Raw genomic sequence first — 56,906 nt, forward strand, 5'->3', positions numbered from 1 at the left:
CGACACCGAGTCCTCCAACTGGACCTTCGACCCGGTCCGCAAGCAGTACTTCTGGCACCGGTTCTTCTCGCACCAGCCGGACCTCAACTACGAGAACCCGGCGGTGCAGGAGGAGATCCTCTCCGCGCTGAAGTTCTGGCTGGACCTGGGGATCGACGGCTTCCGGCTCGACGCGGTGCCGTACCTGTACCAGCAGGAGGGCACCAACTGCGAGAACCTCCCGGCCACCCACGCCTTCCTCAAGCGGGTCCGCAAGGAGATCGACGACCACTACCCGGACACGGTGCTGCTCGCCGAGGCCAACCAGTGGCCGGAGGACGTCGTCGACTACTTCGGCGACTTCCGCTCCGGCGGCGACGAGTGCCACATGGCCTTCCACTTCCCGGTCATGCCGAGGATCTTCATGGCCGTGCGCCGCGAGTCCCGCCACCCGGTCTCCGAGATCCTGGCGAAGACCCCGGAGATCCCCTCCGGCTGCCAGTGGGGCATCTTCCTGCGCAACCACGACGAGCTCACCCTCGAGATGGTCACGGACGAAGAGCGCGACTACATGTACGCCGAGTACGCCAAGGACCCGCGCATGCGGGCCAACATCGGCATCCGGCGGCGGCTCGCCCCGCTCCTCGACAACGACCGCAACCAGATGGAGCTGTTCACCGCACTGCTCTTCTCGCTGCCCGGCTCGCCGGTGCTCTACTACGGCGACGAGATCGGCATGGGCGACAACATCTGGCTCGGCGACCGGGACGGGGTGCGGACCCCGATGCAGTGGACCCCCGACCGGAACGCGGGATTCTCCTCCTGCGACCCGGGACGGCTCTACCTTCCGGCCATCATGGACCCGGTCCACGGCTACCAGGTGACCAACGTCGAGGCGGGCATGGCCTCGCCGTCCTCGCTCCTCCACTGGACGAAGCGGATGATCGAGATCCGTAAGCAGAACCGCGCCTTCGGGACGGGAACGTACACGGAACTCCCGGCGTCCAACCCGGCCGTGCTCGCCTTCCTCCGGGAGGACGGCGACGACCTGGTGCTGTGCGTGAACAACTTCTCGCGCTTCGCCCAGCCCACCGAGCTGGACCTGCGCCGCTTCGCCGGCACGCACCCCGTGGAGCTGATCGGCGGGGTGAAGTTCCCGGCCATCGGACAGCTGCCGTACCTCCTGACCCTTGCGGGGCACGGCTTCTACTGGTTCCGTCTCAAGAGGGCCTGAGCGGGAGCCAGTTCCCGCCCGGCCCGGGTGGGGCGGTTTCCCCCGCCCCACCCTGGGCACTGTGAACGACACACGATTCAGGTCCATACGGGTTTACTCGCCGGACCCGTACGGATCTTCCCTTTCCGACACGTCCCGCACATCCGGACAGTCACAGCCGCCATCCGGGACACTCTGCGCATTTGAACGCATACGAAAGCCACTTGCGCGCCCCGGGGAAAGGACGCGATGCCATGCCGGAGACCGCATCCACCACCCGGGCCCCGGACGCCCTCCTTCCGTCCCTCGCCCCCCTGCTCCACGAATGGCTGCCACGGCAGCGCTGGTTCGCGGGCAAGGGCCGCCGGGTCACCGGATTCACGCTGGACGCGGCCACCGAGCTGCTGCCCCTGGACGGTCCCGGGCCCGGACTCCTCCACCTCCTCGTACGGGTCGAACAGCCGGGGCGCCCGGCCGGAGCGCCCGCCGACTGTTACCAAGTGCTCCTGGGCGTACGGTCCCAGCTGCCGCCCCGTCTCGCCCCCGCCCTGATCGGGCGGATCCGGCAGGGACCGCTCGCCGGACGGGCCGTGTACGAAGGGCTGCGCGACCCGCGGCTCGCCGGCCTCCTCTACGAACGCCTCCGCACCCCGGGCCGCACGGGCCCCCTCCGCTTCCACGCCACGACGGCCCTGCCCCCCGCCCCGGCCCCCCGCGTGCTGGACGCCGAACAGTCCAACTCCTCTCTCGTCTACGGAGATTCGTTCATCCTGAAGATCTTCCGGCGCGTCAGCCCCGGAGCCAATCCGGACCTGGAACTGCCGCTCGCCCTCGCCGGGGCCGGCTGCGCCCGGGTCCCGGCACCCGTCGCCTGGTTCGAGTCGGGAGCCTCCACCCTCGGCGTCCTCCAGCCCTACCTGCGGGACTCCCGGGACGGCTGGCGGCTCGCCCTCGACGCGCTCGCCGACGGACGGGACTTCACGACCGAGGCGCGGGCCCTGGGCCGCGCGACCGCCGAGGTCCACCTCGCCCTCGCCAAGGCACTCCCCACCCGGCAGCTCGTCCCCTCGGAGACCGAGCAGCTGGCCGCGGCGATGGACCGGCGGCTGCACGCGGCGGCCCAGGCGGTCCCCGCCCTCCTGCCGTACGTGCCGGGCCTGCGGGCCGTGTTCGCGGCGGCGAACGGCGGGGGCGTGGTGCAGCGCATCCACGGGGACCTGCACCTCGGCCAGACGCTGCGCGGCTCCGACGGGGCCTGGGCCGTCATCGACTTCGAGGGCGAACCGGCGAAGCCGCTGGACGAGCGGCGCAGCCCCCAGCCCACCGTCCGCGATGTCGCCGGAATGCTCCGTTCCTTCGACTACGCGGCCCGCACGCACCGGCCCTGGAACGCGGAGTGGGCTTCTCGCTGCCGGGCGGCGTACTGCACGGGCTACGCGGAGGAGGCGGGCACGGACCCCCGGGCGGACCCGGCGCTCCTCCGCGCCTACGAGACGGACAAGGCGGTGTACGAGGTCGTGTACGAGGCACGGCACCGGCCGGACTGGCTGCCGGTCCCGATGTCCGCGATCGAACGCCTGGCGACACCGTGAACCCACCGCACAGCCCCCACACGGACCCGCCCCGCACGGGCGCGTCCGGCGGGACGGCACCCCCGCCCGTACGGGGCCCGCACCCGGCGGGGCGGCGCCCGACGGGCCGACGCCCCGCCCGTGCGGGGCCCGCGCCCGGGTGGGCGGTGCCCCTCCCGCACCTCCGTGTGGGCAATCGTCCCGCTGGGGCGGGACGGGTGGGCACACGGGACGGCGCCCTCCAGCGGCGCCTCCGCGTTCCGCGCCCCGACCCGCACCCCGCGTGCGGCGCACGTTCCGGTGCGGGTCCAGGCACAGCAGCCTCGGGCGCCGGCAAGGGCGCCGTCCGTTGTGCCCACCCTCCCCCGAGCTCTCGGCTCCGCTCGAGCAGGGGGGACCCCCTCGCCCCAGCGGAACGACTGCCCACAACGGAGGCGGGCGCCGCCCCCGTAGCGGGGGGGCGCGGGGGCGACTCGTTCGGAGCAGTGCCCGCGACCGCCGCACCACGCCCCGCCTGCGAAAGCAGGACCCGCCCCCCGTTCGGCCGAGTGTCCCCCGTCACCACCCCACCGTTCCGTACCCGTACCCCCTTCCCCTGCCCCCAGGAGGCACCCCCGTGACCGCCCGCTCCGCAGGCAAGACGTCCCGCTCCGTACGGAAGGCGCCGGCGCTCGACCCGGGCGACCGGGCCCGGTTGCTCGCCGGAGAGCATCACGATCCGCACGGCGTGCTCGGCGCGCACCCGGTGAAGGGCGGCGTCGTCATCAGGGTGCTGCGCCCCTGGGCGAAGGAGGTCGCCGTCCTCACCAAGGGCAAGCGCCTCGCGATGGACGACGACGGCGACGGGCTCTTCTCGGTGTTCGTCCCGCTGCTGCGCAAGGTGCCCGCGTACGAGCTGCGGGTCAGGTACGACGGGGACGAGATGCCCGTCCACGACCCGTACCGGTTCCTTCCCTCCCTCGGCGAGCTGGACCTGCACCTGATCGGCGAGGGCCGGCACGAGGAGCTGTGGACGGCGCTCGGCGCCCACCCCATGACCCACGAGGGCGTCGAGGGCACCCGCTTCGCGGTGTGGGCGCCGAACGCGCGCGGGGTGCGGGTGACGGGCGACTTCACGCACTGGGACGGCACGGCGCTGCCGATGCGTTCGCTCGGTTCGACGGGCGTGTGGGAGCTGTTCGTGCCGGGGATCGGCGAGGGCGCCGTCTACAAGTACGACATCGCGCGGCCCGACGGTTCGCACACCCTGCGCGCGGACCCGATGGCCCGTCGTACGGAGTGCCCGCCGAACACCGCGTCGATCGTGACCGCCTCGCACCACGCGTGGGAGGACGCGGAGTGGATGGAGCGGCGCGGGGCGCGCCCGCCCCACGAGGCGCCGATCTCCGTGTACGAGGTGCACCTGGGGTCCTGGCGGCCGGGGCTGACCTACCGCGAGCTGGCCGAGCAGCTGCCCGCGTACGTGCGTGACCTCGGGTTCACGCACGTGGAGCTGATGCCGGTCACCGAGCATCCCTTCGGCGGATCCTGGGGCTACCAGGTCACCGGCTTCTACGCGCCGACGGCCCGCATGGGCACCCCGGACGACTTCAAGTTCCTGGTGGACGCGCTGCACCGGGCGGGGATCGGGGTGCTGATGGACTGGGTGCCGGCGCACTTCCCGAAGGACGACTGGGCGCTGGCGGAGTTCGACGGGCGTCCGCTGTACGAGCACGAGGACCCGCGCCGTTCGCACCATCCCGACTGGGGGACCCTCGAGTTCGACTACGGCCGCACGGAGGTGCGGAACTTCCTGGTGGCGAACGCCGTCTACTGGTGCCAGGAGTTCCACATCGACGGCCTGCGGGTGGACGCGGTGGCGTCGATGCTCTACCTCGACTACTCGCGGGAGCACGGCGAGTGGGTGCCGAACGAGTTCGGGGGCCGGGAGAACCTGGACGCGGTCCGCTTCCTCCAGGAGATGAACGCCACCGTCTACCGCCGCTGCCCCGGCGTGATCACCTTCGCCGAGGAGTCGACGGCCTGGGACGGGGTGACGCGGGCGACGGACCAGGTGGGTCCGGGCGGCTTCGGCGGGCTGGGCTTCGGCATGAAGTGGAACATGGGCTGGATGCACGACTCGCTGGAGTACATGCAGAAGGAGCCGGTGCACCGCAAGTACCACCACCACGAGATGACGTTCTCGATGGTGTACGCGTACAGCGAGAACTACATCCTGCCGATCTCGCACGACGAGGTGGTGCACGGCAAGCGGTCCCTGGTGTCGAAGATGCCGGGCGACTGGTGGCAGCAGCGCGCCAACCACCGCGCCTACCTGGGCTTCATGTGGGCGCACCCGGGCAAGCAGCTGCTGTACATGGGGCAGGAGTTCGCGCAGGGCGGCGAGTGGTCGGTGGACCACGGGCCCGACTGGTGGCTGCTCGATCCGGCGTACGGGGCGGAGGCGGACCACCGGGGGGTGCGGGACCTCGTCCGGGACCTGAACACGGTGTACGCGGCGACGCCCTCGCTGTGGGAGCGGGACACCGTTCCGGAGGGGTTCCAGTGGGTGGTGGGGGACGCGGCCGACGACAACGTCTTCGCGTTCCTGCGGTACGACGGCCTCGGTTCGCCGCTGCTCGCGGTGTGCAACTTCTCGCCGGTGGTGCGGCAGGACTACCGGCTGGGGGTCCCGGAGGAGTTCGCGGCCTGGACGGAGGTCCTGAACACGGACGCGGCGCGGTACGGCGGCTCGGACGTGGTGGGCACCGACCCGGTGAAGACCGAGTCGGTGCCGTGGCACGGCCGTTCGGCGAGCGTGCGGATGACGCTGCCGCCGCTGGCGACGGTCTGGCTCAGGCCCGCGTGATGATCCCGAGCCGCTGAGTGGCCCGGGTGAGCGCCACGTACAGGTCGTTGACCCCGTGCGCGGCGCCCTCCCGGATGCCGTCGGGGTCGACGACGAGGACGGTGTCGAATTCGAGGCCCTTGGCCTGCCGGGGGTCGAGGAGGACGACCGGGCGGGTGAGGTCGGGCTTCGGGCCGTACGAGGCCTCGGGGAGGGCGGCGACGAGGCCGGGGTGCAGCGCGGGAGGGGCGATGACGGCGAGCCGTCCCTCGGCCCGCGTCTCCCCCGCCACCGCGTCGGCGGTCTCCTTGACCAGGTCCTCCGCGGCCCGCCGCCAGGGTTCCACGCCCGTGGAGCGGACCGAGCTCGGCGGCTCGAAGGCGGGGTCGTCCTCCCTGCGGACCTCGGCGGCGACGGCCATGATCTCGGCGGGGGTGCGGTAGTTGACGCCGAGGCGGACGTGGTCCCAGCGGTCCTCCACGTACGGGCCGAGGATGGACCGCCAGGCGCCGACGCCGGCCGGGTCGCCGGTCTGGGCGGGGTCGCCGACGAGGGTCATGGAGCGGCTGGGGCTGCGGCGCATGAGGAGCCGCCAGGCCATGGCGGAGAGCTCCTGGGCCTCGTCGACGATGATGTGGCCGAAGGCCCAGGTGCGGTCGGCGGCGGCCCGTTCGGCGGCGGTGCGGTGGTCGGCCTCCTCGTGGCGCTCGGCGAAGCGTTCGGCGTCGATGATGTCGTGGGCGGAGAGGACCTCGGAGGCGTCCTTGTCGAGTTCCTCCTTGTCCTCGAACTCGTAGGTGCGGGAGGCGAAGGAGACGTCGAGGACGCCCTGCGCGTACTGGATCTGCTTCTGCCGTTCGGCCTCCTCGGCGGCGCGGAGGGCGGAGTCGTCCTCGCCGAGGAGTTCGGCGGCCTCGTCGAGGAGGGGGACGTCGGCGGGGGTCCAGGGGCCGCCGGTGCGCCGGATCGCCTCGGCGTCGGCCTCGTCCGCGAGGTGGGTGGGCTCGGAGAGGTAGTCCGCGAGGAACTCCTGCGGGGTGAGGGCGGGCCAGAGGGTGTCGATCGCCGCGTGGACGTCGGGGTTGGCGGCGATGCCCTTGGCGAGCAGGGCGATGTCGTCGGGGCCGAGGAAGTTGGGGCCGCCGTAGGGGTCGGCGCCGATGCGGTCGGCGAGCTGCTCGGCGAGGGCGTCGAGGACGCGGAAGACGAAGTAGGGGCGGGCGAGGTTGTGCGGGAGGAAGGTCTCGCGGGCCTTGTGGCGGGCTTCGAGGGCCATGTCCCAGTCGATGACCAGGTCGCCGTCCTCGTGCGGGACGATCAGCGGTTCGCCGCGCCCGGGGACCTGCTGGCGGTCCCGTACGGCCGCGGCGAGGGCGTCTGCCATGGCGGCGGTGCCCTTGACGGCGGCGGCGCGGGGGGTGTCGGTGCCGGTGGCGCGGACGCCGGGGAAGAGCTCGGCGGGGGTGGCGAGGAGGACGCCGGTCTCGCCGAGGGAGGGCAGGACGTTGCCGATGTAGCCGAGGAAGGCGGGGTTGGGGCCGACGATGAGGACGGCCCGCTTGGCGAGCTGCTCGCGGTGCGCGTAGAGGAGGTACGCGGCGCGGTGCAGGGCGACGGCGGTCTTGCCGGTGCCGGGGCCGCCCTCGACGACGAGGACCCCGCGGTGCGGGGAGCGGATGATGGCGTCCTGTTCGGCCTGGATGGTCTGCACGATGTCGTGCATGCGGCCGGTGCGGGCGGCGTCGAGGGCGGCGAGCAGCACCTCGTCGGCGTCCCGGCTCTCGTGGCCGGTGCGGGTGGCGTCGGCGAGGTCGAGGACCTCGTCGTGGAGGGAGACGACCTCGCGGCCCTTGGTGGTGATGTGCCGGCGGCGGGAGAGCCCCATCGGCTCGTATCCGGTGGCGAGGTAGAAGGGGCGGGCGATCTCGGCGCGCCAGTCGACGACGAGCGGGGTGCGGTTCGGGTCGTCCTCGCGGATGCCGAGCCGGCCGATGTGGTGGTCGCGGCCGTCCTTGAAGACGAGCCGGCCGAAGCAGAGACCGCTCTCGCCGGCGTTGAGCGCGGCGAGCAGCCCGGACTGCTCGGCGACCATCACGTCCCGTTCGAGCCGTCCCTGGCTGCTGCCGACCCCGGGGGTGCGCAGCGCCTGCTCGACGGCGGTCTCGGCCTGGTCCCTCAGGTCGTCGAGTCGTGCGTAGAGATCGGTGATGAATCTCTGCTCATTCCGAAATTCCTCGGTTGACAATTCGACTCCCGGCGCGATACAGTGCGTTTATTGAACTTCTCCGTGCTTTCGGTATGCCTGAACGGCGCGCCGGACACGGAATCCATCAATATACGCGAGGCAATACCCCGACTGTCAATTCTAGTCGGGGTATTTCTGTATGCCTCGGTGTCGCGCGGGCGCCTCGGTGTCCTGCGCCCCGGCGCCGGGCCGCCTCAGCCCAGTACGTCCTCCAGTTCCGCCAGGAGGCGGCGCTTCGGGCGGGCGCCGACGATCGACTTCACGGGCTCGCCCTCGCGGAACACCATGAAGGTCGGGGTCCCGAGGACCCCGTACCGCTGCGCGGTCGCCGGGCTGCGGTCCACGTCGACCTCGACGATCCGCAGCCGCGCCGCCTCCTCGGCGGCGATCGCGCCGAGCACCGGCTTCATCTGCCGGCAGGGCGGGCACCACTGCGCCGTGAACTTCACGAGCACCGGCAGTTCGGCGCCCAGCACCTCCGTGCCGAAGTCCTCGTCCGTGACCTCCGCCACGCCCTCCGCGTACGTCGTCATCTCCGTCGTCCCTCCGCGTCCGTCTCCGTCACCACTTCGAGTTCGCACCGGGGCTCCGGGCCGTGCGGCAGTTCCGCCTCGGCCCGCAGCAGCTGGGCGCCCACCTGGGCGCGTACCGCCCGGAGCTGTCCGATCAGCCCGTCCAGCTCGGCGAGCTTCCGCCGGTAGACGGCGATCGACGCGGGGCACGAGTCCCCCGCCGGGTGCCCCGCGCGCAGGCAGTCGACGAACGGCCGCGTCTCCTCCAGCTCGAACCCGAAGTCCTGCAGGGTCCTGATCTGCTGGAGCAGCCGCAGGTCGTCCTCGTCGTACGTGCGGTGGCCCTGCTCCGTACGCCGTGCGGTCAGCAGACCGCGGGACTCGTAGTACCGCAGGGTCCGCGTGGTCGTCCCGGCCCGCTCGGCCAGCTCTCCGATGCGCATGTCCCCGACGGTAGGCCTTGACGCCGACGTCAGGGCAAGGGGTCAGCGCGTCACCGCCGGCAGGAGGGGCTTGCGGACCACCGGGGAGGACAGCACGATCGAGGTCGTGGTCCGGCCGAGGGCCGAGGTCTGCTCCAGGATCTCTTCCAGGTGGACGGTGTCGGTGACGGCGACCTTCAGGATCCAGCAGTCCTCGCCGACCACGTGGTGCACCTCCAGGACCTCCGGGCGGGCGGTCAGCTCCAGGGTGCGGGGGTGCTTCAGGCTGTAGCCGCCGTGCGGGTTCACGCGGATGAAGGCCTGGATGCCGTAGCCGAGCACGGCCGGCGAGACGTGCGCGCCGTAACCGGTGACCGCACCGCCCGCCTCCAGACGGCGGACCCGTTCGGTGACGGCCGCGGGGCTGAGCCGGACGCGGCGGCCGAGCTCGCTGAGCTTGATGCGGCCGTCGCCCTGCAGCAGGTCCAGGATCTGCCGGTCGATGGGGTCGAAAGCGACCGCCGAGGTTTCGTCGGCGACGGCGCGCGCATGCCGTGGTTCCTTCGGCGAGACGGCCTGGACTCCCATGTTTCCCCCTTCGATCGGCGGGCGGACAACGTAACACTTGTCGAAGAAAGCAAGGGAGGCATCGGGGTGTTGGGGGAAACGGGATCCATGGACGTTCTGGTCATCGGCGGAAACCGCTACATCGGAAAGCGGCTCATCGCCCTGCTGCGGGAATCCGGGCACCGCGTCACGGTGCTCAACCGGGGTTCTTCCCCGGCCCCGGAAGGAATCGAGCAGCTGGTCGCCGACCGCGACGACGAGAAGGCGCTCGCCTCCGTGCTCGCGGGCCGTTCCTTCGACGTCGTCGTGGACCAGGTCTGCTACACGCCGCGCCAGGCCGAGATCGCCCGGCGCGTGTTCGCGACGCGCACCCGGCGCTACGTGATGACCTCCACGGTCGAGGTCTACGCGTACGAGGACTCGGCCGAGCCGGTCGCCGAGTCCGCCCTCGACCTGGCCGCCGTGACCGTCGACACGGGCCTGCCCTGGGAGGACCCCGAGTTCCTCGACGCGCACTACGGGGAGGGGAAGCGGCAGGCCGAGGCGGTCTTCGCGGCGGGGACGCCGTTCGCCTGGGCCTCGGTGCGGGTGGCGCACGTCCTGGGCGGCGCGGACGACTTCACCGGCCGGCTCGACCACTACGCGCGGCGCGTCCGGGCGGGCGAGCCCATCGCCGTGCCGGTGGTGAACCACCCGGCGAGCTATGTGTACGTGGAGGAGATCGCCGCGTTCCTCGCCTGGGCGGTACGGGCGGACTTCACCGGACCGGTGAACGCGCACTCCCCCTCCCCGCTCACCACCGCCGACCTCTGCGCGGAGATCGAGAAGCTGGTGGGCGGCCGGACCGTCTTCCGGGAGGTGGAGGTCGGCGAGGTCTCCCCGTTCTCCTTCGCCCGCTCGTACGGCATGTCCAACGCCCGCGCGGCATCCCTCGGTTACTCCTTCCCCGACTCCGGCGAGTGGCTGGCGAAGGCCGTCTCCGAGACGCTGGGGGCGGAGCGCTGATGCGGTACCGGATGCTGGGGGACATACGCGTCGGAGCCGTCGGACTCGGCACGATGCCGCTCTCCATCGAGGGCCGCCCGGACGAGGCGCGGGCCGTCGCCACCGTGCACGCCGCCCTCGACGCCGGGGTGACCCTCCTCGACACCGCCGACTCCTACCACCCGCCGGGCGGCACGCCGGGCGAGGGCGAACTCCTGGTGCGCCGGGCCCTCGCCTCGTACGGGGGCCGGACGGACGACGTGCTCGTCGCGACCAAGGGCGGGCGGGGGCGCACGGCCGACGGCGGCTGGACCGTGGACGGCCGGCCCGAGCACCTGCGGCGGGCGGCGGAGGGCTCGGCACGGCGGCTCGGCGGGGACGCCCTCGGCCTCTACCAGCTGCACAAGCCGGACCCTGCCGTCCCGTACGCCGAATCCCTCGGGGCCGTAAGGGAGTTGCTGGACGCGGGTACGGTACGGCTCGCCGGGATCTCGAACGTGGACGCCGGGCAGATCCTTCTGGCCCGCGAGATCCTGGGCGACCGGCTGGTATCCGTCCAGAACCGCTACTCGCCCGCGGTGCGGGACAGCGAGGCGGAGCTGCGGCTCTGCGCTTCGCTCGGCCTCGCGTTCCTGCCGTGGAGCCCGCTGGGCGGGATCTCGCGCAGCTCCCTGGACGGGGCGTCCGCCCTGGAGGAGGACCCGGAGTTCGGCGCCTTCCACCGCGTGGCCCGGACGCACGGCGTCAGCCCCCAGCACGTGGCCCTCGCCTGGCTCCTGACCCGCTCGGACACGGTCCTCCCCATCCCGGGCGCGAGCCGCCCGGAAACGGCACGGGACTCGGCGGGGGCGACGACCCTCCGCCTCTCCCCGGAGGACCTGTCGTCCTTGAACGCACGCTGACACCCACGGGGGCCCGCTCCCGCCACCCGCCGTTGCGGGCGGTCGTTCCGGCGGGGCGGCACCCGCCCGCCCCCGTTGCGGGCCGCGCCCGCCGGGCGGTGCCCACCCCCGTTGTGGGCAATCGTTCCGCTGGGGCGGAACGGGTGGGCACAACGGACGGCGCCCTTGCCGGCGCCCGAGGCTCCCGCGCCTGGACCCGCACCCCGTGCACGGCGCACACGGGGTGCGGGTCCAGGCCCGGAACGCGGAGGCGCCGCTGAGGGGCGCCGTCCCGTGTGCCCACCCTCCCCCAAGCTCTCGGCTTCGCTCGAGCAGGGGGGACCCCCTTCGCCCAGCGGGACGATTGCCCACACGGAGGTGCGGGAGGGGCACCGCCCACCCGGGCGCGGGCCCACACGGGCCGGGGGCGCCGCCCCGCCGGGCGCGGCCCCGCACGGGTCGGGCGGGGGCGCCGCCCGGGCGGGTCGCGGGGTCCCGGGGGTCAGACGCCCGCTCGGGCCCTCTCCTCGCCCTCGTCCGTGCGCTGGTCCGTGCGCTGGTCCGGCACCTCCGTCTCCCCGTGGTCGTCGACGAGCGTGGTCTCGTCGAAGGGGGCCCTCCCGGCCAGGACCTCCGTGACCCGCGCCTTGTCGATCTCCTTCGTCCACGTGCCGACGAGCACCGTCGCGACCGCGTTGCCCGCGAAGTTGGTGAGGGCGCGCGCCTCGCTCATGAAGCGGTCGATGCCGACGATCAGGCCGACCCCGTCGACCAGTTCGGGCCGGTGCGACTGGAGGCCGCCCGCGAGCGTGGCGAGCCCCGCGCCGGTGACGCCCGCCGCCCCCTTCGACGCGATGATCATGAAGACGAGGAGCGAGATCTGTTCGCCGACCGACAGCGGGTCGCCCATCGCCTCGGCGGTGAAGAGCGAGGCCATCGTCAGGTAGATCGCGGTGCCGTCGAGGTTGAAGGAGTACCCGGTCGGCACGGTGATGCCGACGACCGGCTTGCTGACGCCCAGGTGTTCCATCTTCGCGATGAGCCGCGGCAGCGCGGACTCCGAGGACGAGGTGGAGAGGATCAGCAGGAACTCGCGGCCCAGGTACTTCAGGAGGGCCCAGATGCTGATCCCGGCGATCAGGCGGAGCAGCGCGCCGAGGACCACGAAGACGAAGAGCCCGCAGGTCAGGTAGAAGCCGATCATGATGACCGCCAACGACTTCAGCGCGGCGGCCCCCGTCGCGCCGACGACGGCCGCGATCGCGCCGAACGCGCCGACCGGCGCGGCCCACATGATCATGCCGAGGATGCGGAAGACCAGCTTCTGGATGTGTCCGACGCCCCGGAGGACCGGTTCGCCCGCCGTGCCCATGGCCTGGAGCGCGAAGCCGGCGAGGAGGGCGACGAGGAGGGTCTGCAGGACCTCGCCCCCGGTGAAGGCGGAGACGAGGGTGGTCGGGATGATCCCGAGCAGGAAGTCCGGGGTCGACTCGTGCGCGCCCTCGGCCTGCTTGGCGCCGGCCTCGGCGAGTTCCTTGGTGAGGTGGAGCCCGGAGCCGGGCTCCAGCAGGTTGCCGACGAGCAGGCCGATCGCGAGTGCGACGGTCGACATCACGAGGAAGTAGCCGAGGGCGAGGCCGCCGACGGCACCGACCTTCGCGGCCTTCCGGACCGAGCCGACGCCGAGCACGATCGTGCAGAAGATGATCGGCGAGATCATCATCTTGATCAGGTTGACGAAGCCGGTGCCCAGCGGCTTGAGCTCGACGGCGACGCCCGGCGCCAGGAACCCGACCGTGATGCCGAGCAGTACGGCGCCGATGACGGCGAGATACAGGTAGTGGGTGCGGTCCCGGCGTGCGGCCACGGGGTCCTCCTCGTGCTGATGGGTGTCCACGCCCCGGTGGACCTCCGCGACTATCCACCAGCCTGTGACCGGGGTCACGGTTGCGTACGTTTCGTTCACGAGGGGAACGGGACGGGAACGACCGGAAGGGCACGATTCGGGAACGCGTCGCCGCCGCACACGTTCCCACGTGCACACTTACCCGCATGCGCCGCATGCGTCTCCCCCTCCCCCGCCCCCGCAGCCTGGCCGGCCAGCTCTTCGCGATGCAGGTCGTGCTCGTGGCCGTCGTCGTGGCGGGGTGCGCGGTCTTCGCGTACGTCACGGACCTCGCGCAGGCCGAGGAGACCGCGCGGCGCCAGTCCACGGCGACCGCCGCCGCCGTCGCCGACTCCCCGTCCGTGGTCGCCGCCGCCCGCTCCGCCGACCCGACGGCCGCCCTCCAGCCCTACGCGGAGTCGTTGCGCCGCCACGCGGGCGTCGCCTTCGTGGTGATCATGTCCCCGGACGGCACCCGCTGGACCCATCCCGAGCCGGAGCAGATAGGCCGCACGTACCTCGGGCACATCGAGCAGGCGCGGCGGGGCCGGCTCTACTCCGAGACGCACCTGGGCGTCCTCGGCCCCTCCGTACGGACGGTGGCGCCCGTCCTCGACCGGCGGGGCCGGGTCGTCGCCCTGGTCAGCGCGGGCATCACGATCGACAAGATCAGCGAGCAGGTACGGGAGCAGGTGACCGCCCTGCTCGGCATGGCGGGCGCGGCGCTCGCGCTCGGCGGGGCGGGGACGTACGTCGTGAACGCGCGCCTGCGCCGCCACACGCACGGCATGAACGCCACGGAGCTGAGCCGTGTGCACGACTACCACGAGGCCGCGCTGCACGCCGTCCGGGAAGGGCTCGTGATGCTCGACGGAGGGCGGCGGATCGCCCTCATCAACGACGGCGCGCGGGAGCTCCTCGGCCTGGACGAGGGCGTGGTGGGCCGGCCGGCCGCGGAGCTCGGTCTCCCCGCCTCCCTGACCGGGGCGCTGCTCTCCTCGGAGCCGCGCGTCGACGAGACGCACCTGACGGCCGACCGGGTTCTCGTGGTCAACACCCGTCCCGTGGTGGGCGGGGAGCGGCGCGGCACCGTCGTCACGCTCCGGGACCGCACCGAACTCCAGGCGCTCTCCGGCGAGTTGGACTCCGAGCGGGGCTTCACGGAGGCGCTCCGCTCCCAGGCCCACGAGGCGGCGAACCGGCTGCACACGGTCGTGTCGCTCATCGAACTGGGCCGGGTGGCGGAGGCGGTGGAGTTCGCGACGGCGGAGCTGGAACTCGCCCAGGCGCTCACCGACCGCGTCGTCGACGCGGTCGGCGAGCCGGTCCTCGCGGCGCTGCTGCTCGGCAAGGCGGCGCAGGCCAACGAGCGGGGCGTGGAGCTGGTCCTCACCGAGGACAGTCGCATCGACGACGGCCGGGTCCCGGAGGCCCTGTCCTCCCGGGACCTGGTGACGATCCTGGGCAACCTCATCGACAACGCGGTGGAGGCGGCCGGCGGGACGCCGCACGCGCGCGTGACGGTCACGGTGGCGGCCCGCGCGGGCGACGGCGAGCTGCTGCTCCGGGTCGGTGACAGCGGCCCGGGCGTCCGTCCCGCGGACCGGGAGGCGGTCCTCGGGCGCGGCTGGTCCACCCGGGGCCCCGGGCGCGGCCTCGGCCTGGCCCTGGTGGGCCAGGCGGTCTCCCGCGCCTCGGGCACCCTGCACCTCACGGACGCGGAGGAGGGCGGCGCCCAGTTCACCGTCCGCCTGCCCCTGCGAAGGGAGGCCGGGGCCGGGACGAAGGCGGGGGCCTCCGGGGCTCCCGGGGCCTTCGGGGTTCCCGAGCCCCCCGGGACTCCCGGGACCTTCAGGGTCCCCGGGCCCTCTGGAACCCCGGGGACCTCCGAGGCCTCCCGGCCCTCCGGGACATCCGATGCCTCCCGGACCCCCGGGACCCCCGGGACCCCCGGGACCCCCGGGACCCCCGGGACGATCAACGCGGAGGTGGCCCCGTGAGTACGCCTCCCCTTCGGGTTCTCGTCGTCGAGGACGACCCCGTCGCCGCCGACGCCCACGCGCTCTACGCCGGGCGGGTCGAGGGCTTCACCGTCGTCGGGATCGCGCACTCGCGGGCCGAGGCCGTGCGGGTCCTCGACCGGACGCCGGTCGACCTGATCCTGCTCGACCTCTACCTGCCCGACGGCCACGGCCTCCAGCTGCTGCGGGCCCTGCGGGCCGCCGGCCACTCCGCGGACGTCATCGCCGTGACCTCCGCCCGCGACCTGGCCGTCGTCCGCGAGGGCGTGTCCCTCGGCGTCGTCCAGTACGTCCTGAAGCCCTTCGCCTTCGCCACCCTGCGGGACCGGCTCGCCCGGTACGCCGAGTTCCGCGCGGCCGCCGGGGAGGCTTCCGGCCAGGACGAGGTGGACCGGGCCCTCGCCGCGCTCCGGGCCCCGCACCCCGCCACGCTCCCCAAGGGCCTCAGCGCCCCGACGCTCGAAGCCGTCACGCGCGCCCTCCGGTCCACCCCGGCGGGGCTCACCGCCGCCGAGGCGGGCACGGCCGTCGGGATCTCCCGGATCACCGCCCGCCGCTACCTCGAACACCTGGTCACGGAGGGCCGGGCCGTGCGCGCCCCGCAGTACGGCCAGATCGGCCGCCCCGAGCTCCAGTACCGCTGGCTCGGCGGCCCGGCGCGCGGCCACTGAACGGCCCGGCTGTTACCGCCCGGTTCCCACGTTCCTACGACGCCGCATGTTGGAAGAACACACCGTAGCCAGCCGTCACCCTGCGCACCTACCGTGGCCGGGTGCACCAACCCTCCCCACCCTTCGACGCCCTGGCCGCGCGCCGCCTCCGCGAGGGCCTCGGCATGGTTCCCGATCACGTCGCCTACGGCCTGCGGGCGCAGTACGGGCTCCTCGTCGCCCCCCAGACCGTCGTCGCCTGGGAACGCGGCGGGGCGGTCCCGAACGAGCAGGAGCTCACCGCCCTCGCGGGCGTCCTGTGGTGCTCCCCCGCCGACCTCATCGCCGCCGCCTCCACCCTGCGCGAGCACCGGGTCGGGCGCGGGCTCTCGACCGAGGAGCTCGCCCGGCGGGTGGGCATGGCGGCCCACGCGTACGAGCGGATGGAGGAGGACGGCCGCTGGCGCGGCACCGAACGCCAGACGGTCGCCCTCGCCGAGGCGCTCGGCCTCGGCCCGCGCGCCCTGATCACCGCGACCGGCGGCGACGAGGCCCTCACCGAGCTGCTGCGCGACGCGGCGACCACCCGCTGGCAGGCGTACGTGAAGCCGACCGTGAAGCTGGTGCCGCTGCCGAAGCGGATCGTGGAGGCCGCGCTCCGGCAGCTCCACTCGGACTACCACGTCCGGATGACGGCGGTCAGCAGCTGGGGCGCCCCGGGGACGACCGGCGACGAGGGACGCGCCTACCTGGACGGGATCACCGAGCACTTCTGGGCGGCGGTCGGCCCGTAGACCGTCCGGGACGGAACGACGGAACGACGGAACGACGGAACGACAGCTCTACAGCTCGACAGGTCAACGGCTCGGCGGCTCGACAGGTCAACGGCTCGACGGCTCGGCGGCTCGACAACCCATCGGGTCTCCGGCCCATCGGATCCCGCGCCGGGGGCCGTACATTGACGGCCGTGAGACGACACATACCCTTCGACCGACTCCACAACTTCCGTGACCTGGGCGGCTATCGGACCGCCGACGGCGGGACCGTGCGGTGGGGGACCCTCTACCGCTCCGACTCCCTCGGCAAGCTCGCGGACGCCGCCCCGGACGACCTGGAGCGCTTCCGCGCGCTGGGCGTGGGCACGGTGATCGACCTGCGCTATCCGTGGGAGATCGCCGCCAAGGGCCGTCTGCCGGAGACCGAGGAGGTCTCCTGGCACAACCTCTCCATCGAGCACCGCCCCTACGACCAGGAGGCGATCGACCCGGCCCTCGACCCCTGGCGCCACCTCGCCGACCGGTTCGCCGAGGTCGCCGAGGACGGGGCGGAGGAGCTCCGTACGGCCCTGGAGCTGATCGCCGCCGCCGAGGGGCCGCTCGTCTTCCACTGCGCCTCCGGGAAGGACCGCACGGGTCTGCTCGCGGCCGTCGTCCTCGGCCTCCTGGGGGTCCCGGACGAGGAGGTCCTCGCGGACTTCGCGCTCACCGAGCTGGCCACGGAGCGGCTGATCGCCGACTGGCGGGCCGCGCACCCGGGCCGTGAACCGCGCTGGCCCGGCTACGGCCGGGCACCCGCCGACGTCATCCGGCTGTTCCTCGCGGACCTGCGCGAGCGGCACGGCTCGGTGTACGCGTACGCCACCGGGCACGTCGGGCTCGACCCGGCGGTGGTGGCGGCGCTCAAGGCCCGTCTGGTCGAGGCCGCCTGAGGCCCGGCCCGCTCAGTCCCACCGGTCGAAGTCGAAGAGCTGCCCGGCCGCGTCCGGCGCGCAGGGCGCCTGGGCGAGCCGCGCCCAGGCGGCCGAGCGGTCGCCGACGACGGTGACGCAGCCGCCGGGGGTCGCGGAGCCCACCGGGACGATCCGGTAGCCCTCGACGGGAGTGCCGTACGCCTCCAGGGCGAAGGTCTCGACCCGGGTCGGGTCGCCGCACTCGGAGTCCTCGTACGCGGCACCGGGTGTCCGGCCGCCCGAGGGGAGGCCGGAGCAGCGGGGGCCGGAGCCGGGGTGGTCCGAAACGATCCTCCACCGGCCGCCGCCCGCCTCCGCGAGCGAGTAGCGCGGGAGGCCGGCGGCGGCGCACGGCAGCTGGTGGACCTGGCCGGTGCGGGTGCCGCGCCGCTCGCCGAGGCAGAAGTCGGTGCCGGCCACCCGGATCCGGACGTCCCCGGCGGCGGGGGCGGTGGGGGTACGGGGCGGATGCCCGGCGTGCCCGTCCCGCAGGAAGGCGACGACGCTGACCCCGGCCAGCACGAGCCCGGCGAACGCGACGACCGCGACGAGCCCGCGCCGTATCCGGGACCCGGCTCCGACCGGCACCCCACCCCGGGAACCGCCCTCACCGCCGCCGCCGGAACCACCGGGCCCGCCGGAACCACTGGACCCGCCGGGACCACCGGCGGGACCACCAGGACCGCCAAAGCCGCCGGGGCCCCCGGGGCCACGGGCGTCGGGACCTTCGGCGGTCGCGGACCGGACGGGCGTTCCCTCCGGGGCCTCCGGGGCCTCCGGGGCCGCCCCGTACGCCCCCCGCCCCGCCAGCTCCCTCCGTACCGTCCGCCAGTGCTCCGCCTCGCCCTCCCCGACCCCGCAGGCGCGGACGAAGGCGATGAGCGGTTCCTCCCGTGGCAGGGTGGGGCGGGCCAGCATGTGCGCCACCGCGGAGCGGGGCAGGGCGTCTCCGCGCGTCTCCGCGCGCGCCGACAGCTCGTGGCAGGTGAGGCCCGACCAGTCCTTGAGCGCCTGGAGGCACGCGAGGAACTCGGCGGGGTTCCGTACCTCCCGTGGATCGGGCGCGTGCTCCCCCGGCGTCATCCGCGCGTCCCCCTTCCCGCCGGACAAGGTCGGGACATGTCCGGGACGGCCCCCAGCCTTGTTGATCCCGCGCCGGGGCTCAAGAGCGGAATCCGGCATTTCCGGGGAGTGCCGGGCACGGCGGGGTGGCCCCGGCCGTCCACGGGGGCGGTCGGGGCCGGTGCCGGGTCGTACCGGGCCCCGGACACCCGGGGGTCCCGCCCGTCCCGAGGCCCGGAGGGCCGGCCGTCCCGGTCAGAAGACCGACTCGGCCTCGCGCATGCGGTCCTCGGGGACCCTCTTGAGCTGGGTCACGGCCTCGGCCAGCGGCACCATCTCGACGTTCGTGCCGCGCAGCGCGGTCATCCGGCCGAAGTCGCCGCGGTGGGCCGCCTCCACCGCGTGCCAGCCGAAGCGGGTGGCGAGCACCCGGTCGTACGCGGTCGGCGTGCCGCCGCGCTGGACGTGGCCGAGGATGACCGGGCGGGCCTCCTTGCCGAGGCGCCGCTCCAGCTCGACGGCGAGCTGGTTGCCGATGCCCTGGAAGCGCTCGTGGCCGAACTGGTCGATCTCGCCCTTCTCGTAGTCCATGGAGCCCTCGGCCGGGTGCGCGCCCTCGGCGACGCAGATGACGGCGAACTTCTTGCCGCGGGCGAAGCGCTCCTCGACCATCTTGACGAGGTCGTCGATCTGGAAGGGGCGCTCGGGCAGGCAGATGCCGTGGGCGCCGCCGGCCATGCCGGACTCGAGGGCGATCCAGCCGGCGTGGCGGCCCATCACCTCGACGACCATCACCCGCTGGTGGGACTCGGCGGTGGTCTTGAGGCGGTCCATGGCCTCGGTGGCGACGCCGACGGCGGTGTCGAAGCCGAAGGTGCGGTCCGTGGAGGAGATGTCGTTGTCGATGGTCTTCGGGACGCCGACGACGGGCATGCCGGCCTCGGAGAGCATCCGGGCGGCGGTCAGGGTGCCTTCGCCGCCGATGGGGATGAGGACGTCGATGCCGTAGGTGCGGGCCAGGTCGGAGGCGGACTCGGCGGCCTCGCGGAGCCGGTTCCGCTCCAGGCGGGCGGAGCCGAGGATGGTGCCGCCGCGGGCGAGGATGCCGCTGACGGCGTTGAGGTCGAGGGGGCGGTAGTGGCCGTCGAGGAGGCCCTTGAACCCGTCCTCGAAGCCGATGACTTCGTCGTCGTGGCCGGTCAGCGCCCGGTGCACGACCGACCGGATCACTGCGTTCAGGCCGGGGCAGTCGCCGCCTGCGGTGAGAACTCCGATACGCATCGTGCTTGGTCTCCTGCTCGGTCGCGGTCCGTGGTGAGCCACCACGATTCTCCCACGCACCGCCCGGCGGGCGCGTTCGCCGGCCGTCCGCGCGTCCTGGCCGACGGGCCCGCGGAGGCCTTTCGTCCCGGGGTTCCGGGCCCTTTGCCCAGGGGGCGACGTAACCATCGGCGGGGGTATTGTCAAGGGGGTAATGCCGCCCTATCGGGGCTTTCTGAGCACTGTCGATTGACGCACGGGGGTGTGGATCGGTGCCGCGAGAGCACCGCTCGGCCCTTCCGCAGGACTGGACAGGAGACCACGGCGTGACGCGCAGCGTGTACGTGACCGGGATCGACCGCGGTGACGGCCGCCAGGTCGTCGAGCTGGGAGTCATGGAGCTCCTCACCCGCCAGGTGGACCGGGTGGGGGTGTTCCGTCCGCTGGTGCACCACCGCCCCGACCGGCTCTTCGATCTGCTGCGCGCCCGCTACCGGCTCTCGCAGGACCCGTCGTCGGTCTACGGCATGGACTACCACGAGGCCTCGGCGCTCCAGGCGGAGCGGGGCACCGACGAGCTGGTCTCCCAGCTGGTCGACCGCTTCCACGCCGTCGCCCGCGACTACGAGGTCGTCCTCGTCCTGGGCACGGACTTCGCCGCCACCCAGCTCCCCGACGAGCTCGCGCTCAACGCGCGCCTCGCCAACGAGTTCGGCGCCTCCGTCATACCGGTGGTCGGCGGCAAGAGCCAGACCCCCGAGTCCGTACGGGCCGAGGCGCGCAACGCCTTCCGGGCGTACGACGGGCTCGGCTGCGACGTGCTCGCGATGGTCGTCAACCGGGTGGCCGGCGAGGACCGCGAGGGCATCGCCGAGCGGCTCGCGGCCCGGCTCCCGGTACCCTGCTACGTACTGCCCGACGAGCCGGCGCTCGCCGCGCCCACGGTCGCCCAGATCACCCAGGCGCTCGGCGCCTCCGTCGTCCTCGGCGACGACGCGGGTCTCGCGCGGGACGCGCTCGACTTCGTCTTCGGCGGCGCGATGCTGCCGAACTTCCTCAAGGCGCTGACCCCGGGCTGTCTCGTCGTGACCCCCGGGGACCGGGCCGACCTGGTCGTCGGCGCGCTCGCCGCGCACTCGGCCGGCACCCCGCCGATCGCCGGCGTGCTGCTCACCCTGAACGAGCGGCCCGACGACGAGATCCTGACCCTGGCGGCCCGCCTGGCGCCCGGCACGCCGGTCATCTCCGTGCCCGGCACCAGCTTTCCGACCGCCACCGAGCTGTTCTCGCTCGAAGGCAAGCTGAGCGCCGCCACCCCGCGCAAGGCGGAGACCGCCCTCGGCCTCTTCGAGCGGCACGTGGACACCGCCGACCTCCTCAAGCGGATCTCGGTGGCGCGCAGCGGCCGGGTCACGCCGATGATGTTCGAGCACGAGCTGCTCGAACAGGCCCGGGCCGACCGGCGCCGGGTGGTGCTGCCGGAGGGCACCGAGGAGCGGGTGCTGCGCGCGGCGGACGTGCTGGTCCGCCGCGACGTCTGCGACCTGACGCTGCTCGGCGACGTCGAGGCCATCCGCAAGAAGGCCGCCGACCTGAGCGTGAACCTGGGCGACACGCAGCTGATCGACCCGCAGACCTCGGAGCTGCGCGACACGTTCGCCGAGAAGTACGCGGCGCTGCGGGCCCACAAGGGCGTCACCGTCGAGCTGGCGTACGACGTCGTCTCGGACGTGAACTACTTCGGCACCCTGATGGTGCAGGAGGGACTCGCCGACGGCATGGTGTCGGGTTCCGTGCACTCCACGGCGGCGACGATCCGGCCCGCGTTCGAGATCATCAAGACGAAGCCGGACGCGTCGATCGTCTCCTCGGTGTTCTTCATGTGCCTCGCCGACAAGGTCCTCGTGTACGGCGACTGCGCGGTCAACCCGGACCCGAACGCCGAGCAGCTCGCGGACATCGCCGCCCAGTCGGCGGCGACGGCGGCCCGCTTCGGGGTGGAGCCGCGCATCGCGATGCTCTCGTACTCCACCGGCACCTCGGGTTCCGGCGCGGACGTCGACAAGGTGCGGGAGGCGACGAAGCTGGTCCGCGAGGCGCGTCCGGAGCTGCGGATCGAGGGCCCGATCCAGTACGACGCGGCCGTCGAGCCGTCCGTGGCGGCGACGAAGCTGCCGGGTTCGGAGGTCGCGGGCCAGGCGACCGTGCTGATCTTCCCGGACCTGAACACGGGGAACAACACCTACAAGGCCGTGCAGCGTTCGGCCGGCGCCGTGGCCGTCGGCCCGGTGCTCCAGGGCCTGCGCAAGCCCGTGAACGACCTCTCGCGCGGCGCGCTCGTCAGCGACATCGTCAACACGGTCGCCATCACGGCGATCCAGTCCCAGTCCCAGGAGCTCCCGGCATGACCGCCCACCCGTCACCCGCCACCGCCCTGCCCGACGAGCTCCGCTCGACCCCTCCCTCTCGCGTGCTGGTCCTCAACTCCGGCTCCTCGTCGGTGAAGTACCAGCTGCTCGACATGCGGGACGGCGGCCGCCTGGCGCAGGGTCTCGTGGAGCGGATCGGCGAGGAGACCTCGCGGATCGCGCACACCCCGCCGAAGGGCGGGGAGAAGCGCGAGAGGAACGGGCCGATCGCGGACCACGCGGCCGCGCTGAAGGCGGTCGCCGAGGAGCTGGCGGCGGACGGCCTGGGCCTGGACTCCCCCGAGCTGGCGGTGATCGGCCACCGGGTGGTGCACGGCGGGCTGCGGTTCACCGAGCCGACGGTGATCGACGACGAGGTGCTCGCGGAGATCGAGCGGCTCGTGCCGGTGGCGCCGCTGCACAATCCGGCGAACCTCGTCGGCATCCGTACGGCGATGGCGATGCGCCCGGACCTGCCGCAGGTGGCGGTCTTCGACACCGCCTTCCACACGACGATGCCGGAGTCGGCGGCGCGGTACGCGATCGACGTGGAGACCGCCGACGCGCACCGGATCCGCCGGTACGGCTTCCACGGCACCTCGCACGCGTACGTCTCGCGGGAGACGGCAAGGCTCCTGGGCAAGGAGCCGGAGGAGGTGAACGTGATCGTGCTGCACCTGGGGAACGGCGCCTCGGCGTCGGCGGTGCGGGGCGGCCGGTGCGTGGACACCTCGATGGGCCTGACGCCGCTCGAGGGCCTGGTCATGGGCACCCGCTCGGGCGACGTCGACCCGGCGGTGACCTTCCACCTGATGCGGAACGCGGACATGTCGGCGGAGGAGGTCGACGTGCTGCTGAACAAGAAGTCCGGGCTGGTGGGGCTCTGCGGCGACAACGACATGCGGGAGATCCGCCGGCGGATCGACGAGGGGGACGAGCGGGCGGCGCTGGCCTTCGACATCTACGTGCACCGGCTCAAGAAGTACATCGGGGCGTACTGCGCGGTGCTCGGCCGGGTGGACGCGGTGGCGTTCACGGCGGGGGTCGGTGAGAACGCGGCGCCGGTGCGGGAGGCTGCGATCGCGGGCCTGGAGGAGCTCGGGCTCGCGGTGGACCCGGACCTGAACTCCGCGCGTTCCGACGAGGCCCGGATCATCTCGCCGGTGTACGCGCGGGTGGCGGTCGCGGTGGTGCCGACGGACGAGGAGCTGGAGATCGCGCGCCAGAGCTACGCGCTCGTTCTGGAAGGGGCGAGCTCGAACGAGTGAACGCCTGAGCGGGCCCGCGCCCATTTGTACTTTCCGCCAGACGGAATATTCCGCAGTGAAACAAACCGATAGGATCCGCCTCATGCGCCGTTCCAAAATCGTCTGCACGCTGGGCCCCGCCGTCGACTCGTATGAGCAGCTGAAGGCTCTCATCGAGGCCGGCATGAACGTGGCCCGATTCAATTTCAGCCACGGGTCCCAGGCAGAGCACCAGGAGCGGTACGACCGCGTCCGGCAGGTCTCCGCGGACACCGGGCGCGCCGTCGGCGTCCTCGCCGACCTCCAGGGCCCGAAGATCCGTCTGGAGACCTTCGCCGAGGGACCGGTCGAGCTGGTGCGCGGTGACGAGTTCACCATCACCACCGAGGACGTCCCGGGCGACAAGTCGATCTGCGGCACCACCTACAAGGGTCTGCCGGGCGACGTCTCCAAGGGCGACCAGGTCCTGATCAACGACGGCAACGTCGAGCTGCGGGTCGTCGAGGTCGACGGCCCCCGGGTCAAGACCATCGTCGTCGAGGGCGGCGTCATCTCCGACCACAAGGGCATCAACCTGCCCGGCGCGGCGGTCAACGTGCCCGCGCTCTCGGAGAAGGACGTCGACGACCTCCGCTTCGCGCTGCGGATGGGCTGCGACATGGTCGCCCTGTCCTTCGTCCGCGACGCCGACGACGTCAAGGACGTCCACAAGGTGATGGACGAGGAGGGCCGCCGGGTCCCCGTCATCGCCAAGGTGGAGAAGCCGCAGGCCGTGGAGAACATGGAGGCCGTCGTCGCGGCCTTCGACGCGGTCATGGTGGCCCGTGGCGACCTCGCGGTGGAGTACCCGCTGGAGCAGGTCCCGATGGTGCAGAAGCGCCTCGTGGAGATGTGCCGCCGCAACGCCAAGCCGGTCATCGTCGCCACCCAGATGATGGAGTCGATGATCACCAACTCCCGGCCGACCCGCGCCGAGGCGAGCGACGTCGCCAACGCGATCCTGGACGGCGCGGACGCGGTCATGCTCTCGGCCGAGTCCTCGGTCGGCGCGTACCCGATCGAGACCGTCAAGACGATGTCGAAGATCGTCGCGGCGGCCGAGGAGGAGCTCCTCTCCAAGGGCCTCCAGCCCCTGGTCCCCGGCAAGAAGCCGCGCACCCAGGGCGGTTCCGTCGCCCGCGCGGCCTGCGAGATCGCGGACTTCCTCGACGGCAAGGCGCTGATCGCCTTCACGCAGTCCGGCGACACCGCCCGCCGCCTCTCGCGCTACCGCACGCAGCAGCCGATCCTCGCCTTCACGACGGACGAGGGCACCCGCAACCAGCTCACCCTGAGCTGGGGCGTGGAGTCCTTCCTGGTCCCGTTCGTGGACAACACGGACGCCATGGTCGACCTCGTGGACGCCGAGCTCCTCAAGCTCCAGCGCCACAGCGAGGGCGACATCATGGTCATCACCGCCGGCTCGCCCCCCGGCGTCCCCGGCACCACGAACATGGTCCGCGTCCACCACCTGGGCGGCGCGCCGCGCGCCTGACCCGCGTGACGCACGACGAAGCCCCCGTCCGGTGCGGACGGGGGCTTCGCCGTGTGCGGCTCCCGGAGCGGTACGGGGATCGGCCGGCGAACTGTACCGAGGTCAGCTGGGCTCGATCGTGTTGTGGAGGCCGGGGATGCGGAGGGTGCCGCCGAACTGGCCCGCCTGTATCACCGTCACCTTGGTGAAGACGGCCCACGGCACGTCCAGCGGCGGCGGGGTCTCCGGAGTGAAGGTGACCGGGATGAGCCCGAAGAGGTTGCCCTTCAGGGACTCCGTGTACATGGTGACCGTGCCGTCGGTGATGGTCGAGTCCTCGCCCCGGGCGGAGCGGACGTGGCCCGAGAGCCCCTCCGAGTGGACCGTCGTCTGGTGCAGGTCCCTGATCTTGACGTTGCTCGCGGTGAACTTCAGCGCCTTCTTGACCTTGCCGCCGGCGGTCTTGACCTCGACGATGCCGTGGTACTTCAGGCCGATCAGTTCGAGCCTCGTGCTGTCCAGCCGCCACGGCTCGTCCGGGAGCAGCGGGATGCCCGGCTCCAGCTCGGCCGCTGCCAGCGCCTCGGGGTCCGGCACGGGACACGGGAAGCGGGGCTTGGCCCCGTCGGGTATGTCCGCGTCCGGCTTGGCGTCGAGGCCCTTGGCGCTCTCGGGGAGTTCCTCGACCGTGGCACCGGCCTCCGCGGCGGCCTTCTCGATCGCCTTCCTCGTCCGGTCGGCGTCCGGGTCCTCCGCCGGCTTCGGCTTCGAGGACGCGGTGGCGGTCGGCGCGGGGGTGTCGGTGGCCGGCGCCTTGTCGGCGGGGGCCTCCGTCTGCTGCGGGGCGGGGGTCGTCGGCGCCGCCGTCGTGGGCGTGGCCGTCGGCGTCCCGTCCGGGCCGTCGAAGAGGTCCTTGAGGGCGTCGCCCAGGCCCAGCGGGTCCAGCGGGTTCTTGGACTGCGTCGGCGAGGGGGTGGCCGTGGGGGTCGCGGCGGGCGCGGGGGCGGTCGTCGCGTGTTCCTGCGTCTGCGGCGCGGCGGTCTGACCGGTCTGCGTCGCGGTGGGCGCCGGGGCCCCGGACGGCGTCACGGTGGCGGAGGGCGTGGCGGTCGCCGAGGGGGTGTCCGTCGGCGTGGCCGTGGCGGTGGGCTTGGTGCTCTCCTCCGGCTTCGGCGTCTCCGACGCCTCCGGCGTCGGCTCGTCCGAGCGGGTCACGCAGGGGCCGGGGGCGAAGGGGATGTCCTTGTCGTCCGCGAGGGCGAGCCTGGGCGTGAGGCCCATGCCCACGAGCACCGCGGTCGGCATGGCGGCCAGTGCCATCGCCTTTCCGGCGGGGCCCTGGATCCTGTTCAGCAGCGACTTGCGCGGGGCCGCGTGCCGCGGGCCCTCCTTCGCGAGCGCCGACTGAGTCTCGTCACCCCGCACTGTTCCTCCCGCCGTTGGCGTCGGTCGTGGTTTCGGTCGCCAGGTGCTCCGCCCCGCGCTGCTCCGGGAACGCGGCCGTCGGCACGATCTCCGTAGCGGGCTCCGCACCGGCCTCGTGAGAGGCCTCCGGGTGACCGTCGTGCTGCGCTTCCTCGGTCTCCTCGACCGGGCGCGCGGGCGCCCAGGAGGCGGACATGGCGCCGCCGATGAGGGCGAAGAGGTATCCGACGACGAGGCCGCCGAAGTTCGACACCGGGATGGAGACGAGTGCGAGGACGATCGACGCGACGCCCGCGAACACCCGCACGATGGGCTGGAACCACATCGTCAGTCCGAGCGTGATGAGCAGGACGCCGATGATCAGCGCGGCCGACCCGGCGGTCGTCTGCATGGCGATCGTCATGTTGCCGAGCCGCATGTCCCCGTACGGGAGGTAGGCGATCGGTACGCCGCCGATCATGGTGAACAGTCCCGCCCAGAAGGGCCGGGTCTGCCGCCAGACCTTGAACCGGTTCTCCTTCTTGGGGACTTCGCGGGAGGCGGGGTACTCGGCGCTCATGGAACAGCTCCCTGGAAGCGGTGTTGCTGAGGAAGATGAAGAGAAGGAACCTGGCGGGTGGGACCGCACGCGGCGGCCCCACCCTCCGGAACGGATCGGCCCTCAGGGGCCGGCCGGTCCTAGTAGCACTCTTGGTCGGTGCCCTTGTGCAGCGACAGGTGCAGGCCCGGAAGCGTGAAGGTGGCGGCCGTGGTGGCCCAGGCCTTCTGCTTCACGTTCTTCAGCGTCGCCGTCTCGGCGCGCTGGCCGAAGCCGTACGGGCTGGCCGCGGTGTTCGGCTGGATGCCCGGCTTGCCGTCGACCACCTTGCCGCCGAACTCGTTGAGCTTGCCCGCGGCGACGCCGATGTCGATGTTGCCGAACTCGGCGTCGGTCTGGAGGTCGGAGACATCGAGGTAGATGTCCTTCGCCCGGACCTTGTCCTCGTCCTTGCCGGTCGTCGCGGCCTCGTTGCCGGCCTCCAGGCGGAGGGTGACCGAGTCGTTGATGAACGGCACCTTCGGCGTCACGACCGACTGGCACATCTTGGTGATCTTGGCGGTGGAGAAGCCGGAGACCGCCACCGGGGCGGCGAGGTTCGAACCGTCGAGGTTCTTGCCGACGTCCACGCTGCCGTACTGGACGAAGTCCTTGCCCTCAAGACTCTGGGCCGAGACCTTGAACTCCTGGCCGGAGATGCTGAAGGACGCGGCGAGCGCGCCCTGGGCCAGACCCACACCGATCGCGGCCGTCGCGGCCACGCTCGGGACCATGACGACGGCGAACCGCTTCCATCTGGTCCCGCCACGAACCTGGGACTTCATGAGAATTCCTCCTTCTCGGACGTACATCTCCGAAGGGGGCCCGGGAGCCCGCCCTGGGATGGGAGAAGAGCTACGTCCTCGGGAAGGAGAGCGCCGAGGCATCAGGCGGCGCGATGCGCGTCCGAATCACCGGCGATCACCCCCGAGCGACAACCATGGGTCACGCCTTCGAGCGCGACCTGTTCTGGACAGGCCCCGGTCGGTGAGATCGGGAACCCCCCTGTCCACGACCGGTGCCGGAACACCGGTCCACTCGGTGGGGACCCTCGCCGCGTTCCCGGGTGGTTCCCGGGGTATGCGATTCGGACCGAGCGTCGCCGATCGTGGTCCATTCCGGGCCCCCGCACAAGGGGGTTCGTTACTGGCTAGTAACGGGTGGATAACCACGCCATGGCGGGGCGGGACCGAACGGGCACGCTGGGTGCGTTAGGGCGGTGGGGAATGTCGGGAGATCGCCGGATGAATACGGACAGAACGTCGGGTTCGATTTACTGCAAGTAACAGCGGCCGCGATTACCAAGTTTTGGTAAAGCGCGGCCGCGTTTTGTCACCCTGCTGCCAAATCGTCGGACGATTCGGCGCGCCCCGGGAGCTAGAACAGCACCCGTGCGAGGGCCTGCCGGGCCGCCGTCACGCGCGGATCGTCGGCACCGATCACCTCGAACAGTTCCAGGAGCCGCAGCCGCGCCGCGTTCCGGTCCTCGCCCACCGTGCGGCGCACGGTCTCCACGAGGCGCCCGAAGGCGTCCTGCACGTGACCGCCCACCAGATCCAGGTCGGCGGCGGCGATCTGCGCGGTGACGTCGGCCGGGTCGTCCGCCGCGTTCCTGCGGACGGCGGCCGGGTCGAGGTCCTGCACCCGGGTGAGGAGTTCGGCCTGCGCCAGACCGAGCTTGGCCTCCGGGTGGGCCGGGTCGTCGGCGAGCACGTTCTTGTACGCCTGGACGGCACCCGCCAGGTCGCCCGCGTCGAGCGCGGACATCGCCGCTTCGAGGAGCGCGTCGTACGGACCGGCCGGCCGCGCCGCCGGATCGAAGGCGTCGGCGCCCGCGTCCACGGCGATGCCGGTGAGGCCGAAGCGCTCTTCACCGACCTGGATCAGCTGGTCGAGGGTCTCCCGGATCTGCGCCTCGGGCACCGCTCCTTGGAACAGCGGCAGCGCCTGACCGGCGACCACCGCGAAAACGGCCGGAATTCCCTGGATGCCGAACTGCTGCATCAGCATCTGGTTGGCGTCGACGTCGATCTTCGCGAGCAGGAAGCGGCCGTTGTACTCGACGGCCAGCCGCTCCAGGAGGGGGCCGAGCTGCTTGCAGGGCTCGCACCACTCGGCCCAGAAGTCGAGGACGACCGGAACCTCGGCCGAGCGCTGGAGCACGTCGCGCTCGAAGCCGGCCTCGTCGACGTCGATCACCAGGGCCGACGGGGGCACGGCGGCGGAACCGCCCTGCCGGGCGGCTTCGGCCCGCACCTGCTCCGCCTTCGCCTTGGCCTCTCCGGCCGCCTTCACCGCGGCGAGGTCGACGACGCCGCTCATGGACATGTTTCGGGGCTGCATGGATACATCCTCCCCCTTCCGCGCGCGTAACCGGTAAGCCATGGCTGAACCGCGCCGTCCGCGCATCTCCCGCCGGTGTGCGAGACGCGCGGACGACACGGTTCCTCGTCTTCGGTGGCACCGGGTCCCCACCCGGCGCCCTCTGTCGCACCGGATCCCCATCCGGCACTGTGGTTGTCGCTCAGGCCGCTCAATGCCTTTCGCTACAGGTCGTAGCGTAACTCCGGGGAAGGACCCGGCGGGAGGGCGGGAGCGGGATCCGTACGGTGAACTGCCTCACATCACCGACCCCTGGCGGTGTACCTACCGGCGGGTATGGTCGCTTTCCATGTGTAAGCGCACCAACCCCCGCGGCGGCCGCACCGGGCGCCCCCGCTCCACGGAGGCCGACACGGCCATCCTGGAGGCGACCCGCGCGGCCCTGGTCGAACTGGGCTGGTCCAAGCTCACGATGGGGGACGTGGCCGGCCGCGCCGGGGTCGCGAAGACGACCCTCTACCGCCGCTGGGCCAACAAGAACGAGCTCGTCGTGGACGCCGTCGCCGTCCTCTTCGACGAACTCGAACTGCCCGACCTGGGTTCCCTCCAGGCCGACATCGAACACGTGGTGCTGCAGTTCGCGGCCCTCCTCGAACGGCCCGAGACGAAGACGGCCCTGATGGCCGTGGTGGCCGAGTCGACCCGGGACGAGCCGCTCCGCGAGCGCATCCGCGCCTCCATCGTCGACCGCCAGAAGCGCCTGGTCCTGGCGGGCCGCGAGCGGGCCCAGCAGCGCGGCGAACTCCCCGACGAGCACCCCGTGTCCACCGTCGCCGCCCTCGACGACCTGATCTTCGACGTGGTCGCCGGCGCCGTGGTGCACCGGGCCCTGGTGAGCGCGGAGCCGGTGGACGAACCCTGGGCGGCACGCCTCTCCGCCCTCCTCCTCGGCGGCCTGGGAGCGGCGGCGGCGCACTAGGCGGCGCGTCGGGCGCATGCGGCGCGTCGGGCACACGCGGGGCGTCAGGCGCATGCGGGGCATCGGGCGTACGCGGGGCGTCAGAAGCCCGGGGGCTCCGTGTAGACCCCCCACTCCTCGCGCAGGGCGTCGCAGATCTCGCCGAGCGTGGCCTCGGCGCGGACGGCCTCCAGCATGGGCGGGATCATGTTCGACCCGTCCCGGGCCGCCGTGAGCATCGCGTCGAGCGAGGCGCGGACCCGGGCGTCGTCCCGTCGCCCCTTGCGCTCGCCGAGGACGCGGACCTGCTCCCACTCGACCTCGTGGCTGACCCGCAGGATCTCCAGGTCGCCGGTGACCGAGCCGTGGTGGACGTTGACGCCGACGACCCGCTTCTCGCCCTTCTCCAGGGCCCGCTGGTACCGGAAGGCGGACTCGGCGATCTCGCCGGTGAACCAGCCGTCCTCGATGCCGCGCAGGATGCCGGAGGTCATCGGACCGATCGGATGCCTGCCGTCCGGGTGGGCGAGCAGACCGCGCTCCTTGATCTGCTCGAAGACCTTCTCGGCGTCGGCCTCGATGCGGTCGGTGAGCTGCTCGACGTACCAGGAACCGCCCAGCGGGTCGGCGACGCCGGCGACGCCGGTCTCCTCCATCAGCACCTGCTGGGTGCGCAGCGCGATCTCGGCGGCCTGCTCGCTGGGGAGCGCGAGGGTCTCGTCGAGGGCGTTGGTGTGGAGGGAGTTGGTGCCGCCGAGGACGGCGGAGAGCGCCTCGACCGCGGTCCGCACGACGTTGTTGTACGGCTGCTGGGCGGTGAGGGAGACCCCGGCGGTCTGGGTGTGGAAGCGGAGCCACTGCGCCCTGTCGGTCCTGGCGCCGTAGACCTCCTTCATCCAGCGGGCCCAGATCCGGCGGGCGGCGCGGAACTTGGCGATCTCCTCGAAGAAGTCGAGGTGCGCGTCGAAGAAGAAGGAGAGGCCGGGGGCGAAGACGTCGACGTCGAGGCCGCGGGAGAGGCCGAGTTCGACGTAGCCGAAGCCGTCGGCGAGGGTGTACGCCAGCTCCTGCGCGGCCGTCGCCCCCGCCTCGCGGATGTGGTACCCGGAGACCGAGAGCGGCTTGTACGCGGGGATGTTCGCCGCGCAGTGCTCCATCAGGTCGCCGATCAGGCGCAGATGGGGCTCGGGCTCGAAGAGCCACTCCTTCTGGGCGATGTACTCCTTGAAGATGTCCGTCTGGAGCGTGCCGTTGAGGACGGCCGGGTCGACGCCCTGGCGCTCGGCGGCGACCAGGTACATGCAGAAGACCGGGACGGCGGGCCCGGAGATCGTCATGGACGTCGTGACGTCCCCGAGCGGGATGCCCCCGAAGAGGACCTCCATGTCGGCGGCGGAGTCGACGGCGACCCCGCAGTGGCCGACCTCGCCGAGGGAGCGGGGGTCGTCGGAGTCGCGGCCCATGAGGGTCGGCATGTCGAAGGCGACGGAGAGGCCGCCGCCGCCCGCGGCGAGGATCATCTTGTACCGCTCGTTGGTCTGCTCGGCGTTGCCGAAGCCGGCGAACTGGCGGATGGTCCAGGTCCGGCCCCGGTACCCGGTGGGGTGCAGACCGCGGGTGAAGGGGTACTCGCCGGGCCAGCCGATGCGCTCGAAGCCCTCGTAGGTGTCACCGGGCCGGGGGCCGTAGACCGGCTCCACGGCGTCGCCGGAGAGCGTGCTGAAGTCCGCGTCCCGCTTGCGGGCCTTGTCGTAGCGGGCCTGCCAGCGGCGGCGGCCCTCCTCGATGGCGTCAGCGTCCATGCCTCGAATTTACTAGGACGTCCTAGTAAATGTCGACGGGAAACCCCCGCAGGTGAGTGCGGGGGCGGGGGTCAGGCCTTGACCGGCTGCGCCTGCGCGCCGCTGACCAGCGGAAGCGTCTCGGCGACGACCTTGCGCTCGACGAAGAACGCGGCGGTCGGGATGGTGCCGGAGATCAGCACCCAGAGGAGCTTGCCGAACGGCCACTTCGCCTTGGAACCCAGGTCGAAGGCGAAGATCAAGTAGATGATGTAGAGGACGCCGTGCAGCTGGGAGACCGCGAAGGTCAGGTCCTCGCCGACGCCGAAGCCGTACTTGGCGACCATGCACGCGCACAGGATGAGGAGCATCACGGCGGTCACGTACGCCATGACGCGGTAGCGGGTCAGCACGCTGGATTTCATGCCGTCGAGCGTAACGGCACGATCCGGGCGATCTTCGCCCGGGTCAGCCCTCGTCGAAGTCGTGCGCCGCGACCCGCAGCGGGCGCAGCATCGCGAAGATCTCCGCGCACTCCTCGGCGTCGTACGCACCCAGGCCGAAGTCCATCCCCATCAGGTCGCGGGTCGCGGCCTCGACCACCTCGCGGCCCTTCTCCGTGATGGAGGCGAGGGTGCCGCGGCCGTCGTTGGGGTTGGGCCGCTTGGCGACGAGCCCCGACTTCACCAGCCGGTCCACCGTGTTCGTCACCGAGGTCGGGTGGACCATCAGCCGCTCGCCGATCTTGGACATCGGCAGCTCGCCCGCCTTGGAGAAGGTGAGCAGCACCAGGGCCTCGTACCGCGCGAAGGTCAGCCCGTACGGCTTGACGACCGCGTCCACCTCCGCCAGGAGGATCTGGTGGGCGCGCATGATCGAGGTGATCGCGGCCATCGAGGGGACCGGGCCCCAGCGCTTCTGCCAGAGTTCGTCGGCTCGGGCGATGGGGTCGAAGGGGAGACTGAGCGGCTTCGGCACGCGTCGACCTTACCGACTGGTCACATGCCGGTCAGCCCCGTCTCGCCTTTCGGTCGCCCGCAGCTCGACGGCGGCGGCGAGGAGACAGACCGTGCCGAGGACGCCCGCGCCCGCGACGACCGCGTGCACGGGGGCGAACTCGGCCGCGATCCCCGCACCGGCCATGCCGACGCCCTGCACGGTCATCATGCCCGCGGTCATCAGGGTCATGGCCCTCCCCCGCTGCTCCTCGGGAACGGCGGCGACGAACCAGGCGTCGAGGCCGAGGGTGTACGCGCCGGTGGCACCGGCCAGGAACAGGGCGACGGCCGCGAGGGCGACGCCCGGCTCGGGGGCGTACAGGAGGTACGGCAGGACGCCGGTGACGGCGAGCGGCAGCACGATCCGGGAGCGGGCCCCGGCGGAGAGGAACGACCCCGCGAAGAGCTCGCCCGCGATGGTGCCGACGGGCAGCGCGCACATGAGCAGGCCGAGGGCGGCGGTGGAGACGCCGATCTCGTCGGCGTAGGGGGCGGCGAGCGCCTCGGGCACGACGGCGAAGAGCGGCGGCACCCAGAACATCAGCATCAGGGCGCGCACGCGCCGGTTCCGCAGCACCACCCAGGTGCCGGCGAGCCCGCCGCCGGGCCCCTTCCCGGCCGCCCGGGCGGGGCGGCGGGCGGTGCCGAGGCGCAGGAGCAGCGCGGAGACGAGGAACGTGGCGGCGGTGACGACGAGGGCGCCGCGCGGCGGGACGAGGGTGAGGAGGACGCCGCCGGCGGCGAAGCCGGCGAGCAGCGCGCTCTGCGACACGATCCGCAGCAGCGAACGCCCGAGCACGAAGAGCTCGCCCTCTCCGAGGATGTCGGCGAGGGTCGCCATGCGGGTGCCGTTGAAGACGGGCGAGACGACGGCGACGGCGCAGCGCAGCACGAGCAGGACGGCGACGGGGGTGGCGGGCACGACCATGAGCGCGACGCAGCCGGCGCAGACGAGGTCGCAGACGACGAGGATCCGCCGGGGCGGGAGCCGGTCGGCGAGCCCGGCGAGGAGGGTGCCGCCGAGGAGGTAGGGGAGGAACCCGAGGGCGAAGGTGAGCGAGGAGAGGAGCGGCGACCGCGTCAGGTCGTACACGAGCACGGTGAGCGCGAGCTCGCTGACGACGACCCCGAGCAGCGAGAACAGGTGCGCCACGAACACGAACCGGAACTCGGGGACGGCGAAGACGGCGAGGTAGCCGGGGGCGGCCGGGGCCGGGGCGGGCGGGGCGGCCCCGGGGGCGGAGCCGGGCCCGACGGTCCGGGCCGGAGCGGGCGCGCGCCCGGCCCCGGAGCCGGGGGCGGGGACGGGCGCGGCGGCCCCCCTGGGAGCCGGTGCGGCTCCGGGAGCCGGTGCCCCGGGCCGCGGGGCGGGGCCCGGTGGGAGCGGGGCGGGGGTGGGCGCGGGCGCCGGGAGCGGCGTCCGGGTGTCGTTCTCGGGCATGGGCGCAGCGTGCCCGGCGCCGAGGGACGGTCCTAGACTTTCGGCTCCAGCCGAATGTCCAGCCGCGTCCCCGGAGGGCCCCGTGCCGTACCACCTGCGTTTCGGCGGGGCCGACCCGCTGCGGATCCGGTTCGCGATCTCGCCGCTCTGGGAGACGCACTCCGCCGTGCGGGTGCTCGCGCGGCCCGCGAAGCAGGGCTACCACCTGCCGTGGATGCGGCGGATCGCGGGCGCCGCGCGGGAGCTCGACCTCGGGCCGCTGCAGCTGCTGATGCCGCTGCGCGGGCACAGTCCGGACTTCCTGTACCCACCTCCGCTGGGCCCCGCCGCCGCCTTCGAGGACGAGATCACGGCCGTACGGGAGACCGACCCGGCGCTCGCCCTGGACGACTTCGAGCGGGCGCTCGCCGAGACGCCGGGGGCGGCGGACACGGCGGAGGGCCGACGACTGCTCGCCGATCCCGCCGGGGCGGTGGGCCGGCTCGCCGATCTGCTGCGCGCCGCCTGGGAGGCCCTGATCGCGCCCGAGTGGCCCCGGCTGCGCGCGCTCCTGGAGGCGGACGTGGCGTACCACTCGCGGCGGCTCGCGGAGGGCGGTCTCGAACGGCTGCTGGGCGAGCTGCACCCGGCCTTCGACTGGGCGGCGGAGACGGCCACGCTGCGGGTGGCCTATCCGGGGGAGCACGACCGTCCGCTGGACGGGCAGGGGCTCGTGCTGATGCCGTCGGTGTTCACCTGGCCGGACGTGGTGAGCGGTTTCGATCCCCCGTGGCAGCCGACGGTGGTCTATCCGGCGCGCGGCATCGGCGGGCTGTGGTCGGAGCCCGCCGGCCGCACGCCGGAGGCGCTGGCCCGGCTGCTCGGGCCGGTGCGCGCGGACGTGCTGTGCGCGCTCGACGAGCCGATGGGCACCACGGCGCTCGCCCATCTCCTGGGCCGGGCGCCCTCGTCCGTCTCGTCGCACCTGGCGGTGTTGCGGGACGCGGGGCTGCTGACCTCGCGGCGGTACGGCCACCAGGTGCTGTACGAGCGGACCCCGCTGGGCATCGCGTTGTCGCGGCCCGGCCCGGAATGAGGAGCGTCAGGGCTCCAGCCGCCGTCGCAGGGTGTACGTGACGGCCCTGCGCGCCACCGGGTTCAGCTCCTCGACCGCGGCCATCAGGGCGCCGAGCTGTTCGAGGGCGGCGAGGGCGGTCTCCGCGCCCGCCGGGTCGACCCCTTCGTAGAGTTCGAGGCCGACGAAGGAGGCGGCGACCGCGCGGGCGAGCCCAGCGGGGTCGGTGAACCCGGCGAGGGGGGTTCCGGCGAGGACGCGGACGAGGACCTGTTCGATCTCGGCGATCCACAGGTCGAGTCCGGCGGCGGTGGCGGGGGCGAGCCGGGGGTGGGTCTGGGCGCCGGCGAGCAGCTGGCCGAGGACGGCGACATGACCGGCGTCCCGTTCCTCGGCGTGCATCTCGCGTCCGAAGGCGAGCAGCTCGGAGAAGCTGCCGACGGAGCGGAGCCGGTCCCGGTGGCGGGCCACCCGCTGCTCGGCGCCGTGCCGGCAGGCGGCGGAGAGCAGTTCGTCGACGGAGCCGAAGTGGTAGAAGACCAGGGCCTGGTTGACCCCGGCGGTGGTCGCGATCGTCCGGGCGGAGGCCTTGGCGATGCCCTGTTCGACGAGGGTGCGCAGGGCGCCGTCGAGGAGTTTCTCCCGGGTCTCCCGGCTCCTGGCGTCCTGCGCCTTCGCGCCCGCCGCGGTCCGCCCGCTCACGCCCGTACCGCCCCGCGTCACACCCGCACCGCCCCGCGTCACGCCCGTACCGCCCCGTGTCACACCCGTACCTCCTCGCGCACCGGGCGCAGCCCCGCGCGCACCCCGGTGGAGCGTACGTCGGCGTAGGCGGCGGTGAAGGACCCGTGGTAGCCGAAGAGGGGGCCGAAGTGCCGGTTGACGACCCGGACGTCGATGCGGAAGCGGCCGGTGCGCTCGTCGAAGGACTCGCGCACCTCGGCCCGGCCGCCCAGGAGCTCGGGGACGCGCACGTCCACGGGGCCCTCGCGGAAGCGGTGCTCGCCGGAGGTGACGAGGAGCGAGCCGTCGGGTTCGGCGGTGGGGTGCAGGTCGCTGGCGAGGTGCTGGTGGGTGCCGAGGTAGTCGAGGACGCAGGCGCGCTCGGGACTGTGGACCATGGTGGCGTCGAAGCGCCGGGGGCCGCCGGGCAGGGCGAAGGTGCGGACGAAGGTGACGGTCTCCCGTCCGTACGAGTCGGCGTAGGGCACGTTCTCGATGGTGAAGGGGACGTCGCGGCCGGTGCGGGGCAGCAGGATGTTCCGCAGGGCGCCGAGGGCGAGGAAGGGCTTCACGAAGGCCCGGCCGTGCCAGATCCGGTCCATGACGCCCCGTCCGACGCACAGCTCGCCGCTCGCGAGCCCGACGGAGAAGCGGCGCTGGAGTTCGGGGTGCAGCCGCTCGAACGCGGCGTCGCCCATGGCGGTGCGGAAGATCGAGGGCGCGGTGGAGGTCACGGTCGCGGTCACGGCTGCTCCAGGGTGGCGAGGAGCCGGGGCTCCCGGTGGCGGGCGGGCGGGGTGCGCAGACAGCGGCGGGCCGCGGGGGTGCGCGGGGAGGGCGGTACGAGGACGGCCGCGGCGAGTCCGAGGACGGTGAGCGGGACGGCCGCGAGCGGGACGGGGCCCGGCCGCAGGGAGGCGGCGAGCGCCGGGGCGGTGACGAGCAGGACGCGGGCGGCGAGTTCGAGGAGCCAGCGGTCGCGGGAGTCTTCGGGGGCGATGCCCCGCTCGCACCAGAGCCGCAGCCGGTCGAAGGACCAGGCGGTGGCCCAGCCCATGAGGGGCCGGAAGAGGAGTCGGTCGGCGAGCCGGCCGGGGCGGCCCCAGCGGGGCCGGTAGTCGTAGCCGGTGAGGAAGCGGATGCCGTCGGGGGTGGGGACGTACCTCCAGTAGCCGCTCCCCTCGGCGAGGAGCGAGAGCGGGTGCGGGGAGGCGAAGCGGAGGGCGGAGACCCGGTCGCCGCCGGCCCGGTGGCGCTCCCCCGCGGAGACACCGGTGCCGGCGACGACCAGGAAGGGCAGGACGCGCGTCGCGTAGCGGAAGCGCCGGGGTTCGCCCTCGGCGTGCGGGAGGTGGGCGATCTCGGTGAACCGCAGGTCCCACCGCTGGTGCCGGTCGGGTTCCTGCGTGCGTTCCCAGAGCGTCTCCAGGTCCGTGCGCACGCACGTCTCGATGTAGAGGCCCATGGCCGATCCCCCCGCCCGCCCGGGATTTTGAGCGAGTGCTCAAAACTCTCCGCGAGCGAAGGTAGCCGATGTTGAGCACTCGCTCAACCGGGGGAACGACGAAAAGCCCCCGGCCCGGAAGGAGGACCGGGGGCTGGTTCGGTTCGGGGCGCGTCAGGCGCCGAGGTGGCGCTCCACCGTCTCGACCTTGGAGGTCAGGCCGTCCGTCACACCCGGTCGGATGTCGGCCTTGAGGACGACGGAGACGCGCGGGGCGCGGGCCTCGACGGCGGCGACGGCGCGCTTCACGACGTCCATCACCTCGTCCCACTCGCCCTCGATCGAGGTGAACATGGCGTCGGTGCGGTTCGGCAGGCCGGACTCCCGGACGATCCGGACGGCGTCGGCGACGTACTCGCCGACCTCCTCCCCCACGCCCAGCGGGGTGACCGAGAACGCGACGATCACGCGTTGACCACGCCTTCGCGACGCGCGCGGGAGGCGATGACCGCGTCCTCGGCCTCGCGCTTCAGCTTCCGCTCGGCGTAGAAGCCGCCCAGGGGCAGCACCGAGAGGACGAAGTAGAGGGCCGCGGTCCCGAAGCTCCACTTGGTGCGGTTCCAGGCGTCCAGCCAGAAGAGGACGTACAGGACGAAGAGGATGCCGTGGATCGCGCCCATGACCGGCACCGCGTTGAAGTCCGTCGTCCGCTTGAGCACCGAGCAGACCAGCAGGAGCAGGAACGAGACGGCCTCCGGCGCGGAGACGAGCCGGAGCCGGTGGAGGGAGGAAGCGGTCTTGATGTCCACGGAGGGGGTCACCTTCGTTCGATCTTGTGAACGGATGCACAAGGGCCCGTCCATTGTGCACGCCGACTTTGCTGTCTCTTTGGCCGGGGGCCCAGTACCTTCCTGGGGTGGCAACGTTCCGACTCCAAGGCAGCAAGGTGCTCGCCGTCTCCATGACCGGCGACGCCGTCAAGGCGAAGAACGGCTCGATGGTCGCCTATGACGGCCAGATGGCGTTCAAGAAGATGAGTGGCGGCGGTGAGGGCCTGCGCGGCATGGTGACCCGCCGGCTCACGGGTGAGCAGATGGAGGTGATGGAGGTGCGCGGTCAGGGGACCTGCTGGTTCGCCGACCGGGCCTCCGAGATCAACCTCGTCTCCCTGCACGGCGACAAGCTGTGGGTGGAGGCGAGCAACCTGCTCTGCACCGACGCGGGGCTGCGCACCGGCACCACCTTCACGGGCCTGCGCGGCGGCGCCACCGGGAACGGTCTCTTCACCACGACCGTCGAGGGCACCGGCCAGGCCGCGATCATGTCGGACGGTCCGGCGGTGGTGCTGCGGGTGACCCCGCAGTACCCGCTCCAGGTGGACCCCGGGGCGTACATCGCCCACCAGGGCAACCTCCAGCAGCACTTCCAGTCCGGGGTGACCTTCCGCACCCTGATGGGCGAGGGCGGCGGCGAGGCCTTCCAGATCCGCTTCGAGGGCGACGGCCTCGTGTACGTGCAGCCGAGCGAGCGGAACACGATCGGGGGTGACGTCTGATGCCGTTCCGCGAGATCAACTCGAAGATGGTCGAGGCGACCGTCGTCCCCGGGCAGCGGATGTTCAGTCAGCGCGGCGCGATGCTCGCGTACCGCGGTGACGTCACTTTCACGCCGAACATGGCGGGCGGTCAGGGCGGCCTGATGTCGATGATCGGCCGCCGGGTGGCCGGCGAGGCGACCCCGCTGATGACCGTCGAGGGCGCCGGCACGGTGATGTTCGGGCACGGCGGTCACCACATCCACGTGATCGCCCTGGCGGGCGACACCCTGTACGTGGAGGCCGACCGGCTGCTCGCCTTCGACGGGACCCTGGAGCAGGGCACGATGTTCATGGGCTCGCAGGGCGGGGTCATGGGCATGGTCCGCGGCCAGGTGACCGGCCAGGGACTGTTCACGACGACCCTGAAGGGGCACGGTTCGGTGGCCGTCATGGCGCACGGCGGCGTCATCGAGCTGCCGATCACCCCGGCCCGCCCGGTCCACGTCGACCCGCAGGCGTACGTGGCGCACCGCGGCGACGTGCGGAACAAGCTGTCCACGGCGCTGGGCTGGCGCGACATGGTGGGGCGCGGCTCCGGCGAGGCCTTCCAGCTGGAGCTGAGCGGCAACGGCGTGGTGTACGTCCAGGCCTCGGAGGAGAAGCTGTGAGCACCCCGGTGATCCACGATCCGACGACCCTTCCGTCGGACGACAACGTCAATCCGTACACCTTCTGCGTGGAGCTCAAGGGGAGCCAGTGGTTCCTGCAGAAGGGGAAGATGATCGCCTACTACGGACGGATCGAGTTCAACGGCATCGGGCACGGCCGGCTCGACCGGCTGGTGCGGACGTCCTTCCACTCGCCGCTGCACGCGAGCGACTGGGTGGTGGCCGAGGGCAGCGGGAAGATGCTGCTGGCGGACCGGGCCTTCGACGTGAACTCGTACGACCTGGACGAGGGCAATCTGACGATCCGCTCCGGGAACCTGCTGGCCTACCAGCCGTCGCTGGCGCTGAAGCAGTCGATCGTGCCGGGCTTCGTGACGCTGATCGGCACGGGCAAGTTCGTGGCCGCCTCGAACGGCCCGGTGGTCTTCATGGAGCCGCCGGTGCGGGTGGACCCGCAGGCGCTCGTCGGCTGGGCGGACTGCCCTTCGCCCTGTCACCACTACGACCACGGCTACATGACGGGCGTGATGGGCGGTGTCCGCGCGCTGACGGGCATCGGCGGGAGCTCGGGCGAGGAGCACCAGTTCGAGTTCGTCGGCGCGGGCACGGTGCTGCTCCAGTCGACGGAACTGCTGATGCCGGAGCTGGCGACCGGCGCGCCGCCGGCGCAGGCGGGCGTTCCGGGCGGGCACGGGGCGCCCGGTTCCGGCCAGGGGCCGCTGGGTTCGGTACCGCGCCTTCCCGGCCAGCTCGGCGACCTCCAGCGTCGCTTCGGCCTGTAGCCGGTAGTCTGCGGAGTGTGACGCCCTCGAACGTCTGCGCCGCGCCGGGCCGGGGGCGCCCGGTGTGCGGTGCGCGGCGTCACACTCCCCGACTTCGTCAAGTATTCAACTTCTTAGGTAGAATCCATACATGGAGACCGAGACGGCCACCCCCTGGCTCACCGACGGCGAGCAGTGCGCCTGGCGCACGTTCCTGGACGTCCAGAGAATGCTGACGTACCAGCTGGAGCGGGACCTCCAGCCCTTCGGCCTGACGATGAACGACTACGAGATCCTGGTGAACCTCTCGGAGTCGGCGGAACGGCGGCTGCGCATGAGCGACCTCGCCGCCGCCACCCTCCAGTCGAAGAGCCGGCTCTCCCACCAGATCACCCGCATGGAGAACGCCGGCCTCGTACGCCGCGAGAACTGCGAGTCCGACCGCCGCGGGCTCTACGCCGTCCTGACCGACGACGGCATGGAGACCATGCGCAAGGTCGCCCCGCACCACGTCGAGTCGGTGCGCAAGCACTTCATCGACCAGCTCAGCGGCGAGGCCCTCGGCGACCTCCACGAGTCCCTGAAGCCGATCGCCGAACAGCTCCGCGGCCGCCGCGGCAAGCCGTGACCTGACATATGCGCCCTGCGGAAAGGGCCTCCCCGGACGACCGGGGAGGCCCTTTCCACACGTCCCGGAGCTCAGTTTCCGGTCAGGCTCGCGACCAGCTCGTCGGCGGCCGCGTACGGGTCCAGGCCGCCCGCCACGATCCGCTCGGCCAGGGCGTCCAGGCGCCGGTCCCCGTGCAGGTCCCCGATCCGCTCGCGCAGGGCCGTGACCGCGATGGTCTCCACCTCGCGCGCGGCACGGGCCCGGCGGCGCTCCGCCAGGACCCCGCGCTCCTCCATCCAGGCGCGGTGCTTCTCCAGGGCCTCCACGACCTCGTCGACGCCCTCGCCGCGCGCCGCGACCGTCTTCACGATCGGCGGCCGCCAGTCGCCCGCCGCCCGCGCCTCGCCGAGCCCCAGCATGTGGTTGAGCTCGCGGGCGGTGGCGTCCGCGCCGTCCCGGTCGGCCTTGTTCACCACGTACACGTCGCCGATCTCCAGGATGCCCGCCTTCGCGGCCTGGATCCCGTCGCCCATGCCCGGTGCGAGCAGGACCACCGACGTGTCGGCCTGGGAGGCGATCTCCACCTCCGACTGGCCCACGCCGACGGTCTCCACGAGGATCACCTCGCAGCCGGCCGCGTCCAGGACGCGGATGGCCTGCGGGGCGGACCAGGCGAGCCCGCCCAGGTGGCCGCGGGTCGCCATGGAGCGGATGTAGACGCCCGGGTCGGAGGCGTGCTCCGACATCCGGACCCGGTCACCGAGGAGCGCTCCCCCGCTGAACGGCGAGGACGGGTCGACGGCGAGGACGCCGACCCGCCTCCCGGCCCTGCGGTACGCGGAGACCAGCGCGGACGTCGACGTGGACTTGCCCACGCCCGGCGAGCCGGTCAGGCCCACCACGTACGCGCCGCCGGTGAGCGGCGCGAGCGCCGCCATCACCTCGCGCAACTGGGGGGACGCCCCCTCCACCAGGGAGATCAGCCGGGCCACGGCCCGCGGCCGGCCCTCCCGTGCCTGGGCGACGAGTGCGGGGACGTCCACCATCTGCGCTGCTCCTCGATCGGGTGCCGCTCACTTGCCGGACACGCGGATTACTTGCCGGAGACGCGGACGATCAGCGCGTCGCCCTGACCGCCGCCGCCGCAGAGGGCCGCCGCGCCGATGCCGCCGCCGCGCCGCTTGAGCTCCAGGGCGAGGTGCAGCACGACACGGGCGCCGGACATGCCGATGGGGTGGCCCAGGGCGATCGCGCCACCGTTGACGTTCACCTTCTCGGGGGTAACGCCGAGGTCCTTCATCGACTGCACGGCGACCGCGGCGAAGGCCTCGTTGATCTCGATCAGGTCGAGGTCCTCGACGGCCAGGCCCTCCTTCTCGAGGGCGTGCAGGATCGCGTTGGACGGCTGCGACTGGAGCGAGTTGTCCGGGCCGGCCACGTTGCCGTGGGCGCCGATCTCGGCGATCCACTCCAGGCCCAGCTCCTCCGCCTTGGCCTTGCTCATCACGACGACCGCGGCGGCGCCGTCGGAGATCTGCGAGGAGGTGCCGGCGGTGATGGTGCCGTCCTTGGCGAAGGCCGGACGGAGCTTGCCGAGGGACTCGGCGGTGGTCTCCGCGCGGATGCCCTCGTCCTGGGAGAAGACGACCGGCTCGCCCTTGCGCTGCGGGATCTCGACCGGGGTGATCTCGGCCTCGAAGATGCCGTTCTTCTGGGCGGCGGCGGCGCGCTGGTGCGAGAGGGCGGCGAACTCGTCCTGCTCGGGGCGCTGGATGCCCAGGCGGGTGTTGTGCTTCTCCGTGGACTCGCCCATGGCGATGCCCTCGAAGGAGTCGGTGAGACCGTCGTACGCCATGGCGTCGAGCATCTCGATCGCGCCGTACTTGAAGCCCTCGCGGGACTTCGGCAGCAGGTGCGGGGCGTTGGTCATGGACTCCTGGCCGCCGGCGACGACGACGTCGAACTCGCCGGCGCGGATCAGCTGGTCGGCGAGCGCGATGGCGTCGAGACCCGACAGGCACACCTTGTTGATGGTGAGCGCGGGGACGTTCATCGGGATGCCGGCCTTGACGGCGGCCTGACGGGCGGGGATCTGGCCGGCGCCCGCCTGGAGCACCTGGCCCATGATCACGTACTGCACCTGGTCGCCGCCGATGCCGGCCCGGTCCAGGGCCGCCTTGATGGCGAAGCCGCCGAGGTCGGCGCCCGAGAAGGACTTGAGCGAGCCGAGCAGGCGCCCCATGGGCGTGCGGGCACCCGCGACGATCACTGAGGTGGTACCGGTCGTTCCAGACATGAGGCACGGCCCCTTGGGATGAGGAGTGAACGAGGGTTTACCGCCAATGTACTGAGCGGTGCGGCGGCCGGTCACCGGCCTGCCGGTGTGACGGCGCGCACGTTGCGTAACCACCCCGGCGGGGGTGCACTGGAGCCATGCTGACGCGTATCGACCACATCGGGATCGCCTGCTTCGACCTGGACAGGACCGTCGAGTTCTACCGTGCCACGTACGGCTTCGAGGTCTTCCACTCCGAGGTCAACGAGGAGCAGGGCGTCCGCGAGGCCATGCTCAAGATCAACTCCACCGACGACGGCGGGGCCTCCTACCTCCAGCTCCTGGAACCCACCCGGGAGGACTCCGCGGTGGGCAAGTGGCTCGCCAAGAACGGCGAGGGCGTGCACCACATCGCCTTCGGCACGGCCGACGTCGACGGGGACGCCGACGCCATCCGGGGCAAGGGCGTCCGGGTCCTCTACGACGAGCCGCGGATCGGCTCCATGGGCTCCCGGATCACCTTCCTGCACCCCAAGGACTGCCACGGCGTGCTCACGGAACTGGTCACCTCGGCGAAGCCGTCCGCTGACCACTCCTCAGCGGAGCACTGACCACCGGATTCCTGGCCCGGTAGAGTGGGCGGCTCCGGGCCGGGGCCGGTCGGGGCCGCTCCGTGCGACACCGAAGTCAGGATGTCGGGGTCGTCCGATCTGCCACGATTCCCCGGGGGTCCGTCCTCGGCCGTGAGGGCGTGCTCGTAGGAGTGTTGCGACCAGGGGACGGATGGGACCGCGCAGTGCGGGGCTACGAACGCCAGGAGAGCCACCGAGCTGAAGACGACCATCTCGCCAGGTTCGAAGCCGAGATGGACCGGCTGAAGACCGAACGCGAGAAGGCCGTCCAGCATGCCGAGGACCTGGGCTACCAGGTCGAGGTCTTGCGCGCCAAGCTCCACGAGGCGCGCCGCACCATCGCGTCCCGGCCCGCGTACGACAGCGCCGACATCGGCTACCAGGCCGAGCAGCTGCTGCGGAACGCGCAGGCGCAGGCCGAGCAGCTCCGCCAGGACGCCGAGCGCGAGCTGCGCGAGGCCCGCGCCCAGACCCAGCGCATCCTCCAGGAGCACGCCGAGCACCAGGCACGGCTCCAGGCCGAGCTGCACAACGAGGCCGTCCAGCGCCGCCAGCAGCTCGACCAGGAGCTCAACGAACGCCGGCAGACCGTCGAGGCGCACGTCAACGAGAACGTGGCCTGGGCCGAGCAGCTGCGCGCCCGCACGGAGTCCCAGGCCCGCCGCCTCCTCGACGAGTCCCGCGCGGAGGCCGAGCAGTCGCTCGCCGCCGCCCGGGCCGAGGCCACCCGGCTCGCCGAGGAGACCAGCCGCCGCGTCGGCGCCGAGGCGGAGTCCGCCCGGGCCGAGGCCGAAGCGATTCTGCTGCGCGCCCGCAAGGACGCCGAGCGGCTCCTGAGCGCCGCCTCCAGCCAGGCGCAGGAGGCCACCAGCCACGCCGAACAGCTCCGTTCGACCACCGCCGTCGAGACCGATCAGGCCCGTCGGCAGGCCACCGAACTCTCCCGCGCCGCCGAACAGCGCATGCAGGAGGCCGAGGAGAAGCTGCGACTCGCCCGCACCGAGGCCGAGAAGACCCTCACCGAGGCCAAGGAGGCCGCCGCCCGGCAGCTCGCCTCCGCCGAGTCGGTCAACGAGCAGCGCACCCGCACCGCCAAGACGGAGATCGCCCGGCTCGTCGGCGAGGCCACCAAGGAGGCCGAGGCCCTCAAGGCGGAGGCCGAGGAGAAGCTCCGCGAGGCCACCGCCGAGGCGGAGAAGCTCGTCACGGAGGCCACCGAGAAGGCCCTCGCGGCCGCCGCCGAGGACTCCGCAGCCGCGCTCGCCAAGGCCGCCCGCAGCGCCGAGGAGATCCTCACCAAGGCGTCCGAGGACGCCCGGGAGACCACCCGCAAGGCCGCAGAGGAGGCCGAGCGGGTCCGCCGCGAGGCCGAGGTCGAGGCGGACCGGCTGCGCGCCGAGGCCGGGGAGCAGGCCGACGAGCTGCTCGGCTCGGCGAAGGACGACACCAAGGAGTACCGCGCCAAGACGGTCGAGCTCCAGGAGGAGGCCCGCCGGCTGCGCGGCGAGGCCGAGCAGCTGCGCGCCGAGGCCGTCGACGAGGGCGAGCGGATCCGCGGCGAGGCCCGCCGCGAGGCCCTCCAGCAGATCGAGGAGGCGGCCAGGACCGCCGAGGAGCTCCTCACCAAGGCCCGTACGGACGCCGACGAACTGCGCGCCAAGGCCGGCGCCGAGAGCGAGCGGGCCAAGTCGGAGGCGATGGAGCGCGCCCAGACGCTCCGCGCCCAGGCCGAGGAGACCCTGGAGCGCACCCGCGCCGAGGCCGAGCGGCTGCGCGCCGAGGCCGAGGAGCAGGCCGAGTCGGTGAAGGGCGCGGCCGAGGAGGCCGCCGCCGGGCTGCGCGCCGACGCCGAGCGGGCCGCCGAGGCGCGTCGCGCGGAGGCCGCCGAGGAACTGGCCCGGCTGCACGCCGACGCCGAGGCGAAGGTCGCGGCCGCCGGCGAGGAGCTCACCGACGCGCGGGCCGAGGGCGAGCGGATCCGGCGCGAGGCCGCTGAGGAGACGGAGCGGCTGCGGACCGAGGCCGCCGAGCGGATCCGGTCCCTCCGGGAGCAGGCCGAGCAGGAGGCCGAGCGGCTGCGCGCCGAGGCCGCGTCGGACGCGTCCACCACCCGTACGGAGGCCGAGTCCGCCGCCGTACGGCTGCGCACGGAGGCTTCCGAGGAGGCCGAGCGGCTGCGTTCGGAGGCCCAGGAGACCGCCGACCGGGTGCGGGCCGAGGCCGCCGCCGCCGCCGAGCGGGTGGCCGCCGAGGCCGCCGAGGCCCTGGCCGCCGCGCAGGAGGAGGCCAACCGGCGCCGCCGGGAGGCCGAGGAGACCCTGGAATCGGCCCGCTCCGAGGCCGGCCGGGAGCGCGAGCACGCCCGCGCGCAGTCCGAGGAGCTCCTGGCCGCCGCCCGCAAGCGGGTCGAGGAGGCACAGGCCGAGGCGCAGCGCCTGGTCGAGGAGGCGGACGCGCGGGCGACCGAGATGGTCACCGCCGCCTCGCGAGCCGCCCAGGAGGTGCGGGACTCGGTGGCCGGGCTGCGCGAGCAGGCCGAGGAGGAGATCGCCGGGCTGCGCAGCGCCGCCGAGCACGCGGCGGAGCGGACGCGCACCGAGGCGCAGGAGGAGGCGGACCGGGTCCGCGCCGACGCGTACGAGGAGCGGGAGCGGGCGTCCGAGGACGCCGTCCGCACGCGGGCCCGTGCCCAGGAGGAGTCGGAGGCCGCGAAGGCGCTGGCGGAGCGGACGGTCACGGACGCGCTCGCCGAGGCGGAGAAGCTGCGGGCGGACACCGCCGAGTACGCGCAGCGGGTGCGGACCGAGGCGACGGACTCGCTCGCCTCGGCCGAGCAGGACGCGGCCCGCACGCGCGCGGACGCCCGGGAGGACGCGAACCGGATCCGTTCGGAGGCCGCCGAGCGCGCCGAGACGACGGTCGGCGAGGCGCGGGCGGAGGCCGAGCGGATCGCGGCCGAGGCGGAGCAGGTCCTCGACGAGGCCCGCAAGGCCGCCGACAAGCGCCGCTCGGACGCCGCCGAACAGGCCGACACCCTCGTCGGCGAAGCCACCGCCGAAGCCGAGCGGATCACGGCCGAGGCGGAGCAGGTCCTCGACGAGGCCCGCAAGGCCGCCGACAAGCGCCGTTCGGACGCCGCCGCACAGGCCGACACCCTCGTCGGCGAGGCGACGGCCGAGGCCGAGCGGATCGCGGCCGAGGCCGCCGAGCTGCGGGAGACGGCCGAGCGCGACGCCCAGCGGCTGCGCACGGAGGCCGAGCAGGTCAAGGCCGAGGGCGTGGCGCAGGCCGAGGCGCTGCGGGCCGAGGCCCGCGCCGAGGGCGACCGGATCCTGGACGAGGCCCGCAAGGCCGCCGACAAGCGCCGCTCGGACGCCGCCGAACAGGCCGACACCCTCGTCGGCGAGGCGACGGCCGAGGCCGAGCGGCTCACCGCCGAGGCCGTCGAGCTCATGGAGACGACCGAGCAGGACGCCGCGCGCATCCGTGCCGAGGCCGAGCAGGTCAAGGCCGACGGCGTGGCGCAGGCCGAGGCGCTGCGGGCCGAGGCCCGCGCCGAGGGCGACCGGATCCTCGACGAGGCCCGCAAGGCCGCCGACAAGCGCCGCTCGGACGCCGCCGAACAGGCCGACACCCTCGTCGGCGAAGCCACCGCCGAAGCCGAGCGGCTCACCGCCGAAGCCGTCGAGCTCATGGAGACGACCGAGCAGGACGCCGCGCGCATCCGTGCCGAGGCCGAGCAGGTCAAGGCCGACGGCGAGGCGCACGCCCAGGCCCTGCGCAACGCCGCGCTGGCCGATGCCGACCAGATCCTGGACGAGGCCCGCAAGGCCGCGGACAAGCGCCGTTCGGACGCCGCCGAGCAGGCCGACACCCTCGTCGGCGAGGCGACGGCCGAGGCCGAGCGGATCGTGAACGAGGCGGCCGAGCTGGCCGATTCGGTGGGCGCGGACGCCCGCGCCGAGGCGGACCGGACCGTCGCCGCGGCCTCGGAGGAGGCCGAGCGGCTGCGGGCCGAGGGCGCCGAGGCGATCGCCGAGGCCCTGCGGGACGCCGAGCGGATCCGTACCGAGTCCGAGCGGGTGAGGAGCGAGGCCGCGGCGGCGGGCGAGCAGATGCGCGCGGAGGCCCGCGAGGAGGCGGACCGGACCCTCGACGAGGCCCGGGAGGCCGGGGCCCGGAAGCGTGCGGACGCGGCCGAGCAGGCCGACCAGCTCATCGCCAAGGCCCAGGAGGAGGCGCTGCGCGCCACCACGGAGGCCGAGTCGCAGGCGGACACGATGGTCGGCGCGGCCCGCAAGGAGGCCGAGCGGATCGTCGCCGAGGCGACCGTCGAGGGCAACGCGCTGGTGGAGAAGGCCCGTACGGACGCGGACGAGCTCCTGGTCGGGACGCGCAGCGACGCGACGGCCATAAGGGAGCGGGCCGAGGAGCTGCGGAGCCGGATCGAGGCCGAGATCGAGGAGCTCCACGAGCGGGCGCGGCGCGAGTCGGCCGAACAGATGAAGACGGCCGGCGAGCGCGTCGACAAGCTGGTGAAGGCCGCGACCGAGCAGCGCGCCGAGGCGGAGGAGAAGGCGAAGGAACTCGTCTCGGAGGCGAGTTCGGAGGCCAGCAAGGTCCGGATCGCCGCGGTCCGCAAGGCGGACGCGCTCCTCAAGGAGGCCGCGCAGAAGAAGGCCTCGATCATCGCCGAGGCCGAGGCCCTGAAGGCGGAGGCCGAGCGGATCCGCGCGGAGGCCGAGGCCGAGGCGGAGAAGACGGTCCAGGAGGGGCAGCGCGAGCTGGAGGTGCTGACGCGTCGTCGCAAGGACATCAATGCCGAGATCTCCCGTGTCCAGGACGTGCTGGAGGCGTTGGAGTCTTTCGAGACGCCTTCGGCCGGAAAGGACGGGGTCAAGGCGGGTGCGTCGGCGGGTTCCACCCGGACGGGTGGCAAGGTCCAGGACGGCTAGCCACTCAAAAGGCTGGACATTCTCCAGATCAAACGGGCATACGCTCGATGACACGCCGCTTCGGCCCCTAGGATTCCCTCTAACACCTCACCGGTCTCATTCGACAGGAACCCCATGAGCGACACTTCCTCCCCCTTCGGCTTCGAGCTCGTGCGGCGCGGTTACGACCGCGGTCAGGTGGACGACCGCATTACCAAGCTCGTGGCCGACCGCGACAGTGCCCTGTCCCGCATCACCTCGCTGGAGAAGCGCATCGAGGAGCTCCACCTCGAGACGCAGAACGCCCAGGCGCAGGTCACCGACGCCGAGCCGTCGTACGCGGGGCTCGGTGCCCGGGTCGAGAAGATCCTCCGGCTGGCCGAGGAGGAGGCGAAGGACCTGCGTGAGGAGGCCCGTCGCGCCGCCGAGCAGCACCGCGAGCTGGCCGAGTCGGCCGCCCAGCAGGTGCGCAACGACGCGGAGTCGTTCGCGGCCGAGCGCAAGGCGAAGGCCGAGGACGAGGGCGTCCGGATCGTCGAGAAGGCGCAGGGCGAGGCCAACTCGCTGCGTGCCGAGGCCCAGAAGGACGCGCAGTCGAAGCGCGAGGAGGCGGACGCCCTCTTCGAGGAGACCCGCGCCAAGGCCGCCCAGGCCGCCGCGGACTTCGAGACGAACCTGGCGAAGCGCCGCGAGCAGTCGGAGCGGGACCTGGCCTCGCGTCAGGCGAAGGCCGAGAAGCGCCTCGCGGAGATCGAGCACCGCGCCGAGCAGCTCCGCCTGGAGGCCGAGAAGCTGCGGACGGACGCGGAGCGCCGGGCCCGTCAGACGGTGGAGACCGCGCAGCGCCAGGCCGAGGACATCGTGGCCGACGCGAACGCCAAGGCCGACCGGATCCGTTCGGAATCGGAGCGCGAGCTCGCGGCGCTGACGAACCGCCGCGACTCGATCAACGCGCAGCTGACCAACGTCCGCGAGATGCTGGCGACGCTGACCGGTGCCGCGGTGGCGGCGGCCGGCTCCCCGATCGACGACGAGCGCACGGCCGGCGTCCCGGCCCAGCAGTCGCGGTAACCGGCCCGAGGCACGTACCGGAACCCCCCGTCACTCCGGTGGCGGGGGGTTTTGCGCACCCTTAGCTTGGGACGCATGATCGAGATCGAGGACCTGACCAAGCGCTACGGAACGAAGACGGCGGTCGACCACCTGTCCTTCCAGGTCCGTCCCGGCGTGGTCACCGGCTTCCTCGGGCCGAACGGGGCGGGCAAGTCGACGACGATGCGGATGATGCTCGACCTGGACAACCCGACGAGCGGGACGGTCCGGATCGACGGCAGGCACTACCGGGACCTGGCGGAGCCGCTGAAGTACATCGGGGCGCTGCTCGACGCCAAGGCGATGCACGGCGGCCGTTCCGCCTACAACAACCTGCTGTGCCTGGCGCAGTCCAACCGCATCCCGGCGAGCCGGGTGGGCGAGGTGCTGGACCTGGTGGGTCTGACGGCGGTCGCGAAGAAGAAGTCGAAGGGTTTCTCCCTCGGCATGGGGCAGCGGCTCGGGATCGCGTCGGCGCTCCTCGGCGATCCCGAGATCCTGATGTTCGACGAACCCGTCAATGGTCTGGACCCCGAGGGAATTCACTGGATCCGCAATCTGATGAAGGCGTTGGCGGCCGAGGGCCGGACGATCTTCGTCTCCAGCCACCTGATGAGCGAAATGGCGCTGACGGCGGATCACCTGATCGTGATCGGGCAGGGAAAACTGCTGGCCGACACCTCGATGGCGGATTTCATCCAGCAGAATTCCCGGAGTTATGTGCGGATGCGCTCTCCGCAGCAGGAACGCCTGCGGGACGTGCTCCACGCGAACGGGTTCGTCGTGGTCGAGGCCGGCGGCGGAGCCCTGGAGGTGGACGGGGCGACGACGGAGAAGCTGGGCGAGCTGGCCGCGGAGAGCGGCCTGGTGCTGCACGAGCTGAGCGCGCAGCGCGCCTCCCTCGAAGAGGCGTTCATGCAGATGACGGCCGCCGCGGTGGAGTACCACGCGCAGGGCACCGATGTTCACAGCGGCGCCGCGGCGCCCGGCCCCCGCTGGGGCACGACCTCCGAGGGAGCCTGAACGATGGCAGTGGCATCCGCGGTACTGCAGTCCGAGTGGACCAAGATCCGGACGGTGTCGTCGACCGTCTGGACGCTGGCGAGCGCCCTGTTCGTCACGGTGGCGATGGGCGCGGCGCTGTGCGCCCTGACGAACGCCACCTTCGACGACATGAGGGAGGCCGAGAGGCTCACCTTCGACCCGACTCTGATCAGCTTCTCGGGGATGATCCTGGGGCAGCTGGCGATGGTGGTCTTCGGCGTCCTGGTGGTGGGGACCGAGTACTCCTCCGGCATGATCCGCACCTCGCTGGCCGCCGTGCCGCAGCGCGCGACCTTCCTCTTCTCGAAGATCGCGGTCGCGGGCGGGCTCGCGCTCCTGGTGGGTCTCGCGACGAGCTTCCTCGCCTTCTTCCTGGGGCAGGCGCTGCTCGGCGGGCACCGGACCTCCATCGGGGACGACGGCGTGCTGCGGGCGGTGGTCGGCGGCGGGCTCTACATGGGCCTGATGGCGGTCTTCTCCATGGGCGTGGCGGCGATGCTGCGCTCGTCGATGCTCTCGCTCGGCATCCTCGTGCCGTTCTTCTTCCTGGTCTCGCAGATCCTCTCGGCCGTGCCGAAGGCCAAGGAGGTGGCGCTCTACTTCCCCGACCAGGCCGGCTCGAAGGTCATGCGGGTCGTCCCGGACGCGATGAACTCGGAGGAGGCCCCGTACGGACCGTGGGGCGGGCTCGGGATCATGGTGCTCTGGGTGGCGGCCTCGCTCGTCGGCGGCTATCTGGTGATGAAGAAGCGGGACGCCTGATTCCTCGCGCTTGGCCGGAACCGTCAACGGCTGGATAAGCTCCTAGCTCATACGGGGGGCTCCGGCCGACGGCCGCCACGCCCCGACATGGATGCGACCGACCTGTCGATGGGGCTGGAGAATGATCGAGGCAGTCGGCCTGACGAAGCGCTACGGCGCCAAGACGGCCGTGTACAACCTTTCCTTCCAGGTGAGGCCCGGTGTCGTCACCGGCTTCCTGGGGCCCAACGGGTCCGGCAAGTCGACGACCATGCGCATGATCCTGGGGCTCGACCGGCCCACCGCGGGTCACGTCACGATCGGCGGCCACCCCTTCCGGCGGCTGCCGAACGCGCCCCGGCAGGTCGGCGCGCTCCTCGACGCCAAGGCCGTGCACGGCGGCCGCAGCGCGCGCAGCCATCTGCTGTCGCTCGCCCAGCTGGCCGGCATCCCGGCGCAGCGCGTCGACGAGGTCCTCGGCGTGGTCGGCCTCCAGGACGTCGCCAAGCGGCGCTCGAAGGGCTTCTCGCTGGGCATGGGCCAGCGGCTGGGCATCGCGGCGGCGCTCCTGGGCGACCCGCAGGTGCTGCTCTTCGACGAGCCCGTCAACGGCCTGGACCCCGAGGGCATCCTCTGGGTGCGGAACCTGATGAAGAAGCTGGCCGCCGAGGGCCGCACGGTCTTCGTCTCCAGCCACCTCATGAGCGAGATGGCGCTGACGGCCGACCACCTGATCGTGATCGGCCGGGGGCAGCTGCTCGCGGACATGCCCGTCAAGGACTTCATCTCGGCGAACTCCGCCGACTTCGCCCGGGTGCGGACGCCGGGGGCCGAGCCGGCGCAGCGGGAGAAGCTGACGTCGGTGCTCGTGGAGGCCGGCGGCCAGGTGCTGTCGGAGCCGGACGGGGCGCTGCGCGTGACGGGCCTGCCGCTGCCGCGGATCAGCGACCTCGCGCACGACGCGGACGTACGGCTCTGGGAGCTGTCCCCGCACCAGGCCTCCCTCGAGGAGGCGTACATGCGGCTGACGCAGGGCGCCGTGGACTACCGCTCCACCGACGACCGCCTCGCCCACCTCCAGCCGCCGGCGCAGCCCGGGCAGCCGGGGTACGGGACGCCGCCGCAGCCGCCGGTCCAGGACGTGCCGCAGCAGGGCTGGTACGCCCCGCCGCCGCCCGGACAGAGCCCGTACGGCGCGGCTCCGCAGGCCCCCGGACAGAACCCGTACGGCGCGGCTCCGCAGGCCCCCGCGCAGAACCCGTACGCCGGGGCCCCGCAGGCTCCCGCGCCGGGTCCGTACGCCCCTCCGGCCGCCCCGCAGCCGGGTCTCCCGCAGCCGAGCGACGACACCTCGAAGGACGTCCGATGACCGCCCCCGCCCACCACCACGCCCAGGCCCCGCACGCCTACGTCTCCCCCATCCCGGTCCGCGCCGCGCACCTCGGTGACGCGCTCGCCTCCGAGTGGACGAAGATCCGCTCGGTGCGTTCGACCATGTGGACGCTGGGTGTGATGATCCTGCTGATGTTCGCCATCGGCCTGGGCGTCGCGGCCCTCGCGTCGGCCTCGGAGGCCCCGCTGGGCGAGGAGTCCGCGCTCGGCTTCGGCTTCTTCGGGATGCTGCCGGCGTCGATCTGCGTGATCACGCTGGGCGTCCTGACGATCGCCTCCGAGTACGGCACGGGCATGATCCGGACGACCCTGACGGCCTGCCCGAGCCGGGCCCGGGTGCTCACGGCGAAGGCGATCGTCTTCTTCCTGCTGGTCTTCACGCTCACCACCGTCGTCACGGCGCTCGTGGCGGCGGCGCAGGTCGCCATGGTGGACGCGGCCGAGCCGACGGGCGCCGAATGGCTGCGGGCGACCGTGGGGGCGGCCGCCTACCTGGCGACGCTCGGGCTGCTCTCGATGGCGGTCGGCACGCTCATCCGGCACTCGGCGGGCGCGATCACCGTGATGATCGGTCTGCTGCTGCTGCCGCTGGTGGCGGCCATGTTCATGTTCTCCCAGTCGCTGAAGTCGGTGCAGGAGTTCCTGTTCACCTACGCGATCCCCTCACAGATGATCTCGCTCTACAGCGAGACCCCGCCGTTCGGGGAGTCGGGTCCGGCGGGCTGGGAGCCGCTGCTGATCATGGCGGCGATCGCGGCGGCGGCTCTGGGCGGCGCGTACGCCCTGCTGAACAGCCGGGACGTCTAGGGTCCGTTCAGTACCTCGGCGCGTTGCGGGACCGCTGCACCTTGCTGGTGCGGCGGTCCTTCGCGTTCCAGCAGGCCTTGTGCCAGTGGCGGCGGTCGTCCACCCCGCCGTACTCCGGCCAGGCGACCAGGTGCGGGGCGCCGGACGGGATCTCCTGGTCGCAGCCCGGGCAGCGGTAGCGCTTGCCGGGCGCGCTCGCCCCGGCGACGAGCCGGACGTACCACTCCTCGCCCTGCCAGGCCTCGGTGCGCTGCACACCGCCGTACCGGTCGCCGTGATCGCCCTGCTGCACGGGCTTCTCGCCGCCTCGGGAGCGGTTGTGACGCGGGGACACGGGCACACCTCACGGGGGTCTGGGAACACGGACCGTTCTCCCAAGCCTACGGGCCGCCACGCGGTGCCCCGGGCCCCGTCCGGGAGGGCTTAGCCGAAAATCGCAAGAACTTCATGAACGGCCGTTGCCTTTGGCACGTGTCAGACGTTGGTGCCAGTGCGAGGGGAGATACGCGTCGGCCGCAAGGAGGCAGAAGGCGATGCGCGTGGGTACGTTCGTTCTGGCAGCCCAGTTCCCGGGGCAGGGCCAGGGGGAGGCACTGCACCGGGCGGTGCGGACCGCCGAGGTGGCGGAGGAGGCGGGCCTCGACTCCGCCTGGCTGGCCGAGCACCACTTCGTGCCGTACGGGGTCTGTCCCTCGGCCGTGACGCTGGCCGCGCTGGTCCTCGGCCGCACCCGGCGGCTCCGGGTCGGTACGGCGGTGAGCGTGCTGCCGACCGTCCACCCGGTCGCCCTCGGCGAGCAGGCGGCGCTGCTGCACCTCACCTCGGGCGGCCGGTTCACCCTGGGGGTGGGCCGGGGCGGACCCTGGGTGGACCTGGAGGTCTTCGGCGCGGGGCTCCCGGCGTACGAGAAGGGGTTCCCCGAATCGCTCGACCTGCTGCTGCGCTGGCTCACCGAGCCGCGCGTCGGCGCCGAGGGGGAACGATTCGCTTTCCGCGAGGTGCCCGTGGTGCCCCGCCCCGACGAGCTGATCGGCGGCGCGGCCGCCCCCGAGGTGGTGGTGGCGTGCACCTCGCCGAAGAGCGTGCGGCTCGCGGCGGAGCGCGGACTGCCGATGCTGCTCGGCATGCACTGCGGCGACGAGGACAAGGCCGAGATGGTCGCGGCCTGGGCGCGGTGCGCCCGGGAGGCCGGGCGGGACCCGGACGAGATCGCGCGGATCGGCGCCGGCCACGTCTCGGCGGGGGTGGCCCAGCTCGCGGACCGGGGCGCGGACGCGGCGGAGGCGCTCGTCAAGGCGATGCCGGGCTGGCTGAGGCAGGGGCTCGACGCGCATGTGACGGTGGACGGCCGCCACCGGGCGATGCGGGACCCCGTGGCGTACACGGAGCTGCTGTGCGGACTGCACCCGGTGGGCACGCCCCGGCTGGCGGCGGACCGGCTCGCGGCGACCGCGGAGCGCACGGGCATCACCCGCTTCGCCCTCCTCGCGGAGGGCTCGGGCGACCTCGCGGCGACCGAGGAGAACGTCCGGCGCCTGGGCGCGGAGGTCCTGCCGCTCCTGGTGTGAGGCCCCTCGCGGGAGCGGTGCCGACTGTGCTGCCGCTTCCGCGCCCCTCGGCGGCGATGCGCGTCGGCTCGCATCGATCGCGTTCTCCCGCGGTGCGGAGCGGCAGCACCATGTCTCAGCAGTCGCGCAGTTCCGGCGACTGGTTCAGCAGCTGTCCCCGTACGGAAGTGAAACGGGCGAGCCGCTCGTCCACCGACGGGTCCAGCGGGAAGACCGCCACGCGGTGGCAGTTCTGGAAGGCGAGACGCACCCCGAAGTGCCGCTGCAGCGCACCACGAATGGCATCGCTCGCGAGCGCGCGCAGCAGCTGACCACGTGCCTGCTCATTCGGCGGCGGCGTCTGGTTGTCGGCGAACTCTCCGCCGTCGACCTTCAGCTGTGCCACCAGAGAACTGATCATCTCCCATGCGTAGGGCAGGGAGGTCCGGACGCAGTCGACGAAGTCGGCTTCGTCGACCTCGCCTCGCTCGGCCTGTTCCAACAGGGCCGGTGAGACGTCGAGCGACATGGGTTCTCCTCTCGCGACCCCGCGGACGGGGCCTTGCGGGCAGGGGCGAAGGCCGGCCGTGCGCCACGCAGCGTGCACGGACGACGACCTCCAGCTTCCACGGTAAGCGCGCGGTCCGGGCGACACCAGAAGAATGGGCGCACAACCGGCTGATAACCGACGGGTGTTCGGCTCACGACGGCCCCCGCTCCCCTTCGGGGCGATGCCCGAATCGCGCGGAAGAGCACCCGTCTTGTAGCGTTGCCGACCATGCGTCTCGTCATTGCCCGTTGTTCCGTGGACTACGCGGGCCGGCTCACCGCCCACCTGCCCTCCGCACCCCGTCTGATCCTGGTCAAGGCAGACGGCAGCGTCTCCGTCCACGCGGACGACCGGGCGTACAAACCGCTCAACTGGATGTCCCCGCCGTGCACCCTGAAGGAAGGGGCCGACGGCGAGGCGGGCATCTGGACCGTGATCAACAAAGCGGGCGAGAAACTGATCATCACGATGGAGGAGATCCTCCACGACTCCTCGCACGAACTGGGCGTCGACCCGGGCCTCATCAAGGACGGCGTCGAGGCTCACCTCCAGGAGTTGCTCGCCGACCGCATCGAGACCCTGGGCGAGGGCTACACCCTGATCCGCCGCGAGTACCC

Annotated in this window: 51 protein-coding genes (2 of these 51 cut by a window edge); 27 read left to right on the forward strand and 24 right to left on the reverse strand. The window is 72.7% G+C overall.

The annotated features are described in order from the left end of the window. The 3 genes from treS to glgB form a co-directional block, all read left to right on the forward strand. Positions 1–1,213: the 3' portion of a maltose alpha-D-glucosyltransferase gene (gene treS, locus IE180_RS00460; protein WP_190154716.1), read on the forward strand. 485 nt of this gene lie to the left of the window's left edge; the window shows 1,213 of its 1,698 coding nt (coding positions 486–1,698); its start codon lies beyond the left edge, outside the window; the stop codon is at positions 1,211–1,213. Positions 1,214–1,446: 233 nt separating this feature from the next. Further along, on the forward strand, positions 1,447–2,784 hold the full coding sequence (locus IE180_RS00465; protein ID WP_190154717.1) for a maltokinase N-terminal cap-like domain-containing protein: 1,338 nt from the start codon (positions 1,447–1,449) through the stop codon (positions 2,782–2,784). A 595-nt stretch (positions 2,785–3,379) separates the two neighbouring features. Continuing rightward, the gene (gene glgB, locus IE180_RS00470) at positions 3,380–5,611 is read left to right on the forward strand and encodes a 1,4-alpha-glucan branching enzyme (protein ID WP_190154718.1); all 2,232 of its coding nucleotides are present in this window, start codon (positions 3,380–3,382) and stop codon (positions 5,609–5,611) included. Here the strand turns inward: glgB and IE180_RS00475 are convergent. The 4 genes from IE180_RS00475 to IE180_RS00490 form a co-directional block, all read right to left on the reverse strand. Beyond that, positions 5,598–7,835 (reverse strand): HelD family protein, encoded by a 2,238-nt coding sequence (locus IE180_RS00475; RefSeq protein WP_190154719.1) that lies wholly within the window; start codon positions 7,833–7,835, stop codon positions 5,598–5,600. The genes glgB and IE180_RS00475 overlap by 14 nt on opposite strands. Positions 7,836–8,029: 194 nt before the next feature. Beyond that, on the reverse strand, positions 8,030–8,368 hold the full coding sequence (locus IE180_RS00480; protein WP_308434332.1) for a thioredoxin family protein: 339 nt from the start codon (positions 8,366–8,368) through the stop codon (positions 8,030–8,032). Next, a complete protein-coding gene (locus IE180_RS00485; RefSeq protein WP_190154720.1) occupies positions 8,365–8,790 on the reverse strand; it encodes a MerR family transcriptional regulator in 426 nt (141 codons plus the stop codon). The genes IE180_RS00480 and IE180_RS00485 overlap by 4 nt, the downstream gene beginning before the upstream one ends. A gap of 42 nt (positions 8,791–8,832) precedes the next feature. After that, a complete protein-coding gene (locus IE180_RS00490) occupies positions 8,833–9,357 on the reverse strand; it encodes an Lrp/AsnC family transcriptional regulator (protein ID WP_190154721.1) in 525 nt (174 codons plus the stop codon). Between the two features lie 87 nt (positions 9,358–9,444). Between IE180_RS00490 and IE180_RS00495 the strand changes: the two genes are divergently transcribed. Together IE180_RS00495 and IE180_RS00500 are read left to right on the forward strand one after the other, a co-directional pair. After that, positions 9,445–10,341, forward strand: a complete 897-nt coding sequence (locus IE180_RS00495; protein WP_190154722.1) for an NAD-dependent epimerase/dehydratase family protein — start codon at positions 9,445–9,447, stop codon at positions 10,339–10,341. Further along, positions 10,341–11,222, forward strand: a complete 882-nt coding sequence (locus tag IE180_RS00500) for an aldo/keto reductase (RefSeq protein ID WP_190154723.1) — start codon at positions 10,341–10,343, stop codon at positions 11,220–11,222. Before IE180_RS00495 ends, IE180_RS00500 begins: the two co-directional genes overlap by 1 nt. 481 nt (positions 11,223–11,703) lie before the next feature. Here IE180_RS00500 and IE180_RS00505 read toward each other — a convergent pair whose 3' ends face one another. Further along, on the reverse strand, positions 11,704–13,068 hold the full coding sequence (locus tag IE180_RS00505; RefSeq protein WP_190155181.1) for a cation:dicarboxylate symporter family transporter: 1,365 nt from the start codon (positions 13,066–13,068) through the stop codon (positions 11,704–11,706). Between the two features lie 194 nt (positions 13,069–13,262). Between IE180_RS00505 and IE180_RS00510 the strand changes: the two genes are divergently transcribed. The 4 genes from IE180_RS00510 to IE180_RS00525 all read left to right on the forward strand — a co-directional run bounded on the left by IE180_RS00510 (position 13,263) and on the right by IE180_RS00525 (position 17,465). After that, positions 13,263–15,086 carry a sensor histidine kinase gene (locus IE180_RS00510; protein WP_229860262.1) on the forward strand — a complete coding sequence of 608 codons (1,824 nt, stop codon included), beginning with the start codon at positions 13,263–13,265 and terminating at the stop codon, positions 15,084–15,086. Continuing rightward, positions 15,083–15,778 (forward strand): response regulator, encoded by a 696-nt coding sequence (locus IE180_RS00515; protein WP_190154724.1) that lies wholly within the window; start codon positions 15,083–15,085, stop codon positions 15,776–15,778. The genes IE180_RS00510 and IE180_RS00515 overlap by 4 nt, the downstream gene beginning before the upstream one ends. A gap of 80 nt (positions 15,779–15,858) precedes the next feature. Next, positions 15,859–16,551, forward strand: a complete 693-nt coding sequence (locus IE180_RS00520) for a helix-turn-helix transcriptional regulator (protein WP_190155182.1) — start codon at positions 15,859–15,861, stop codon at positions 16,549–16,551. Between the two features lie 173 nt (positions 16,552–16,724). After that, entirely contained in the window at positions 16,725–17,465 is a 741-nt protein-coding gene (locus IE180_RS00525; protein WP_190154725.1) for a tyrosine-protein phosphatase, read from the forward strand. 12 nt (positions 17,466–17,477) lie between these two features. Here IE180_RS00525 and IE180_RS00530 read toward each other — a convergent pair whose 3' ends face one another. Together IE180_RS00530 and IE180_RS00535 are read right to left on the reverse strand one after the other, a co-directional pair. Beyond that, complete coding sequence (locus IE180_RS00530) at positions 17,478–18,569, reverse strand: RICIN domain-containing protein (protein ID WP_190154726.1); 1,092 nt, start codon at positions 18,567–18,569, stop codon at positions 17,478–17,480. 234 nt (positions 18,570–18,803) lie between these two features. Continuing rightward, positions 18,804–19,829, reverse strand: coding sequence for an ATP-dependent 6-phosphofructokinase (locus tag IE180_RS00535; RefSeq protein ID WP_190154727.1), 1,026 nt, complete (start codon positions 19,827–19,829; stop codon positions 18,804–18,806). A gap of 305 nt (positions 19,830–20,134) precedes the next feature. Between IE180_RS00535 and pta the strand changes: the two genes are divergently transcribed. From pta to pyk, 3 genes are all read left to right on the forward strand, one after another. Then, on the forward strand, positions 20,135–22,216 hold the full coding sequence (gene pta / locus IE180_RS00540; RefSeq protein ID WP_190154728.1) for a phosphate acetyltransferase: 2,082 nt from the start codon (positions 20,135–20,137) through the stop codon (positions 22,214–22,216). Continuing rightward, positions 22,213–23,484 carry an acetate kinase gene (locus tag IE180_RS00545; RefSeq protein WP_190154729.1) on the forward strand — a complete coding sequence of 424 codons (1,272 nt, stop codon included), beginning with the start codon at positions 22,213–22,215 and terminating at the stop codon, positions 23,482–23,484. Before pta ends, IE180_RS00545 begins: the two co-directional genes overlap by 4 nt. An 82-nt stretch (positions 23,485–23,566) precedes the next feature. Then, entirely contained in the window at positions 23,567–24,997 is a 1,431-nt protein-coding gene (gene pyk, locus IE180_RS00550) for a pyruvate kinase (RefSeq protein WP_190154730.1), read from the forward strand. Between the two features lie 102 nt (positions 24,998–25,099). Here the strand turns inward: pyk and IE180_RS00555 are convergent, their stop codons facing one another. From IE180_RS00555 to IE180_RS00570, 4 genes are all read right to left on the reverse strand, one after another. Continuing rightward, positions 25,100–26,401: a hypothetical protein gene (locus IE180_RS00555; protein WP_190154731.1), complete on the reverse strand. Its 1,302-nt coding sequence runs from the start codon at positions 26,399–26,401 to the stop codon at positions 25,100–25,102. After that, positions 26,391–26,960 (reverse strand): DUF6114 domain-containing protein, encoded by a 570-nt coding sequence (locus IE180_RS00560; RefSeq protein WP_190154732.1) that lies wholly within the window; start codon positions 26,958–26,960, stop codon positions 26,391–26,393. Before IE180_RS00560 ends, IE180_RS00555 begins: the two co-directional genes overlap by 11 nt. A 119-nt stretch (positions 26,961–27,079) precedes the next feature. After that, positions 27,080–27,763, reverse strand: coding sequence for a DUF6230 family protein (locus tag IE180_RS00565; protein ID WP_190154733.1), 684 nt, complete (start codon positions 27,761–27,763; stop codon positions 27,080–27,082). Positions 27,764–28,355: 592 nt separating this feature from the next. After that, on the reverse strand, positions 28,356–29,321 hold the full coding sequence (locus tag IE180_RS00570; protein WP_190154734.1) for a tetratricopeptide repeat protein: 966 nt from the start codon (positions 29,319–29,321) through the stop codon (positions 28,356–28,358). Between the two features lie 328 nt (positions 29,322–29,649). Between IE180_RS00570 and IE180_RS00575 the strand changes: the two genes are divergently transcribed. Then, positions 29,650–30,279 carry a TetR/AcrR family transcriptional regulator gene (locus tag IE180_RS00575; RefSeq protein WP_190154735.1) on the forward strand — a complete coding sequence of 210 codons (630 nt, stop codon included), beginning with the start codon at positions 29,650–29,652 and terminating at the stop codon, positions 30,277–30,279. 80 nt (positions 30,280–30,359) lie between these two features. Here IE180_RS00575 and icmA read toward each other — a convergent pair whose 3' ends face one another. The 4 genes from icmA to IE180_RS00595 all read right to left on the reverse strand — a co-directional run bounded on the left by icmA (position 30,360) and on the right by IE180_RS00595 (position 34,478). After that, entirely contained in the window at positions 30,360–32,060 is a 1,701-nt protein-coding gene (gene icmA, locus IE180_RS00580) for a coenzyme B12-dependent isobutyryl-CoA mutase large subunit (protein WP_190154736.1), read from the reverse strand. Between the two features lie 71 nt (positions 32,061–32,131). After that, positions 32,132–32,464 carry a DUF3817 domain-containing protein gene (locus IE180_RS00585; RefSeq protein ID WP_190154737.1) on the reverse strand — a complete coding sequence of 111 codons (333 nt, stop codon included), beginning with the start codon at positions 32,462–32,464 and terminating at the stop codon, positions 32,132–32,134. Positions 32,465–32,507: 43 nt separating this feature from the next. Next, positions 32,508–33,017 (reverse strand): MarR family winged helix-turn-helix transcriptional regulator, encoded by a 510-nt coding sequence (locus IE180_RS00590; protein WP_190154738.1) that lies wholly within the window; start codon positions 33,015–33,017, stop codon positions 32,508–32,510. Between the two features lie 9 nt (positions 33,018–33,026). Next, positions 33,027–34,478 carry an MFS transporter gene (locus IE180_RS00595; protein ID WP_190154739.1) on the reverse strand — a complete coding sequence of 484 codons (1,452 nt, stop codon included), beginning with the start codon at positions 34,476–34,478 and terminating at the stop codon, positions 33,027–33,029. An 82-nt stretch (positions 34,479–34,560) separates the two neighbouring features. Here IE180_RS00595 and IE180_RS00600 point away from each other — a divergent pair, with 82 nt between their 5' ends. Then, a complete protein-coding gene (locus tag IE180_RS00600; RefSeq protein ID WP_190154740.1) occupies positions 34,561–35,553 on the forward strand; it encodes an ArsR/SmtB family transcription factor in 993 nt (330 codons plus the stop codon). 6 nt (positions 35,554–35,559) lie between these two features. Here IE180_RS00600 and IE180_RS00605 read toward each other — a convergent pair whose 3' ends face one another. The 5 genes from IE180_RS00605 to IE180_RS00625 all read right to left on the reverse strand — a co-directional run bounded on the left by IE180_RS00605 (position 35,560) and on the right by IE180_RS00625 (position 38,508). Beyond that, complete coding sequence (locus IE180_RS00605) at positions 35,560–36,234, reverse strand: TetR/AcrR family transcriptional regulator (RefSeq protein WP_190154741.1); 675 nt, start codon at positions 36,232–36,234, stop codon at positions 35,560–35,562. Between the two features lie 59 nt (positions 36,235–36,293). Beyond that, on the reverse strand, positions 36,294–36,953 hold the full coding sequence (locus IE180_RS00610; protein WP_190155183.1) for a DUF4166 domain-containing protein: 660 nt from the start codon (positions 36,951–36,953) through the stop codon (positions 36,294–36,296). A gap of 44 nt (positions 36,954–36,997) precedes the next feature. Then, on the reverse strand, positions 36,998–37,720 hold the full coding sequence (locus IE180_RS00615; RefSeq protein WP_190154742.1) for a hypothetical protein: 723 nt from the start codon (positions 37,718–37,720) through the stop codon (positions 36,998–37,000). A gap of 153 nt (positions 37,721–37,873) precedes the next feature. Continuing rightward, positions 37,874–38,167, reverse strand: a complete 294-nt coding sequence (locus IE180_RS00620; protein ID WP_190154743.1) for an MTH1187 family thiamine-binding protein — start codon at positions 38,165–38,167, stop codon at positions 37,874–37,876. Then, on the reverse strand, positions 38,164–38,508 hold the full coding sequence (locus IE180_RS00625) for a DUF3817 domain-containing protein (protein WP_190154744.1): 345 nt from the start codon (positions 38,506–38,508) through the stop codon (positions 38,164–38,166). The genes IE180_RS00620 and IE180_RS00625 overlap by 4 nt, the downstream gene beginning before the upstream one ends. A gap of 107 nt (positions 38,509–38,615) precedes the next feature. Between IE180_RS00625 and IE180_RS00630 the strand changes: the two genes are divergently transcribed. From IE180_RS00630 to IE180_RS00645, 4 genes are all read left to right on the forward strand, one after another. After that, the gene (locus IE180_RS00630) at positions 38,616–39,254 is read left to right on the forward strand and encodes an AIM24 family protein (protein ID WP_041662875.1); all 639 of its coding nucleotides are present in this window, start codon (positions 38,616–38,618) and stop codon (positions 39,252–39,254) included. Beyond that, positions 39,254–39,904, forward strand: a complete 651-nt coding sequence (locus IE180_RS00635) for an AIM24 family protein (protein ID WP_190154745.1) — start codon at positions 39,254–39,256, stop codon at positions 39,902–39,904. The genes IE180_RS00630 and IE180_RS00635 overlap by 1 nt, the downstream gene beginning before the upstream one ends. Further along, positions 39,901–40,686 carry an AIM24 family protein gene (locus tag IE180_RS00640; protein WP_190154746.1) on the forward strand — a complete coding sequence of 262 codons (786 nt, stop codon included), beginning with the start codon at positions 39,901–39,903 and terminating at the stop codon, positions 40,684–40,686. The genes IE180_RS00635 and IE180_RS00640 overlap by 4 nt, the downstream gene beginning before the upstream one ends. A gap of 130 nt (positions 40,687–40,816) precedes the next feature. Continuing rightward, a complete protein-coding gene (locus IE180_RS00645) occupies positions 40,817–41,293 on the forward strand; it encodes a MarR family winged helix-turn-helix transcriptional regulator (protein WP_030693295.1) in 477 nt (158 codons plus the stop codon). Between the two features lie 71 nt (positions 41,294–41,364). Here IE180_RS00645 and meaB read toward each other — a convergent pair whose 3' ends face one another. Together meaB and IE180_RS00655 are read right to left on the reverse strand one after the other, a co-directional pair. Next, positions 41,365–42,321: a methylmalonyl Co-A mutase-associated GTPase MeaB gene (gene meaB, locus IE180_RS00650; RefSeq protein ID WP_190154747.1), complete on the reverse strand. Its 957-nt coding sequence runs from the start codon at positions 42,319–42,321 to the stop codon at positions 41,365–41,367. 47 nt (positions 42,322–42,368) lie between these two features. Next, positions 42,369–43,571: an acetyl-CoA C-acetyltransferase gene (locus tag IE180_RS00655; protein WP_190154748.1), complete on the reverse strand. Its 1,203-nt coding sequence runs from the start codon at positions 43,569–43,571 to the stop codon at positions 42,369–42,371. 137 nt (positions 43,572–43,708) lie between these two features. On the opposite strand from IE180_RS00655, the gene mce reads away from it, so the two are divergent. From mce to IE180_RS00690, 7 genes are all read left to right on the forward strand, one after another. Next, complete coding sequence (gene mce / locus IE180_RS00660; RefSeq protein ID WP_190154749.1) at positions 43,709–44,161, forward strand: methylmalonyl-CoA epimerase; 453 nt, start codon at positions 43,709–43,711, stop codon at positions 44,159–44,161. A gap of 185 nt (positions 44,162–44,346) precedes the next feature. Continuing rightward, positions 44,347–49,137 (forward strand): polarized growth protein Scy, encoded by a 4,791-nt coding sequence (gene scy, locus IE180_RS00665; protein WP_190154750.1) that lies wholly within the window; start codon positions 44,347–44,349, stop codon positions 49,135–49,137. 114 nt (positions 49,138–49,251) lie between these two features. Beyond that, positions 49,252–50,187: a coiled-coil domain-containing protein gene (locus tag IE180_RS00670; protein WP_116158785.1), complete on the forward strand. Its 936-nt coding sequence runs from the start codon at positions 49,252–49,254 to the stop codon at positions 50,185–50,187. Between the two features lie 75 nt (positions 50,188–50,262). Further along, positions 50,263–51,231 carry an ABC transporter ATP-binding protein gene (locus tag IE180_RS00675; protein ID WP_190154751.1) on the forward strand — a complete coding sequence of 323 codons (969 nt, stop codon included), beginning with the start codon at positions 50,263–50,265 and terminating at the stop codon, positions 51,229–51,231. A 3-nt stretch (positions 51,232–51,234) separates the two neighbouring features. Then, the gene (locus IE180_RS00680) at positions 51,235–52,014 is read left to right on the forward strand and encodes an ABC transporter permease (protein ID WP_190154752.1); all 780 of its coding nucleotides are present in this window, start codon (positions 51,235–51,237) and stop codon (positions 52,012–52,014) included. A 121-nt stretch (positions 52,015–52,135) separates the two neighbouring features. Next, on the forward strand, positions 52,136–53,362 hold the full coding sequence (locus IE180_RS00685) for an ABC transporter ATP-binding protein (protein WP_190154753.1): 1,227 nt from the start codon (positions 52,136–52,138) through the stop codon (positions 53,360–53,362). Further along, positions 53,359–54,192 carry an ABC transporter permease gene (locus tag IE180_RS00690; protein ID WP_190154754.1) on the forward strand — a complete coding sequence of 278 codons (834 nt, stop codon included), beginning with the start codon at positions 53,359–53,361 and terminating at the stop codon, positions 54,190–54,192. Before IE180_RS00685 ends, IE180_RS00690 begins: the two co-directional genes overlap by 4 nt. A 7-nt stretch (positions 54,193–54,199) precedes the next feature. Here IE180_RS00690 and IE180_RS00695 read toward each other — a convergent pair whose 3' ends face one another. After that, complete coding sequence (locus IE180_RS00695; RefSeq protein WP_190154755.1) at positions 54,200–54,526, reverse strand: Rv1322 family protein; 327 nt, start codon at positions 54,524–54,526, stop codon at positions 54,200–54,202. A gap of 199 nt (positions 54,527–54,725) precedes the next feature. Between IE180_RS00695 and IE180_RS00700 the strand changes: the two genes are divergently transcribed. After that, complete coding sequence (locus IE180_RS00700) at positions 54,726–55,760, forward strand: LLM class flavin-dependent oxidoreductase (protein WP_190154756.1); 1,035 nt, start codon at positions 54,726–54,728, stop codon at positions 55,758–55,760. Positions 55,761–55,875: 115 nt separating this feature from the next. Here the strand turns inward: IE180_RS00700 and IE180_RS00705 are convergent, their stop codons facing one another. Then, on the reverse strand, positions 55,876–56,268 hold the full coding sequence (locus IE180_RS00705) for an SCO5389 family protein (protein WP_015036224.1): 393 nt from the start codon (positions 56,266–56,268) through the stop codon (positions 55,876–55,878). Positions 56,269–56,517: 249 nt separating this feature from the next. On the opposite strand from IE180_RS00705, the gene nucS reads away from it, so the two are divergent. Continuing rightward, positions 56,518–56,906, forward strand: the 5' portion of a protein-coding gene (gene nucS / locus IE180_RS00710) for an endonuclease NucS (RefSeq protein WP_190154757.1). 283 nt of this gene lie beyond the right edge of the window; only the first 389 of its 672 coding nucleotides appear in the window; it begins with the start codon at positions 56,518–56,520; the stop codon falls past the right edge of the window.

It is taken from the genome of Streptomyces litmocidini, assembly GCF_014649755.1.
GTDB lineage: Bacteria > Actinomycetota > Actinomycetes > Streptomycetales > Streptomycetaceae > Streptomyces > Streptomyces litmocidini.

What these genes read in the sequence shown, in the direction of transcription:
- IE180_RS00465 (WP_190154717.1), top strand. Translation starts at nt 1,447, where the DNA reads ATGCCGGAGACCGCATCCACCACCCGGGCCCCGGACGCCCTCCTTCCG.
- IE180_RS00480 (WP_308434332.1), bottom strand. Translation starts at nt 8,368, where the DNA reads ATGACGACGTACGCGGAGGGCGTGGCGGAGGTCACGGACGAGGACTTC.
- IE180_RS00485 (WP_190154720.1), bottom strand. Translation starts at nt 8,790, where the DNA reads ATGCGCATCGGAGAGCTGGCCGAGCGGGCCGGGACGACCACGCGGACC.
- IE180_RS00490 (WP_190154721.1), bottom strand. Translation starts at nt 9,357, where the DNA reads ATGGGAGTCCAGGCCGTCTCGCCGAAGGAACCACGGCATGCGCGCGCC.
- IE180_RS00495 (WP_190154722.1), top strand. Translation starts at nt 9,445, where the DNA reads ATGGACGTTCTGGTCATCGGCGGAAACCGCTACATCGGAAAGCGGCTC.
- IE180_RS00500 (WP_190154723.1), top strand. Translation starts at nt 10,341, where the DNA reads ATGCGGTACCGGATGCTGGGGGACATACGCGTCGGAGCCGTCGGACTC.
- IE180_RS00510 (WP_229860262.1), top strand. Translation starts at nt 13,263, where the DNA reads ATGCGTCTCCCCCTCCCCCGCCCCCGCAGCCTGGCCGGCCAGCTCTTC.
- IE180_RS00530 (WP_190154726.1), bottom strand. Translation starts at nt 18,569, where the DNA reads ATGACGCCGGGGGAGCACGCGCCCGATCCACGGGAGGTACGGAACCCC.
- IE180_RS00535 (WP_190154727.1), bottom strand. Translation starts at nt 19,829, where the DNA reads ATGCGTATCGGAGTTCTCACCGCAGGCGGCGACTGCCCCGGCCTGAAC.
- IE180_RS00545 (WP_190154729.1), top strand. Translation starts at nt 22,213, where the DNA reads ATGACCGCCCACCCGTCACCCGCCACCGCCCTGCCCGACGAGCTCCGC.
- pyk (WP_190154730.1), top strand. Translation starts at nt 23,567, where the DNA reads ATGCGCCGTTCCAAAATCGTCTGCACGCTGGGCCCCGCCGTCGACTCG.
- IE180_RS00560 (WP_190154732.1), bottom strand. Translation starts at nt 26,960, where the DNA reads ATGAGCGCCGAGTACCCCGCCTCCCGCGAAGTCCCCAAGAAGGAGAAC.
- IE180_RS00565 (WP_190154733.1), bottom strand. Translation starts at nt 27,763, where the DNA reads ATGAAGTCCCAGGTTCGTGGCGGGACCAGATGGAAGCGGTTCGCCGTC.
- IE180_RS00570 (WP_190154734.1), bottom strand. Translation starts at nt 29,321, where the DNA reads ATGCAGCCCCGAAACATGTCCATGAGCGGCGTCGTCGACCTCGCCGCG.
- IE180_RS00575 (WP_190154735.1), top strand. Translation starts at nt 29,650, where the DNA reads ATGTGTAAGCGCACCAACCCCCGCGGCGGCCGCACCGGGCGCCCCCGC.
- icmA (WP_190154736.1), bottom strand. Translation starts at nt 32,060, where the DNA reads ATGGACGCTGACGCCATCGAGGAGGGCCGCCGCCGCTGGCAGGCCCGC.
- IE180_RS00585 (WP_190154737.1), bottom strand. Translation starts at nt 32,464, where the DNA reads ATGAAATCCAGCGTGCTGACCCGCTACCGCGTCATGGCGTACGTGACC.
- IE180_RS00595 (WP_190154739.1), bottom strand. Translation starts at nt 34,478, where the DNA reads ATGCCCGAGAACGACACCCGGACGCCGCTCCCGGCGCCCGCGCCCACC.
- IE180_RS00610 (WP_190155183.1), bottom strand. Translation starts at nt 36,953, where the DNA reads ATGGGCGACGCCGCGTTCGAGCGGCTGCACCCCGAACTCCAGCGCCGC.
- IE180_RS00615 (WP_190154742.1), bottom strand. Translation starts at nt 37,720, where the DNA reads ATGGGCCTCTACATCGAGACGTGCGTGCGCACGGACCTGGAGACGCTC.
- IE180_RS00635 (WP_190154745.1), top strand. Translation starts at nt 39,254, where the DNA reads ATGCCGTTCCGCGAGATCAACTCGAAGATGGTCGAGGCGACCGTCGTC.
- IE180_RS00645 (WP_030693295.1), top strand. Translation starts at nt 40,817, where the DNA reads ATGGAGACCGAGACGGCCACCCCCTGGCTCACCGACGGCGAGCAGTGC.
- meaB (WP_190154747.1), bottom strand. Translation starts at nt 42,321, where the DNA reads ATGGTGGACGTCCCCGCACTCGTCGCCCAGGCACGGGAGGGCCGGCCG.
- IE180_RS00655 (WP_190154748.1), bottom strand. Translation starts at nt 43,571, where the DNA reads ATGTCTGGAACGACCGGTACCACCTCAGTGATCGTCGCGGGTGCCCGC.
- mce (WP_190154749.1), top strand. Translation starts at nt 43,709, where the DNA reads ATGCTGACGCGTATCGACCACATCGGGATCGCCTGCTTCGACCTGGAC.
- IE180_RS00670 (WP_116158785.1), top strand. Translation starts at nt 49,252, where the DNA reads ATGAGCGACACTTCCTCCCCCTTCGGCTTCGAGCTCGTGCGGCGCGGT.
- IE180_RS00675 (WP_190154751.1), top strand. Translation starts at nt 50,263, where the DNA reads ATGATCGAGATCGAGGACCTGACCAAGCGCTACGGAACGAAGACGGCG.
- IE180_RS00680 (WP_190154752.1), top strand. Translation starts at nt 51,235, where the DNA reads ATGGCAGTGGCATCCGCGGTACTGCAGTCCGAGTGGACCAAGATCCGG.
- IE180_RS00685 (WP_190154753.1), top strand. Translation starts at nt 52,136, where the DNA reads ATGATCGAGGCAGTCGGCCTGACGAAGCGCTACGGCGCCAAGACGGCC.
- IE180_RS00690 (WP_190154754.1), top strand. Translation starts at nt 53,359, where the DNA reads ATGACCGCCCCCGCCCACCACCACGCCCAGGCCCCGCACGCCTACGTC.
- IE180_RS00700 (WP_190154756.1), top strand. Translation starts at nt 54,726, where the DNA reads ATGCGCGTGGGTACGTTCGTTCTGGCAGCCCAGTTCCCGGGGCAGGGC.
- IE180_RS00705 (WP_015036224.1), bottom strand. Translation starts at nt 56,268, where the DNA reads ATGTCGCTCGACGTCTCACCGGCCCTGTTGGAACAGGCCGAGCGAGGC.